This window comes from Streptomyces sp. NPDC050388 (assembly GCF_040655635.1).
Lineage (GTDB): Bacteria > Actinomycetota > Actinomycetes > Streptomycetales > Streptomycetaceae > Streptomyces.
The window spans coordinates 57672-112658 of the sequence record NZ_JBFAKH010000013.1 but is presented as its reverse complement, the minus strand read 5'-3'; the positions used below and the strand labels follow the sequence as shown (position 1 = coordinate 112658).

The following is a 54987-nucleotide window of genomic DNA, read 5'->3' as shown; positions in this document are numbered from 1 at the left end:
GTGTCCGCCACCGTGTCGCCTCCGAAATCCGCTGAAACCCGTACCTGTGCCGGACAGTCTGTCAGCTTCACGCCGCGCCGTACCGGCAGGGCACCCGGTTACCCTCGATCCCGGTACCTGATCCACCCAGCGCGTACGTACGAGGAGACCAGACCGATGAGCGAACGCCTCCAGCCCGGGGACGAGGCCCCCGCCTTCACCCTGCCCGACGCCGACGGCAACGAGGTGTCCCTGGCCGACCACAAGGGCCGCAAGGTCATCGTCTACTTCTACCCGGCCGCGCTCACCCCCGGCTGCACCAAGCAGGCCTGCGACTTCACCGACAACCTGGAACTGCTGGCCGGCGCGGGCTACGACGTCATCGGCATCTCGCCCGACAAGCCGGAGAAGCTCGCCAAGTTCCGCGAGAAGGAGTCCCTGAAGGTCACCCTCCTCGCCGACCCGGACAAGCAGGTCCTGGAGGCGTACGGCGCCTACGGCGAGAAGAAGCTCTACGGCAAGACGGTCGTCGGCGTCATCCGCTCCACGATCGTCGTCGACGAGGACGGCAAGGTCGAACGCGCCCTCTACAACGTCAAGGCCACGGGCCACGTCGCCAAGATCATCAAGGACCTGGCGATCTGAGCCGGAGAACCCCGACGACGGCTCGTACCGGACCCCCGGTACGAGCCGTTCCGCGTTCCACGCGTGACCGTCCGATAAACGGTTCGTTACTCCGTACGAGGCCACGAACGGGTGGTCGGGATCGGAGGGGAACCGATGGGGGCCAGTGCATACACCAAGGAGCGCCTGGAAGAGGCGGCCCGGGGGGCGCGGACGTTGTCGGAGGCTCTGGTGCGGTTGGGGGTGGATCCGCAGAGTTCGACGCGGCGATACGTGCTGGGGCGGATGAAGAAGCTCGGAGTCGACACGTCGCACTTCCAGCGTGAGGGGGTGAAGTGGACTCGGGAGGTCCTCCAGGAGGCAGTCTCGGCCTCGACGAACATGTGCGAGGTGTTGCGGCATCTCGGACTGGAGGTGGTCGGTGGGCACCACACGCACATCAGCCGCCGGATCAAGGCGTACGGCATCGACATCTCGCACTTCCAGATGCCGACCCGGAGGGGTAAACCCTGGCGCCCACGGACGCCGGAAGGTCTGCTCGTCGAGCAGCCGCCCGCCCAGGCCCGACGCATCCCCAGCGACCGGCTCAGGTGGGCGATGACCACCCGGGGCGTACCGGAACGGTGCGCCCTCTGCGGTACCGGAAGCGTCTGGCGGGGACGCTCACTCCCGTTGGAGGTCGACCACGTGGACGGCGACTGGCGAAACAACCGCATCGAGAACCTGCGGTTCCTCTGCCCCAACTGCCACTCGACAACGGACAATTACCGCGGACGCGGCAAGGGACGTGCGAGCTGATGAGCAGTGGCGTGCAGTACACCCGCGAGCGACTGGCAGAGGCTGCCGCGCAGTGCTCCAACCTCGATGAGGTCATCACCTTCTTCGGCACCCAGCCGTACGGCCATCTCCGCAGATACCTCACCAAGCGGTTTGCTCACTTCAGGATCGACATCTCGCATTTCAGTCCTCCCGGCAGGCTTCCCCGGCCCACCGTCGAAGAGTTGCGTACGGCAGTCGCCGAATCCGTTTCGATCGCCGCGGTACTTCGTCGGCTGGGGCGTCCTGACAGCGGTACGCAGCGCGCCCTCCTGCGTCAGTGGGTCGCCGAGGAGAACGTCTCTACGGCGCACTTCCTGGGACAGGCCCACCTGCGCGGCAAGCCCGGCGCGACCCCACTCAGGCGGCCTGAGGACATCCTGGTCAAGCACGACGGCGAACGTCGGACGAAGACCGTGCTCCTGCGTCGGGCGCTCTGCGAAGTAGGCGTGCCCAAGGAGTGCGCCGAGTGCGGCACGGGCCCCGAGTGGCTCGGCAAGCCGATGACTCTGGAAATCGATCACATCAACGGGGACTGGAGCGACGACCGACGGGAGAATCTGCGGTTGCTCTGCCCCAACTGCCACGCATCCACGGATACCTGGTGTCGAGGAGGAAGGGATGGGCAAGGAGCCGTCGACCGGTAGCATGGCTCGGCATGCGGCCGTGTTGGAACGGTAGACAATCGGCGCTTAGAACGCCGTGGGCGAAAGCCCGTGTGGGTTCGAATCCCACCGGCCGCACAAACAAAGGGGCCGCTCTGACAGGCGGCCCCTCTGCCGTTGCTCACCCCAACAGCTCCCGCACCGCCGGTACCAGTGCCCGGAAGGCCTTGCCGCGGTGGCTGATGGCGTTCTTCTCCGCTGCGGAGAGCTCCGCGCAGGTGCGGGTTTCGCCGTCCGGCTGGAGGATCGGGTCGTAGCCGAAGCCGCCGGTGCCGGCGGGGGTGTGGCGCAGGGTGCCGCGGAGTTGGCCCTCGACGACGCGTTCGGTGCCGTCGGGGAGGGCGAGGGCGGCGGCGCAGGCGAAGTGGGCGCCGCGGTGGTCGTCGGGGATGTCGGAGAGCTGGGCGAGGAGCAGGTCGAGGTTGGCCCGGTCGTCGCCGTGCCGGCCGGCCCAGCGGGCGGAGAAGATGCCGGGGGCGCCGCCCAGGACGTCGACGCAGAGGCCGGAGTCGTCGGCGACGGCGGGGTGGCCGGTGGCCCGGGCGAGGGCGTGGGCCTTGAGGAGGGCGTTCTCGGCGAAGGTGGTGCCGGTTTCCTTGACGTCGGGGATGTCGGGGTAGGCGTCGGCGCCGACGAGTTCGTGGGGCAGTCCGGCGTCGGCGATGATCGACCGGAGTTCGGTGATCTTTCCGGCGTTGCGGGTGGCGAGGATCAGGCGGGTCATGGGGCCCAGTATTCCGGGCCCCGTTCCCTCTGTTGCCGGCCGCCTCGGGCTACGGCGTGCTACGGCGTGCTACGGCGTGCAGACCTTCGTCAGTTCGCCGGCCGCGTCGGTGACGGGGCTGATGTCGGGGGTGTTGTCGCCGTCCTTGAGGGAGGTGCGGACGTCGGCGGTGGCCTGTTCGAGGTCGTCGACGGCCTTGCCGACGTCGGCGTTGTCGGTCTTGTCGCTTATCTCGCCGAGGTTCCGCTCGATGGAGTCGAGGGATTCCTCGAGCTGGGTGACGTCGTCGGAGGCGTTCGCGACGGCCTGTTGGAGTTCGGTGACGCTGTCGGCGATGGCGTCGGCGGTCCGGACACAGTCGAGTGCCTTGTCGACGGCGCTGCAGCCGGTGGTGAGTCCGGCGGTCAGTGCGACGGCGGCCAGTGTGGCGGCGACGGCTGTGGTGCGGCGACGGCGGCTCGCGGCCATGGAACGGTCCCTCCCTTGTCGGGCCGGGCGGCCCTTGTGGCTGGCCGGGCGGCCGGGTTCGGTCCGTGCGCCCGTATTCCTTCAGACGCGGTGGTGGCCGGCGCGGTTGCCCGCGTCGGCCACGTCCCTTGGTGCGTCTTTTACCTTTCGAGGACGCTGTCGAGCGCGGCCTGCTGGGCGGTGGTCAGGTCTGCGCAGCCGGTGACGGCGAGGTCGAGGAGGGTGTTGAGTTCGGTGCGGTCGAAGGGGGCTGCCTCGGCGGTGCCCTGGACCTCGACGAAGCGGCCGTCTCCGGTGCAGATGACGTTCATGTCGGTGTCGGCGCGTACGTCTTCCTCGTAGCAGAGGTCGAGGAGCGGGACGCCGTCGACGATGCCGACGGAGACGGCGCTGACGGTGCCGGTGAGGGGTTGGCGGCTGGCGCGGATGAGCTTGTTGTTCCTGGACCAGTTGATGGCGTCGGCGAGGGCGACGTAGGCGCCGGTGATGGCGGCGGTGCGGGTGCCGCCGTCGGCCTGGAGGACGTCGCAGTCCAGGACGATGGTGTTCTCGCCGAGTTGCTTGTAGTCGATGACGGCGCGCAGGGACCGGCCGATGAGGCGGCTGATCTCGTGGGTGCGGCCGCCGATGCGGCCGCGGACGGATTCGCGGTCGCCGCGGGTGTTGGTGGCGCGGGGGAGCATCGAGTACTCGGCGGTGACCCAGCCCTCGCCGCTGCCCTTGCGCCAGCGGGGGACGCCTTCGGTGACGGAGGCGGTGCAGAGGACCTTGGTGTCGCCGAAGGAGACGAGGACGGAGCCTTCGGCGTGCTTGCTCCAGCCGCGTTCGATGGTGACCGGGCGGAGTTGATCGGGGGTGCGGCCGTCGATTCGAGACATGGCGTCGAGCCTAGTCGCATGCGGGAAGGGCCCCTTCCGGGGTGGCGGGCTCGCCGCTGTCCGGGTGGGGCCCTCGAGGACCTGGGGTCTACCGGTTTCCGGATTCGCCGGGTGTCACATCATGTCTTCGATCTCGGCTGCGATCGGGTCGGCGTCGGTGCCGATGACGACCTGGATGGCGCTGCCCATCTTGACGACGCCGTGGGCGCCGGCGGACTTCAGTGCGGCGTCGTCGACCTTGGTGGGGTCGGTGACTTCGGTGCGGAGGCGGGTGATGCAGCCCTCGATCTCTTCGATGTTCTCGATGCCGCCGAGCCCGGCAACGATCTTCTCAGCCTTGGTGGCCATGTTCGCTCTCCCTGATCCGAACCGCTTTGTCGCAGTAACCCACAGTTGACACATCTTTGCGAGCGGTCGTGCCGCCTGCGCCGGAGGATGGCGTCACGACAGCGGGACCGCCCTCGGCTGGTCTACACCACCGGGAGGGCCGTCGCCAAACCCCGCTGCGGACGCCCCTGCTTGCCCCCGGGTGCTCCCCCTGAAGGGACCGGTGCGTACGCGGAGTCCTGCCGGTGTCGAACCTTCGGTCGGCCCCTGCGCGAACGCCGGGACCGCTTCCTCCAGGGCCCGCGGAGGGCGGGCCGGGGCCTGTAGTCGCCGAGCAGGGTGTCGTCGGCGGCGGGCCCCTTAAGGTGGAGCCGGTCGTTCGGGCCCTCGGACCATGGTTCCGGGGGCCTTTCGATGCCCCGGGAACGGTGCCGCGGGCCGCGGGGCGGGCACTGCGCGTAGTGCTCCGGTTGCGGAATTCGCGGGTTCCTCATACGGCCTTCATCGTGCTACAACAGGTCTACACCACTGAGTGGTGTAGACCACCACCGACGGAGGAAGTATGAGCACCGCCACCGCATCGGCGGCTCCCGCGAAGAAGCGGGGATCCGGCCTGATCCAAGGCCTGCAGAAGGTGGGTCGCAGTCTCCAGCTCCCGATCGCCGTGCTGCCGGCGGCGGGCATCCTGCTGCGGCTCGGCCAGCCCGACGTGTTCGGCGCCGACGGTCTCGGCTGGGACAAGGTCGCGGCCGTGTTCGCCACCGCCGGTGGCGCGATCTTCGACAACCTGCCGATGCTGTTCTGCATCGGTGTGGCCATCGGCTTCGCCAAGAAGGCCGACGGCTCCACGGCGCTCGCCGCCCTGGTCGGCTTCCTGGTCTACAGCAACGTCCTGAAGGCGTTCCCCGTCACCGAGGCGAAGGTGCAGGCCGGCGAGGACATAGCCGCGACCTACAACAACCCCGGTGTGCTCGGCGGCATCCTGATGGGTCTGCTGGCGGCGGTGCTCTGGCAGCGCTACCACCGCAAGAAGCTGGTGGACTGGCTCGGCTTCTTCAACGGCCGCCGCCTCGTTCCGATCATCATGGCGTTCGTCGGCACCGCGATGGGCGTCTTCTTCGGTCTGGTCTGGGAGCCGATCGGCGACGGCATCTCGAACGTCGGTGAGTGGATCACCAGCCTCGGCGCCGTCGGCGCGGGGCTGTTCGGCCTGATCAACCGCGCGCTGATCCCGGTCGGCATGCACCAGTTCGTCAACACCGTCTCCTGGTTCCAGATCGGCGACTTCACCAACGCCGCCGGCGACGTCGTCCACGGTGACCTGAACCGGTTCTTCGCCGGGGACCCGGACGCCGGAATGTTCATGTCGGGCTTCTTCCCGATCATGATGTTCGGTCTGCCGGCCGCCGCGATCGCCATCGCGCACGCCGCCCGCCCGGAGCGCCGCAAGGCCGTGATGGGCATGATGGTCTCCCTCGCCCTGACCTCCTTCGTGACCGGTGTGACCGAGCCGATCGAGTTCGCGTTCATGTTCATCGCCCCGGCGCTGTACGTGATCCACGCGGTGCTCACCGCCCTGTCCATGGCGATCACCTGGGCGCTCGGTGTGCATGCCGGCTTCACCTTCTCGGCGGGCGTCATCGACTACGGGCTCAACTGGAACCTGGCGACCAAGCCCTGGCTGATCATCCCGATCGGTCTGGTCTTCGCGGCGGTCTACTACGCGGTGTTCCGCTTCGCGATCGTCAAGTTCGACCTGCCGACCCCGGGCCGTGAGCCCGAGGAGGAGGTCGAGGACACCGCGAAGGCGTGAGTGGTCCCCGTCGTCCCCGTACGACAGCGTGACCGAGGCCCCGGAGCCGTCAGGGAAGACGGCTCCGGGGCCTCGGTCGTGCGTGGGCTCGGTCGTACGTGGGCTCAGATCACGTACGTCGCGCCGGGCGCCGCCAGTTCCACCGGGCCGTCGTAGACGGCGCGGGCGTCGGCGAGGTTGACCTGGGGGTCGGTCCACGGGGCGATGTGGGTGAGGACCAGTCGGCGGGCGCGGGCGCGGGCCGCGGACTCACCCGCCTCTCGGCCGTTGAGGTGCAGGTCGGGAATGTCCTCCTTGCCGTGGGTGAAGGCGGCCTCGCACAGGAACAGGTCGGTGTCGTGGGCGAGTTCGTCGAGCGCCCGGCACACTCCGGTGTCGCCGGAGTACGTCAGCGACTTCCCTCCGTGCTCGAGACGGACGGCGTACGCCTCCACCGGGTGCGCGACGCGTTCGGTGTGCACGACGAACGGGCCGAGCTCGAAGGTGGAGGGCTTGACCGTGTGGAAGTCGAAGACCTCGCTCATGGAGGAGGCCGAGGGGGTGTCGCCGTAGGCGGTGGTCAGCCGGTGCTCCGTGCCCTCGGGTCCGAAGACCGGGATCGGGTCGCAGGGGCCTCCGTGCCGGTAGTAGCGCGCCACGAAGTACGCGCACATGTCGATGCAGTGGTCGGCGTGCAGATGGCTGAGGAAGATCGCGTCCAGGTCGTAGAGACCGCAGTGGCGCTGCAGCTCGCCCAGGGCACCGTTGCCCATGTCGAGAAGCAGCCGGAAGCCGTCGGCCTCGACGAGGTAGCTCGAGCAGGCCGATTCCGTGGACGGGAACGACCCCGAGCAGCCGACGACGGTGAGCTTCATGAAGCAGAAACCTCCGCTGGCGGGGTGAGGAAAACGGGGGTCGTGCGGTGCGTCGAGCGTAAGACGCAAAACCTTCGGTCGCTCCTCCGCCAGGGACGGTTGTGGGGGAACTCACCTGTGCTGTCACCGGTTCGGATGGCTGCGGGTCGCGCGAGGCGTGTGAGGGGGCGCACGCCCGCGGTTCACGCCGGTGCCGTCGGGTGCCCGGTACCGTCGGGGTCATGGACACGTCGTGGTGGCTCGCCCTCGTCGCGGTGGTACTGCTCGCGCTGGTCGCCACGCTCGTCGACGGCTGGGGGCGGGGGCACCGGCCCCGCTCCGAACGCCGGTCCGGCGCACGCCGGACGCGGGCCGTGACGGCGGCGGCCCCGGCCGCCCCGGTCACGACCGCGGCGACGGCGGACGCGGGTGCGGGCGGTGGGCCGCGGCCCGCGGAGATCTGGTGGGCCGACGTGCCCTACGAGGACGGGCCGGCGGCGGGGGCCGGGGCGTCGAAGGACCGGCCGTGTCTGGTGCTGGCGGTGCGCGGGGAGCGGGCGACCGTCGTGAAGATCACGACGCGCTTCCGGGAGGGGCGCGGCGGGGTGATCCCGCTGCCCGTGGGGGCCGTGGGGGATGCCCGGGGGCGGGCGAGCTTCCTGGAGACGGACGAGGTGCGCGAGGTGCCGGTGCGGGGGTTCCGGCGCCGGGTGGGGGTCGTCGACCGGGCGCTGTGGGAGCGGGTACGGCATCTGGCCCGGTGAGCTCGTGGCGGCGGGACGCCAGGAGCGCCGAAGCCCCCGAAGGCCTCGAGCCCCTGGAACCCCCGGCCCTCCCGGGAACGCCGAAGGGGCCGGAGTGGGTCTCCGGCCCCTTCGTGCTGCCCTCGTGGGGTCACGCCCAGAGCTGGCCCTGGAGCGTGTCGATGGCTTCCTCCGTCGTGGCGGCGGTGTAGACGCCGGTCGACAGGTACTTCCAGCCGCCGTCGGCGACGACGAAGGCGACGTCGGCGGACTCCCCCGCCTTGAGCGCCTTGTTCGCGACGCCGATCGCGGCGTGCAGGGCGGCGCCGGTGGAGACACCGGCGAAGATGCCTTCCTGCTGGAGGAGTTCACGGGTGCGGGTGACCGCGTCGGCGGAGCCGACCGAGAAGCGGGTGGTGAGGACGGAGGCGTCGTACAGCTCGGGGACGAAGCCCTCGTCGAGGTTGCGCAGCCCGTAGACCAGGTCGTCGTAGCGCGGTTCGGCGGCGACGATCTTCACGTCCGGCTTGTGCTCGCGCAGGTAGCGGCCGACGCCCATGAGGGTGCCGGTGGTGCCGAGGCCGGCCACGAAGTGGGTGATCGAGGGGAGGTCGGCGAGGATCTCCGGACCGGTGGTCGCGTAGTGGGCACCGGCGTTGTCGGGGTTGCCGTACTGGTAGAGCATCACCCAGTCCGGGTGTTCGGCGGAGATCTCCTTGGCCACCCGTACGGCGGTGTTGGAGCCGCCCGCGGCCGGGGAGGAGATGATCTCCGCGCCCCACATGGCGAGGAGTTCCCGGCGTTCCTGGGAGGTGTTCTCGGGCATCACGCACACCATGCGGTAGCCCTTGAGCTTGGCGGCCATCGCCAGGGAGATGCCGGTGTTGCCGGACGTCGGCTCCAGGATGGTGCAGCCCGGGGTGAGCCGGCCGTCCTTCTCCGCCTGCTCGATCATGAACAGGGCCGGGCGGTCCTTGATCGAGCCGGTCGGGTTGCGGTCCTCGAGCTTCGCCCAGATGCGGACGTCGGCGGACGGCGACAGCCGCGGCAGGCCCACCAGGGGGGTGTTGCCCACCGCGGCCAGCGGCGAGTCGTAACGCATCCGGGATCAGGCCGTACCGCCGGCCACGGCCGGCAGGATCGTGACGCTGTCGCCGTCGGACAGCTTGGTGTTGATGCCGTCCAGGAAGCGGACGTCCTCGTCGTTGAGGTACACGTTGACGAAGCGGCGCAGCTGGTCGCCGTTGCTGTCGTCCACGAGGCGGGCCCTGATGCCCGTGTGCCGGGTCTCGAGGTCGGCGAAGAGGTCGGTGAGGGTCTCTCCGGTGCCCTCCACCGCCTTCTGACCGTCGGTGTACTGGCGGAGGATGGTCGGGATACGGACCTCGATGGCCATGGCAGAGGGCTCCTGTCGGTATGTCGTCTGGTCGATGGGCGCGCGGCGGCGCGGGAGGTGCGCGGGCGTGCCTGCGCGGTGGGGCCGCCGGGGCTCACGGGCCGTGCGGCGGGAAGCTCGGTGTCAACAGATGGCACTGGCGAGTCTGCACAGGTCGACGTGCAGCCGCGCCACGAGCAGCTTGCCCGGCGTCTTGTCGCTCACGTCGTGGAGAACCATGAGCTCATCGTATCGATTCCCGATGACGGGAACCGAATGCCGTCTCACACTGCGGATGACTGACGACCGGTATGCGGGAACGCGCAGCTCGGTGCGTCAGTACGCCTCGACGACCTCGACCTCTTCCTCGGTGACCTCGCCGTCCACGATGCGGAACGAGCGGAACTGGAACTCGCCGAGGCCGTCGAGGTCGGCGGTGGAGACCAGGACGTAGTGGGCGCCGGGCTCACTGGCCAGGTTGATGTCGGTGCGGGAGGGGTGGGCCTCGGTCGCGGTGTGCGAGTGGTAGACGATCACCGGTTCCTCGTCGTTGTCGTCCATCTCGCGGTACAGCTTGAGCAGGTCCTTCGAGTCGAACTCGTAGAACGTGGGCGAGCGGGCCGCGTTCAGCATGGGGATGAAGCGCTCGGGGCGGCCGGAGCCCACGGGGCCCGCCACCACACCGCACGCCTCGTCGGGGTGGTCCTTGCGCGCGTGGGCGACGATCTGGTCGTACAGGGCCTGGGTGATGGTCAGCATGGGGCTCAGGATAAGCAGAGGGCCGCCCCGTACCGAGGGGTGGTACGGGACGGCCCGGATGCCGGACGCGAAGAGCGCGGGCGCCGGATGTCCGTGCTAGCCGTCGATCTTCTCGAACTCCGGCTCGCGGCGCTCGGTGATGCCCGGGTTGCGGTTCTTGAGGACCGCCCAGCCGATCCCCAGGGCGGCCGCCCAGCCGGCCATCACGTAGAGGCAGATCCTGGCGTCCGCGTCGATCGCGATGAGGGCGGTGACGAAGAGCAGGAACACGATGGCGATGTAGGAGCACACCGAGCCGCCCGGTGCCGGGAAGGAGGAGGCGGGCAGCCGGCCCGCGACCACTTGGCGGCGGTAGAGGACGTGGCTGATCAGGATCATCAGCCAGGTCCAGATGGCGGCCCCGGTGGCGATGGAGGTGACGTAGCCGAAAGCCTTCTCCGGGACGACGTAGTTCAGGACCACGCCGATCCCCATGAACACCACCGAGGTGGCGATGCCGAGCGCGGGGGTCCTGGTGGAGGACAGCCGCTGGTAGGTCCGCGGGGCCTCGCCGTTGTCCGCGAGGGTGCGCAGCATGCGGCCCGTGGAGTACATGCCGGAGTTGCAGGACGACAGGGCCGCGGTCAGCACGACGAAGTTGACGATGCCGGCGCCGGCCGGGATGCCGATCTTGGCGAAGGCCGCGACGAAGGGGCTCACCTCCGGCGTGAACTCGGTCCATTTGACCACGCACAGGATGACGGTGAGGGCACCGACGTAGAACAGGGCGATGCGCAGGGGCAGCGTGTTGATGGCCTTGGGGAGGGTCTTCTCGGGGTTTTTGGACTCACCGGCGGTGACGCCGACGAGTTCGACGGCGAGGTAGGCGAACATGACGCCCTGGAGGGTCATCAGGGACGAGCCGACGCCCTTGGGGAAGAAGCCGTCGAAGGCCCAGAGGTTGGACACGGCGGCGGTGTCCCCGGCGGCGCTGAAGCCGAAGGTGAGCACGCCGAGCCCGATCACGATCATGCCGATGATGGCGGTGACCTTGACCATCGAGAACCAGAACTCGATCTCGCCGAACAGCTTCACCGAGATGAGGTTGGCCCCGAAGAGGACGATCAGGAAGACCAGAGCGGTGACCCACTGCGGGATCTGCGGGAACCAGTAGTGGACGTAGATCGCGGCGGCCGTGAGTTCGGCCATGCCGGTGACGATCCACATCAGCCAGTACGTCCAGCCGGTGAAGTAGCCGAAGAACGGGCCGAGGAACTCCCGCGAGTACTCGGCGAAGGAACCCGAGACGGGGCGGTAGAGCAGGAGCTCGCCGAGCGCCCGCATGATGAAGAAGATGATCACGCCGGCGAGGCCGTACATGACGATCAGGCTGGGTCCGGCCTTGGCGATGTTCGCCCCGGCGCCCAGGAAGAGACCGACGCCGATCGCGCCGCCGATCGCGATCATCTGGACTTGACGGCTGTTGAGTCCGCGTTCGTACCCCTCGCCGGATACGGACTCCGTGTCGACCTGCGGTGAGGCCATGTGTCGTGCGCCTTTCTCCATGCCGATCCGGGCCGCTGGTGGGCCCCGGATCGGGCCTCGGTCCCCCCGGACTGATGGAGCTGAGCGGGTCCGCTCGTGCCTGGCCGGCGGTTGCCGACTCGGTGGCGCACCCGGCGGACGTACAGGTGGTGTTCGCCGGGCGGTCGTGCAGATTTACCACGGCCGCCACACTGATCAGCAGCGATTTGTGGCGCACACCACAGGAGGAAACGGGCGAACCTCGCCGGGGAAGCGCATGGGAGGCGGAGGTCTTGACAGGATCGCCACGCGGGCTTGAGTGTTCTCCGAACGAACGAGTCAGCGGACTTTTCCGAACATACCGACCAGTTGTGCGGCATGGGTGGCGCCGCTCCGCCGAACGTGTGGCGCCACACCTCGACGGGCGTGGCGCCACACCTCGACGGGCGTGGCGCGTTCCTGCGGCGGGCGCGGCGCGCCTACGGCATGAGGGTCGCGACGAGGGTTTCCTGGAGGCCGCCGAGCCACAGGTACGCCATCACCATGGGCTTGCGCGGGTCCTCGTCCGGGAGGCGGAAGAGGAGGTCGGCGTCGTCCTCGTCGTCGATCTCCAGCCGGGAACCGATCGCCAGGCGCAGGTCGTTCAGTGCGCCGAGCCACTGCCGGGACCCCTCGGCCGAGAGCTTCAGCACCGCCCCGCCCTCACCGGCCGCGGCGAGCTCGTCCAGGGAGCGGATCACCGCGAGGGCGTTGTCGCGCTTGCCGGCCCGCAGGTCGTTCTCGGTGAAGCGGCGGAACTCCGCGGAGTGCGCCCGCTGCTCCTCGGTGTCCTTGGGGGAGGCGGGTTCCTCGGGGTCGCCGTAGGCGTCCGGGAAGAGCCGGCGCAGCACCGGGTCGGCGGGCGGTTCGCTCGGGCCCTCGGCGAAGAGTTCGGCGAGCGGGTCGCCGGGGGCCTCCTCGGCCGGGCCGGGGCCGAGGAGCTCCATGAGCTGCACGGCCAGGGAGCGGATGATGGAGATCTCGACGTCGTCGAGGGCGACGGCCGCGCCGCCGCCGGGGAGCGGTTCGAAGTGTCCTGACATGGAGGCGATTCGCTACTTCCGGTCACGCGGGCGGGGGCGGGTCATGTCCGGCGGGGTCACTTCCGGTCCTGCTGGAGGGTGGCCCACAGGCCGTAGCCGTGCATGGCCTGGACGTCGCGTTCCATTTCCTCGCGCGTGCCGCTGGAGACGACCGCCCGACCCTTGTGGTGGACGTCGAGCATGAGCTTGGTGGCCTTGTCCTTGGAGTAGCCGAAGTACGTCTGGAAGACGTACGTCACATAGCTCATGAGGTTGACCGGGTCGTTGTGGACGATGGTGATCCAGGGGACGTCGGGCTCGGGTACGGCGAAGGCGTCTTCCGCCGACTCGGTGCGTTCGATCTCCAGGGGTGCGGGTGACGTCACAGTGCCCATGCTGCCACCGGAAGGCGCCGGGAGCACAAACCGGCCCGCGCGGGGCGCCATACGTCCTGGTTTCACCCGGAATTCCCTCCGGAGGCGCAACCGGGGTCGGCCTCGGGCCGGTCCGCGGCGCGGATGGAAATCGTCAAAGTGACGAAATGGGGGTAGCATTCGCCGTATGAACACAGCGGACCTTGGGCTGCCGGGAGAAGAAAGGCGCGAAGCGCTTCCTCAGAAGGGTGGTGGTGGGCGACGGGTGGGCGTCCCGTCCACGGCGCTCTTCACCGACCACTACGAGCTGACGATGCTGCAGGCCGCCCTGAACGGGGGCACCGCCGACCGGCGCAGCGTGTTCGAGGTCTTCACCCGGCGCCTGCCGGACGGCCGCCGCTACGGTGTGGTGGCAGGCACCGGGCGGGTCCTGGACGCGGTGGAGAACTTCCGTTTCGACGGAGCCGTCCTCGACTTCCTGCGCGAGAAGGACGTCGTCGACGGGCGAACCCTCGACTGGCTGGCCGACTACCGCTTCTCCGGTGACATCTGGGGCTACCCGGAGGGCGAGGTGTACTTCCCCGGCTCGCCGATCATGCGGGTGGAAGGCAGCTTCGCGGAGTGCGTGCTGCTGGAGACCGTGATCCTGTCGATCCTCAACCACGACTCGGCGATCGCCGCGGCGGCCTCCCGGATGTCGTCCGCCGCCGGGGACCGGCCGCTGATCGAGATGGGCGCCCGGCGCACCCACGAGCTGGCCGCGGTGGCCGCCGCCCGGGCCGCGTACCTCGGCGGCTTCACCTCCACCTCGGACCTGGCGGCCGGCTTCCGCTACGACATCCCGACCGTGGGCACCTCCGCGCACGCCTTCACCCTGGTGCACGACAGCGAGCGGGACGCCTTCCGGGCACAGGTCGCCTCCCTCGGCGGCGGCACGACGCTGCTGGTGGACACCTACGACGTGGCCGAGGCGGTCCGCGCGGCCGTCGAGGCCGCCGGGCCGGAGCTGGGCGCCGTACGGATCGACTCCGGTGACCTGCTGCTGGTGGCGCACCGGGTGCGGCAGCAGCTGGACGAGCTGGGCGCCACCGGTACGAGGATCCTCGTGACCTCCGACCTGGACGAGTACGCCATCGCCTCCCTGGCCGCCGCGCCGGTGGACGCGTACGGCGTCGGCACCCAGCTGGTGACCGGCTCCGGGCACCCGACGGCCTCCATGGTCTACAAGCTGGTCGCCCGCGCCGAGTCCGCCGACCCGAAGGCGCCGCTGGTGCCGGTGGCGAAGAGGTCCACCGGCGGCAAGACCTCCGTCGGCGGCCGCAAGTGGGCCGCGCGGCGGCTGGACGAGTACGGCGTCGCCGAGGCCGAGGTGGTCGGTACCGGGCGGGTGCCCGACGCGCTGGCCGACCGGCAGCTGCTGGTGGAACTGGTCAAGGGCGGTGAGGTGACCGCGACCGCGCGCGAGCCGCTGGACGTGCTCCGTGAGCGGCACCGGGCGGCCCGCGCCAACCTGCCGCTCTCCGCGACCCAGCTCTCCCGGGGAGAACCCGTCATTCCGACGGAGTACGCGCACGAGGGCTCGGGTAGCTAGAACTGCGTGTCCCGCCGCACGCGCCGCACTCGCCTCGCGCACGGCTCCCCGACCGGGACCCCGGTCCGTCGTGCCGCACCCCTGTCCGCACCGATCCACAGCCGATTCCGCACTCGATCCGCACCGATCCGCATCCCATGGGCCCGGAGCCTCACCGGCCGGGTCCGCTCCCCACCCGACCCCACAGCCGAAGGACTCCGACCATGCGCCGCGCCTTGATCGTCGTTGACGTGCAGAACGACTTCTGCGAGGGGGGCAGCCTCGCCGTCACCGGTGGCGCCGACGTGGCCGCCGCCATCACCGAGCTGATCGCACAGGCCCCGGCCCCGGCCGGCTACCGGCACGTGGTGGCCACCCGCGACCACCACATAGCCCCCGGCAGCCACTTCGCCGACCACCCCGACTACGTCAGCTCCTGGCCCGCGCACTGCGTCGCCGGGACGGAGGGCGCCGGCTTCCACCCGAACTTCGCCCCCGCGGTCAGCTCCGGCGCGGTCGACGCCGTCTTCGACAAGGGGGCGTACTCGGCTGCGTACAGCGGTTTCGAGGGGACCGACGAGAACGGCGTGGCGCTGGCCGACTGGCTGCGGGAGCGGCAGATCGACGAGGTGGACGTGGTGGGCATCGCCACCGACCACTGCGTGCGCGCGACCGCGCTGGACGCCGCCCGCGAGGGCTTCCGCGCCCGGGTCCTGCTCGACCTCACCGCCGGGGTGGCCGCACAGACCACCGAGCGGGCGCTCGAGGAACTGCGCGGAGCGGGTGTGGAGCTCTCGGGGAAGCCGGTCGTGCAGTAACCGGGACCGCAGGGTCAGGCGGAGGCCGTGGGGCTCCTGAGCAGTGCCCTGATCGGATGCCACAGCTCCACGGCCGGCGCGGTGCCGGTCAGGACGCCGCTGCCGGGTGCCGTGCGCCATATGAGCCCGTCGGGATGGTGCAGCACCGCGGTGATCTCGTCGGGGCTCGGCGGGGCCGCGTTGCCCCGCAGGTAGACGGCGCGCAGGCCCAGGTTGCGCAGCCTGGTCAGGGCGCGCGCCCGGTTGCCCGCGTGCACGAGGAAGCGCACCGAGCCGGCGGGACCGGCGGCGGGGCTGGGCAGGTTCAGCGCCACCACCACGGTGCCGTTCGGCAGCTTGCAGAAACCTCCTGCGGCCATGGATGTCATACCCCCGTCGGACCAGGTGTCAATAAGGAAGTCACAGGACGCACCTAAACACGGATCGGCGGCAACCCGCCAGGGGGTTACCGCCGATCGCGCTCTGACCTGCGAAAACGCTATTTACTTCGCCGCGCGGCCCACCTCGAGGTGGATCGCCGAGCCGTTTCCGGGCTCCTTGACGATCTTGATCTTGGTGTTGGTGTCAGTGATCTGGACACCGCCGGTCGGGTTCGTCTCGTCGTAGTAGGTGTTGGTCCGGTCGTTGAAGACCGACACCCCCTTCGAGGAGCTGATCTTGGTCGCGACGCCGTTCTTGTGCAGCGTGATGCCGTCCGTGCGGAACGTGCTGAACGGGGCGTCGTACGTCTGGATGCGGTTGCGCATCAGCGTGCCGTCGGACCACTTCAGCGCGGTCGGGTGCGAGTCGACCGGCAGGATCAGGCCCCTGCCCGGGTGGCGGCTGGTGTTGTTGTCGGCCTGGGAGGTGTCCCACTTCCAGATCAACAGGCCGTTCTGGTACGGGAAGTGCTCCACCCAGTCCGGACGGCTGTTCGCGAAGCCGAAGTTGTACGGGCCGACCTTCAACGTCTTGTCGTACGACACGTACTGGCGGTTCTCGGCGATGTAGTACTGCGCGTAGTCCTTGGTGAAGGAGGCTCCGATGCGGGAGAAGCCCTTCGCCGTCCAGGCGGCGTCCGCGGTCTCCGCGTTGTCCGTGAACAGGGCGGCGCCGTCCGCCGTCACCGAGATCCGGTCGGCCGCGAAGCCCTTCATCGCCAGGCCGCCGTCGGTCTGGTAGCGGAAGCGCAGGTCGATCTGCTGACCGGCGTAGGCGTCCAGCGGGTACGCCAGCGGCTTGTAGCCGTCGACCGTGCCGTGCAGGGCCGGCTTGTCGCTGCCGTCGCGCGGGATCGGCCGGCCGTCCACCGTGCCGTCCAGGGCGGTCCAGTTGGCGCCGCCGTCGGTCGAGACCTCGACGTAGAGGAAGTCGTAGTCGGACTCGATCTCGTACCAGCCGTCGAGGGTCAGCTCGGCCGACGCCTTGCCGGTGAGGTCCACCGAACGGGTCAGCGTGTTCCTCAGGTCGTCACCGCTGCCGCTCCACCACTGGGTCTCGCCCTCGGCCGGGACGACGACCTCGGTGGTGACCGCCTTCTCGGGCAGCGCGACCACGAGGGCCTGCTTGTCCCGGGTGTTGTACTCGGCGGGGCCCAGCTTGTGCTTCGACTTCGTCGCGGCCTCGGCCGTGTCGTAGTCCAGCCAGCCCAGCTGGAGCTTGTCCCAGGCGGTCATGTCGCCGGGCAGGTCACCGATCTCGTTCTTGCCGGTGCCGAGCCAGGAGCCGGAGGACATCAGGGTCCAGAAGCCGGTGGAGTTCTCACCGCCCGCGGTGTCGTAGTGGTCCGGCAGACCGAGGTCGTGGCCGTACTCGTGGGCGAAGACGCCGAGTCCGCCGTTCTCCGGCTGGATGGTGTAGTCGCCGACCCAGACGCCGGTGTCGCCGATCTGGGTGCCGCCGAGCTTGTTCTGCTCGGGTCCGGTGGCGCCGGCGTCGGTGCCGAAGGCGTACCAGCGGTGGGCCCAGATCGCGTCCTCGCCCTGGGCGCCGCCGCCGGCGGACTCGTCCTCACCGGCGTGCACGATCTGGAAGTGGTCGATGTAGCCGTCGGGCTCGTTGAAGTCGCCGTCGCCGTCGAAGTCGTAGCGGTCCCACTGGTCGTACTCGGCGAGATCGGCCCTGATCTCGGCGCCGGTCCGGCCGGCCGCCTTCTGGTCGTCGACCCAGGCGTTGACGCCGTCCTGCACCACGTACCAGGCGCAGTTGTCGGGGACACACTTGTTGGAGCCGTAACGGGCCTCGTTGTAGGGGACCTTGACCCAGTCGGAGACCTCGCCCTCGACCGAGTAGCGGCCCGAGGACTGCTTCTCGAAGTACGTCTTGACCGACTCGACACCCTTGCCGGTGCCGAAGTACATGTCCTCGAAGTGCTTCCGGTCGTAGTCCGCCTGCCACGCGGTGGAGTTGTCCACCCTGCGGTCCGGCTCGGCGATCTCGTTGTGCAGCGGGCCGCGGGTGCCGCCGTAGCGGCTGTCGATCTCGTCGCCGAACTCGACCAGGATCGTGAAGATCCTGTCGGTCTTCTCGCGGCCGAGCTCGACGTACTTGCCGGTGCCCTTCTTGCCCTTGCCCTTGAGCTCGACGACCTTCGAACCGTCCCGGTTCTTGACCGCCGCCTGGCCGGATATGACCTGGTTCAGGGCCTCTTCACGCTGCGCCGCCTGCGTCTTGGAGAGCGGCCCCGCGAGGTCGTGCTCCACGTGGTTGTACTCCGCCGGGTCCTGTCGGTCCACGGTGGCGGGCCGGTCGGCCCGGTCGGCCGTGTCGGCCTGGGCCACGGTGAACGCAGAGCAGGTGGCGGTGACCGCCGCGAGCGCCACGCCCGTCGCGGCCGCTCTGAACGTCCAGGGTCTACTGGTCACTTGAGATCCCCTCCCGCGTCCGTGCGCGCGAAAGCAGGGTCCGGGTGATGGATGGTCGCGCACACGTGATCAACGCGTGTAGTCAAGTGACCACATTTGACTAAAGGTTCAGCAGAAAAAACAGACCTTGACTTGAGCAGGTCAACTGCATTATGCGGAGACACGGTTCCCTTCACGGACCTCGGGCGCGGCTTTGTGGGCGGCATATGACTCCGTGCGCCCCCTGTGCACCGGCCCCGTCGGTCAGGTCACGCTTACTGTGCGTTCCGCTCGGGCACTCTCGCGGTTAGAGTCGCTTGGCGGCACACCGTTGAGCCGGTGGAAAGCCAGGCCGACAGCCCCCGACCTCCGAGGACACGATGGCCATGCCCCGTCCGACTGTCGCTCAGCTCGCCTACGGTTCGTGCACCGTGGTCTTCTCGACCTTCGTCATGCTGCTGTTGTCACAGACGAATTCGGGCGTGGGTATCGCGCTCGTCGCCGTCGTGGCACTCGCCCTCGGACTGCTGGTGGCCATGACGGTGCCGCTCTCCGAGCCCGCCCGTCCCGCCCCCGTGACACGGCCCGCGCCGCAGGAGCCGGTACGGGCGACCGTGCCGTCACCGGCAGCCGCGCCGGCCCGCGAGGCGGTGCGGGAGCGGGCCGTTTCCTGACACCGTGCCGGGCCGGCCTCCAGGCCCGTCCGGCGGATCAGGTCGCAGGAGATCGACGGCGCCTCATCCGCGCTGATCCGCCGGACGGGCCCTGGTCGGCCCGGTGTCATCCCGTGCTCACCACTACCGTCTTGGCCGCCTTGTCGTGCAGGCCCTGCTTGTAGGGCCGGTCGAAGAAGCTCCAGCCGCCCGCGATCACGGTCCAGACGCAGGCGCAGCAGAACGCGAACGGCAGCCAGAGCACCGCGGCACGGATCAGGGACGTCTGCGTGGACGGGGTCGCGCCGTCGGACAGGTCGGCCACCCTCAGTTTCAGCCACTTCTTGCCGAGGGTCTGACCCGTGCGGGCCGTCATGAACGTGTCGTAGGCGATGTAGAGGACCGCGACGACGAGGGACTGGACGAAGGACTTCCCCGCGTTGATCTGGTCGCCGTTCACGTTGTACTCGCTCACCCCGAAGGGCCAGGTGAGCAACCAGACGACAATGCCCACGAGGATCATGTCGATGATGCGGGCGAGGGTGCGTCTGCCGCTGTCGGCGAGCGGCGGCATGCCTGCGAGGGGATCGGTGGGGCCCGGCCCGTAGGGACTGCCACCGCCCTGGTCGCCGCCACCGCCGTACGGGCCACCGCCACCGCCACCGTACGGACCGCTGCCACCACCGTACGGACCACCGCCGCCCTCGCCCTGGTGCGGCGGGGGCTGGCTGCCGGGCGGGGGGTGTTTCTTGAACGGGTCGTCGTCCGGCGGCTGCTGACCGGAGCCGGGGGGCGGTTCGGTGCTCATGGCCCGAGTCGACCGCGAACCCCCCGGCATCGCATCCGGCGAGCCGCCGTCCGGAGTACCGGCGCCGGGACGATCCGTCAGAAAGGGTCTGGCGGAAAAGGTTCTAGCCCGCGACGAACGTGTGCGCGGCCTTGTCGTGCCAGCACTGTCGCCACGGCTTGTCGAACAGACACCACAGGACGCCCACCACACCGATGACGAGCAGTCCGGGGATGCTGTAGACCAGCCAACGGCGCAGGGCCGCACCCCACTCGGGCGCCTCGTGTCCCTCGATGTCCCGTACTTCGAGCCCCAGCAGCTTCTTGCCCAGGGTGCGGCCCCATCTGACGGTGGGCAGCACCTCGTAGAGGACACCGCCGACCAGGAGGACGGCGAGGACGACGCCGAGGTAGACCGACGTGGTGCCGTCGAGCAGCCACACCGTGACGGTCTCGCCGGACAGTTTGGCCGCGTCGATCTTCGCTTCGATGTGGTCCACCGCCGCGATGCCGAGCGGCACGGCGGCCACCGCGGTGACCCCGCCGAGCAGGACCGTGTCCAGCAGCCGCGCGGCCAGCCGCTTGCCGAGTCCCGCGGGCCGGGCCGACGCCTGGCGCCTGGCGGCGGCCTGGAACACGTCCTCGACCGGTGGCTTCCACGGCGCGGGCGGCCGCTCGTCCCCGTCCGTGAGCCGGTGCACCTGCTGCGCCCAGGAGGACTGCCCCCCACCGGGGCCGCTCGACAGCGGCCCGGCTGCCGGGGCCGGAGCGGCGGCAGGGGCGGGAGTCGGAGCGACGGCCTGCGGAGGGACGGCCGAACTCCCGTTCTCCGCCTGGGCGGAGGCGGCGCGGGCGGCGCGCGCGACGGCCGCCTTGCCGGCCCCGAAACCGGGCCCCCCGGACGAACCCTTGCGCGGACCGACGGCGCGGAAGGTCATGGTGCCCTCGTCCCCCGGAACACCTCCGGAGGACGGGGCAGACCCTGAAGAGGCGGCAGAGGCGGCAGAGGCGGCGGGCGCCGCGGGCGACTTCGCCGTCGGCGGGCGGAACACGAACTCGTTGTCCGTGGGCGTCCCACTGGCGTCCGGGCCGGCCGCCGGGCCGGGGGTGTGCGGCACTCTCGGGTCCGCGCCCCAGGAGACCCGGCGGTCCTGGTCGCCGCCGAAGCCCGACTGGCGGGAGCGGTCGGCGCCCCAGGCGGAGGCGGGCTCGGGCCGGTTGCCGTGCTGGGAATCGGCCGGGGAGGGGGCCTGGGAAGAGGGGGAAGGGGACGAAGGAGGGGAAGCGAACGGGAACGGGGCCGGTTCGTCGGTCGGGTCCTCGTCGAAGAAGTGCGGGCCGGTCTCCTCGACGGAGGGCACCGCCGGGGCGGTGCCGGCAGCCGCCGTACCGGAGGACGCCGCCGGCGCGAGGGGGGCGCCGCCGCCCTCCGGCGCCGGACGGCTCGTGCCCGGAACCCAGGCGGCACCGTTCCAGTACCGGACATACCCGGGAATGGACGGGTCCGGGTAATAGCCTTCGCGCGGCGTGTCGTCGCCGGGGGCCGGGGTGGGGGCGCTCATGTCCGTCGTCCCGTATCTGCTCGGGGGTGGGTCGGGGGAACCACATCTATCAGACGGGCGCAAGCACCACCGCCCGTCCGGCCGGACCCACCCCTTTCGGGCGCCGATCTGGTACCGCAACGAAAAATCTTTCGTACCGGTGCGGCAGGGAAAGGCGGTGCGGGCAGCGGCCGTTCAGAAGAGCTTGCCCGGGTTCAGGAGGTTCAGCGGGTCGAAGGTCCGTTTGACGGCCCGCTGCATCTCCAGGCCCACCGGGCCGATCTCGCGTGCCAGCCACTCCTTCTTCAGGACGCCGACGCCGTGCTCGCCGGTTATGGTGCCGCCGAGTTCCAGGCCGAGGGCCATGATCTCGTCGAAGGACTCGCGGGCGCGGCGCGACTCCTCGGGGTCCTGGGCGTCGAAGCACACCGTCGGGTGGGTGTTGCCGTCCCCCGCGTGGGCGACGACGCCGATGGTGAGCCGGTACTTCTCGGAGATCCGCTCGACGCCGTCGATGAGTTCGCCGAGCCGGGAGCGGGGCACGCACACGTCGTCGATCATCGTGGTGCCCTTGACCGCCTCCAGCGCGGGCAGGGACAGCCGCCGGGCCTTGAGCAGCAGTTCGGACTCGGCGGTGTCCTCGGCCGGTACGACCTGGGTGGCCCCGGCGGCCTCGCAGAGCGCGCCGAGGGCGGCGAGGTCAGCGGTGGGGTCGGCGGTGTCGAACGCGGCGAGCAGCAGGGCCTCGGTGCTCTCGGGGAGGCCCATGTGGGCCATGTCGTTGACGGCCTTGACCGTGGTGCGGTCCATGAGTTCGAGGAGCGAGGGGACGTGCCCGCCGGCCATGATGCGGCACACGGCGTCACAGGCGGCGGCGCCGGAGGCGAACTCGGCGGCCAGGACGAGCTGCTCGGGCGGTTTGGGCCGCAGGGCGAGGACCGCGCGCACGACGATGCCGAGGGAACCCTCGGAACCGACGAACAGGCGGGTCAGGTCGTATCCGGCAACGCCCTTGGCGGTGCGGCGGCCGGTGGACATCAGGCGGCCGTCGGCGAGGACCACGTCGAGGCCGAGTACGTACTCGGCGGTGACCCCGTACTTCACGCAGCACAGGCCGCCGGAGGCGGTGCCGATGTTGCCGCCGATGGTGCACGTCTCCCAGCTGGAGGGGTCGGGCGGGTAGTAGAGGCCGTGCTCGCCGACGGCCCGGGAGAGGGTGGCGTTGACGACGCCGGGTTCGACGACGGCGATCCGGTCGACGGGATTGACCTCCAGGATGGCGTCCATCCTGGTCAGGGAGAGCACGATGCATCCATCGGTCGCGTTGGCGGCGCCGGACAGACCGGTGCGGGCGCCCTGCGGGACGACCGGGACGCGCAGTGCGGTGGCGGTGCGCATGACGTGCTGGACCTGTTCGACCGTGCGGGGCAGGACGACCACCGCCGGACTGCCGGCCGGGCAGAAGCTCGCCATGTCGTTGGCGTAGGAGGCCGTGATGTCGGGGTCGGTGAGCACCGCTTCGGGGGGCAGGCCGCCGAGCAGGCGGCCGACGAGTGTGTCGGTCGGCACCGTTTCTTCATCGCGTCGCGCTTCGATACGGCTCACGATCACAGCGTGACACCCGGGGCCATCGGTGTGAACCCCGCGTACGGCACCCGGTGGTAAGCCGTCGTGAGCCGGAGCGTGGTTCGTCGTATCGACAGATGATGTGACGCACAGTGTCCGCCATGGACGACAAGCCACGAGAGATCCGCGAGCGGGACGAGACCCCTGGGCCCGGCGGGACCCGTCGGTGGGTGAGCCGCCGGGTGCTGCTCGGCTCGGTGGCCGGGTGCGCCGTGATCGGCGGGGTGCTGGTGCTGCTGCCGTGGGGGCGCGGGGCGGACGGGCCTGTGGAGCCGGCGCCGGGGGCGCCGGTCCGGGCGGTGCTCGCCGGTGGCGTGTCCCTGTCGCTGCCCGATCTGGAGAGCCTGATCGCGGAGCGGCAGCGACATCTGAAGGAGCACCCGGAGGACGCGGAGGCCTGGGCGGTGCTCGGGACGGCCCGGGTGGAGCAGGGGCAGCGGCTGGCGGACCCCGCGCACTACCCGCGGGCCGAGAAGGCGCTGCGCACCTCGCTGGAGGTACGGGCGAAGGGCAACGCCGGGGCGCTGCGCGGGATGGCGGCGCTGGCGAACGCGCGCCGCGACTACCCCGCCGCACGCGAGTGGGGCGAACGGGTGCTGAAGCTGGAGCCGAAGCGGTGGACGACGTATCCGCCGCTGATCGAGGCGTGTGCCGGGCTCGGCGACGGCGAGGCGGCGGGCAGGATGCTGGACAGGCTGGAGGCGCTGCGGTCGGGACCGGTCGTGATGGCGCGGGCGGCCGCCCTGTACCGGGACAAGGGCCTGTGGGAGGACGCGGCGGCCCAGCTGTCCGACGCCGCCGCGGCGGCCGGGGAACCGGCCGAGCGGGCCGGCTATCTGGAGCGGGCCGGGCAGCTGGCCTGGGAGCGCGGCGACCGGGAGGACGCGCTGCGGCACTTCCAGGAGGCGCTGCGGGTCGACCCGGACCAGCGGGCGGCGCAGGCGGGGCAGGGCAGGGCGCTGGCCGCGCTCGGGCGGACCACGGAGGCGATCGGCGCCTACCGGGCGGCGCTGGCCCGGCAGCCGCGGCCGGAGTACGCGCTGGAGCTGGGCGAGTTGTACGCGTCGCTGGGGCTGCGGCAGGCGGCCCGGGTGCAGTACGACCTGCTGCGCGAGCGGGTGCGGGAGGCCGCGGCGCACGGGGTCGACGAGGACCTGCTCCTCGGGCGGTTCGAGGCGGACCACGGGAACCCCGGGACCGCGGTGCGGCTGCTGCGGGCGGAGTGGAGGCGGCAGCCGTCGACGGAGGTGGCCGACGCGCTGGGCTGGGCGCTGCACCGGGCGGGGGAGCACGAGGAGGCGCTGGAGTTCGCGGTGCGGGCGACGGAGAAGACGAAGGGCGGCGGGGTGCGCAGCGCCCTGTACGTCTTCCACCGGGGCATGATCGAGCGGGAACTGGAGAGGTACGGGTCCGCGCGGCGGCATCTGCGGGAGGCGATGACGATCAACCCGTACTTCTCCCCGCTCCACGTGCCACAGGCCGAGGCGGCACTGGAACAGCTCGGCGAACCGCCCGTCGGAGACGGACCGCCCGCCTGGGCCAGGGAAGCCAGGGAAGCCAGGGAAGCCGAGAAGGCCAGGCGAGCCGAAAAGGCAGAAAAGGCCGAAGAGGCCAAGAGGGCCGAAGAAATGAAGAAGGCCCGGAAAGCCCAGAAGGCCGAAGAAGTCCAGAAAGCCGAAGGAGCCGAGAAGGCCGAGAAGGCCGAGCAAGCCGAAAAGGCCGAGGAAGCCCAGAAGGCGCAGAAGGCGCAGAAGGCCGAGAAGGCGCAGAAGGCCGAGAAGGCCAAGGGAGCCGAAGAAGCCAAGCAAGCTGAGCAAGCGGAAAAGGCCAGGCAAGCCGAGAAGGTCGAAGAAGCCCAGAAGGCCGAGGAAGTTCAGAAGGTCGAGGAAGTCCAGAAGGTCGAAGAAGCCGAAGGGGCCGAGGTGGGCTGAGGCGGGGTCGGCCGGTGGGGCGTCGGGTGCGGGCGTCCCGCGCCCGGCGCCCCGTCGGCCGACCCGACGGTCACAGGTTGCCGCGGCGTTCCTGCTCCCGCTCGATCGCCTCGAACAGGGCCTTGAAGTTGCCCTTGCCGAAGCCCATGGAGCCGTGCCGTTCGATGATCTCGAAGAACACGGTCGGCCGGTCCTGGACCGGCTTGGTGAAGATCTGCAGCAGATAGCCGTCCTCGTCCCGGTCGGCGAGGATCTTCAGCTCGCGCAGGGTCTCGACGGGCACCCGGGTGTCGCCGACCCACTCGCCGAGGGTGTCGTAGTACGAGTCCGGGGTGTCCAGGAACCGCACACCGGCCGCGCGCATCTGCCGGACCGTCTGCACGATGTCGTTGGTGTTGAGCGCGATGTGCTGGACGCCGGCGCCGCCGTAGAACTCCAGGTACTCGTCGATCTGGGACTTCTTCTTGGCGACGGCGGGCTCGTTGATCGGGAACTTGACCTTGAGCGTGCCGTCGGCGACCACCTTCGACATCAGCGCGCTGTACTCGGTGGCGATGTCGTCACCCACGAACTCCTTCATGTTCGTGAAGCCCATGACCTTGTTGTAGAACGCGACCCACTCGTTCATCCGGCCGAGCTCGACGTTGCCGACGCAGTGGTCGATGGCCTGGAAGGACCTCTGGACGGGGGGTTCGACGATCGGGTCGGCGGTGACGTAGCCGGGCAGGTAGGGCCCGTCGTAGCCGGTGCGCTCGACCAGGGTGTGCCGGGTCTTGCCGTAGGTGGCGATCGCGGCGAGCACGACGGTGCCGTGCTCGTCCTTCAGTTCGTGCGGCTCGGTGACCGGGCGGGCGCCGTGCTCGACGGCGTAGGCGTACGCGGCACGCGCGTCGGGGACCTCGATGGCCAGGTCGACGACGCCGTCGCCGTGCGCGGCCACGTGCTCGGCGAGGAAGGTGCCCCACTCGGTGGACGGTTTGATCACCGAGGTGAGGACGAACCGGGCGGAGCCGCTCTCCAGGACGTAACTCGCGGTCTCGCGGCTGCCGTTCTCCGGTCCGGAGTAGGCGACCAGTCGCATGCCGAAGGCGGTGGAGTAGTAGTGCGCCGCCTGCTTGGCGTTGCCCACGGCGAAGACGACCGCGTCCATTCCCTTGACCGGGAAGGGGTCGGCCTGCCGGGCGGTCGTGTCGGGAGTGAGATGTGTGGTCTGCGTCATGGGGGCAGGGTGGTGCAGCCCTGCAGGGTGCGCAATAGTTCGCGTATCCGCTGGGCAGGTTGTCCAGCCGGACGCGCGATTCATCGGACTTTCTGTACAGGATGACCACCACGCACCGGGAGGCAGCCGTGGCGATCGATCAGCTGGACGGCCGGATCATCGTGCTGCTGGCGCGGGAGCCGCGGACGGGGGTGCTGGAGATGTCCCGGCGGCTCGGGGTGGCGCGGGGGACGGTGCAGGCGCGGCTGGACCGGCTTCAGTCGAACGGAGTCATCCGCGGATTCGGCCCCCAGGTGGACCCGGCGGCCCTCGGCTACCCGGTCACGGCGTTCGCGACGCTGGAGATCCGGCAGGGTCAAGGGCCCGATGTCCGGGAGCACTTGGCGAGTGTGCCGGAGGTCCTCGAGCTGCACACCACCACCGGCAGCGGGGACATGCTGTGCCGGCTCGTGGCCCGCTCCAACGCCGATCTCCAACGGGTGATCGACCGGGTCGTCGGTTTTGATGGGATCGTCCGGGCCGCCACGGCGATCGTGATGGAGAACCCCGTTCCGCTGCGGATCATCCCCCTGGTGGAGCAGGCGGCGCTCCGCGAGCCGCCGAGGGGCGGCCGGGGCGCACCGGACTGACCGGACGGGCCTGGCCGAGCTGGGGTGAGCGGACGTGAACTTCTGGGAGTACCTGCGCGACCGCCACCAGCAACTGCTCGTCGACGCGTACCAGCACGCGAGTGTCGTCTTCCAGTGCATGGTGGCGGCGACCGTGCTCGGGGTGCTGATCGGGGTCGCGACGTACCGCAGTGGCTGGGCGGGCAACCTGGCCACGACCACCACCTCGACCCTGCTGACCATCCCGTCGCTCGCCATGATCGGCCTGCTGATCCCGCTGGTGGGGCTCGGGGTGCCGCCGACGGTGATCGCGCTGACGCTGTACGGGCTGCTGCCGATCGTGCGGAACGCGATCGTCGGCCTGCGCGGGGTCGACCCGTCGCTGGTGGACGCGGCCACGGGCATCGGCATGTCGCGGACGGCCCGGCTGGCGCGGGTCGAACTGCCGCTGGCCTGGCCGCCGATCCTCACCGGGATCCGGGTCTCCACGCAGATGCTGATGGGCATCGCCGCCATCGCCGCCTACGCCTCCGGTCCCGGTCTCGGGAACCTGATCTTCCGCGGGATCGCCTCGCTGGGCAGCAAGAACGCGCTCAACCAGGTCCTCGCGGGCACCCTCGGAATCATCATCCTCGCGCTGCTGTTCGACGCCGCGTACGTCCTGCTCGGACGGCTGACCATTTCCAGGGGGATCCGTGGCTGAGCCACCGCCGTCAGGGACGTCCGGGGCGGCTGGGGCGACCGGGGCGTCCGGAACCGCCGCCGCGCCGTCGGCCGCCGGGGAGCCCATCGAACTGGAGAACCTCACCAAGCGGTACCCGGGCAGTGCGCAGCCGGCGGTCGACAACGTCAGCATGGAGATCAGGGCGGGCGAGATCGTCATCTTCGTCGGCCCGTCCGGCTGCGGGAAGTCGACCACGCTGAAGATGATCAACCGGCTGATCGAGCCGAGCGGCGGCCGCATCCGCATCGGCGGCAAGGACGTCACCGACATGGACCCGGTGCGGCTGCGCCGCACGCTCGGGTACGCGATCCAGGCCAGTGGACTGTTCCCGCACATGACGGTGGCGCAGAACATCGCGCTGGTGCCGAAGATGCTGCGCTGGCCGGCGGCCCGGGTGCGGGCCCGGGTGGAGGAGATGCTGGACCTGGTCGGTCTGGACCCCGGCGAGTTCCACGACCGCTATCCGCGCCGGCTCTCCGGCGGGCAGCAGCAACGGGTGGGGGTGGCGCGGGCGCTGGCGGCGGATCCGCCGGTGCTGCTGATGGACGAGCCGTTCGGGGCGGTGGACCCGATCACCCGGGACCACCTCCAGGACGAGCTGATCCGGCTGCAGCACGAACTGCACAAGACGATCGTCTTCGTCACCCACGACTTCGACGAGGCGATCAAACTGGGCGACCGGATCGCGGTGCTGCGCGAACGCTCGCACATCGCCCAGTTCGACACCCCGGAAGCGATCCTCACCAACCCGTCGGACGACTTCGTCTCGGGTTTCGTCGGCGCCGGGGCGGCGCTGAAGCGGCTGAACCTCACCCGGGTGCGGGACGTGGGGATCACCGACTATCCGACGGTGACCGTCGACGACCCGCTCCAGCAGATCTTCAACATGCTCCGTTCCAGCGGCTCGAACGAGATCCTGCTGCTCGACCGGCGGGGCCGCCCCTACAAGTGGCTCCGGCGCGGCGACCTGATGCGGGCCAAGGGCTCGCTGGCCCGCGCGGGCACCCTGGTGCAGGACACGGTGACCCGGGACGCGACCCTGCGGGACGCGCTGGAGGCCGTCCTCACCGACAGCTCGGGGCGGGTGGTGGTCACCGGGGGGCGCGGCACGTACGAGGGTGTCGTCGACGTGGAGACGCTGATGAACTCGGTGCACGAACTGCTGGAGGCTGACCGGCTGGAGGCGATGGAGGCCCAGCACGAGCTGGAGGACCTGCGGAGCGGCCGGACGCACGCCGAGCAGGAGGGTGTGAGCGGGGAGGGGGACGCGTGAGCGCCTCTCCGCGGCGGCCCGACGACGAGGACGAGGGCAGGGGGCTCGCCTTCCGGGACGAGGGCCGGGACCAGAAGCACCACGACGGCCGGGGCGACGACGGCAGGGGCGAAGTCGCGCGGGGCGCGGGGCCGGGGTCCGCGACCGGGAGTGCGCCCCGGGTGACCTGGCAGCATCTGACGTTCCTGCCCACGGTGCTGGTCGCCCTGCTGCTCGCGACCTGGCTGTGGTTCGTCCAGGCCGAACTGGACACGCTGTCCCGGAACGCGCTGTCCGACGGGCAGGTGTCCAAGGCGCTCTGGCAGCACATCGAGCTGACCGTGATCTCGACGTTCTTCGTACTGATCATCGCGATCCCGCTGGGCATCCTGCTGACCCGGCCCACGTTCCACAGGGCCACCCCGGCCGCGATGGCGTTCGCCAACATGGGCCAGGCGACGCCCGCGATCGGTCTGCTCGCCCTGCTGGTGATCTGGCTGGGCATCGGCCGCAGGGCCGCCCTCATCGGCATCATCGCCTACGCCGTGCTGCCGGTGCTCTCCAACACCATCGCGGGTCTGCGGGCCAACGACCCGGCGCTGATGGAGGCGGCGCGCGGCATCGGCATGTCCCCGCTGGGCGTGCTGACCCGGGTGGAGCTGCCCCTGGCCGTCCCCCTCATCCTCGCCGGGGTGCGTACGGCACTCGTCCTGAACGTCGGCACGGCCACCCTCGCGACCTTCGGCGGGGGCGGCGGTCTGGGCGTGCTGATCACCACCGGCATCACCAGCCAGCGGATGCCGGTACTGGTGCTGGGCTCGGTCCTCACCGTCGCCCTGGCCCTGCTGGTGGACTGGCTGGCCTCGCTGGCCGAACTGCTGCTGCGGCCACGGGGGCTGGAGACGGACACATGAGGCGCCACCTGTGCCCGCTGGTCGCCGGAATGCTGCTGGTGGGGCTCTCCTCCTGCGGGCTGACCAGCGGCTCCCCCATGGTCGACAACGTGGAACCGGGCTCGGTCGGGAAGGGCAGGCCCCTCGCGGGCGCGAAGCTCACCGTCACCTCCAAGGAGTTCACCGAGCAGCTGATCCTGGGCGCGATCATGGGCATCGCCTTCCAGGCAGCGGGTGCCGACGTCATCGACCGCACCGGCATCCAGGGCTCGGTCGGCTCCCGGGCGGCGGTCGTGAAGGGGGTCGCGGACGCCGCGTACGAGTACACCGGCACGGCGTGGATCACCTACCAGGGCAACAGCAAGCCCATCCCCGACCCGCGCAAGCAGTGGGAGGCGGTGCGCGAGGCCGACGTGAAGAACGGGGTGACCTGGCTGGAGCCGTCCTCGCTGAACAACACCTACGCCCTGGCCATGAACCAGGCGAACTTCAAGAAGTACGGCACGAAGTCGCTGTCGGAGGTGGCCGCGCTGGCGAAGTCCGATCCGGCGGCGGTGACGCTGTGCGTGGAGGGCGAGTTCGCCAACCGGGCGGACGGGCTGCCGGGCATGGAGAAGGCCTACGGCATGAACGTGGGCGCGGGGAACATCACGCAGATGGACACCGGGATCATCTACACCCAGACGGCCAAGGGCACCTGCACCTACGGCGAGGTCTTCACCACCGACGGCCGCATCAAGTCCATGAACCTGGTGGTGATGGAGGACGACAAGAAGTTCTTCCCCAACTACAACGCGGCACCGATGATCAACACCGGCACGTTCAAGAAGTGGCCGGCGATCGCGGAGGTCCTCGACCCGGTCACGGCGAGGCTGGACAACGACGTGGCACGGACCCTGAACGGCAAGGTGGACGTGGACGGGGAGGACCCCCACCAGGTGGCGCTGGACTGGATGGTGGACGAGGGCTTCGTCAGGAAGAAGTAGCGGCGGTGCGGGGACGGCGCCGCCCGGTCAGCAGCTGGGGACCTTGCCGGTGCCCTTCTGCAGGGAGACCAGGGCGTCCACGGTGCCCTCGAGGGTGGTGACCGGGATCAGGCGCAGCCCCTCGGGGAGTTCGGCCCGGGCCTGGCCGCATTCCGCCTCGGGCACCAGGAAGACGGTCGCACCGTCCCGCCGGGCTGCCTGCGTCTTCAGCGGCACGCCGCCCACGGCACCGACCGTGCCGTCCGCGTCGATGGTCCCCGTACCGGCGATGATCCGGCCGCCGGTGAGGTCGCCGCCGCTGCCGTCGCCGTTCAGCTTGTCGACGATGCCGAGGGAGAACAGCAGGCCGGCGCTGGGGCCGCCGACGTCGGCGAGCTCCAGCTCGACCTTGACGCCCTTGCCGTCCAGGCCCAGGTAGCCCAGCGCGGCCCGGGTCGCCTCGTCCTGCGACTTCTTCATCTGCTTCTCGTTGTACCGCTCGATCTCCTTGACGTCGCCCCCGGAGGGGTAGACCGAGTCGCGGGGCATGACCGCCTGGTCGGTGCCGAACCAGCCGTCGATCACGTCGGGGAGGTCGACCCGGGTGTCCGGGGAGGTCGCCTCGATCGTCGTCATCCGCAGCTGACCGGTGGTCTCGCGGGTCTTCGCGCCGGAGATGGTGATGACCTGCGTGCCCTTGTTCCTGCCGAGCACGTCGGCCGTCAGCCCCGGCTGCGCCACCGAGAACGGCAGCGGCGCGAAGACCGCCGTGGCCAGCAGGGCGACGACGGGAGCGGCACAGACGGCCAGGGCCTGGGGACGTGTGAGACGAGAGAGCACGGGATCAATCTAACGTGGCGCCTCCGCCGCGCTGCCCCCGCCGACCGTCGGCGCCGCGCCCAGCGGCTCTCGGCACGGCATCCCCCGATCGTCGGCGCAGTGCCCCCCGACCGTCAGCGCAGTGCCTCCGCGACCTCGCGGGCCGCGTCCACCACCCGGGGGCCGACCCGTTCGGGGACCACGTCGGACAGCATCACCACGCCGACGCTGCCCTCGACCCCGGTGACTCCCAGCAGGGGCGCCGCCGCTCCGCACGCCCCGGCCTCCAGTTCGCCGTGGGTGAGGGTGTATCCGGGGTCGTCGGGCAGTTGCAGGCGGGCCGAGAGGATCGCCTTGCCGGCGGCGCCCCGTTCCAGCGGGTGCCGGAACCCGGCACGGTAGGCGACGTGGTAGTCCGTCCACGACGGTTCCACCACCGCCACGGCCAGCGCGTCCGCCCCGTCGACCAGGGTCAGGTGCGCGGTCGCGCCGATGTCCTCCGCCAGCGACCGGAGGGCCGGCATCGCCGCCTCCCGTACCAGCGGATGCACCTGGTGGCCCAGCCGCAGCACGCCGAGCCCGACCCGGGCCCGGCCGCCGAGGTCGCGGCGCACCAGCGCGTGCTGTTCCAGTGTGGCGAGCAACCGGTACACAACGGTCCGGTTCACGCCCAGCCTGTGGGAAAGCTCGGTGACGGTCAGGCCGTGGTCCGTGTCGGCCAGCAGCTTGAGGACCCGCAGTCCCCGGTCGAGCGTCTGAGACGTCTCCGCGGTCACGACGCCCACTCCTTCGTGGTGAGGTCGACGGCCCTCTCGCGGCATATGCGTCACCGAGTCCCGTCGGCAACGCGCTTCAGAGGCCGCCGATCGGCCGGCGGCCCGGCCATGTCCCGGGCACGGTCGCTTCACGGCAGCGCTCCGCGGCAGCGCTGCCACGGGGCGTGTGCGTAGCCGGACAGTAGCGAGCCGGTCCGGTCAGCGGAAGGCTTTGTCCAGAATCCGGGCACCATCGCCTCTGAACTGGCACTTTTTGCCCGGATTTGACCACCGGGCGTGCGCCGACGGAGCGGGTCACCGCATGCGGGTGGCCCACTCCTGCACCTTGGCGATCCGCTGGCGCAGCTGGCCCGGTGTGGCCTCCGCGGCGGGCGGTCCGCCGCAGACGCGGCGCAGCTCCGTGTGGATGACGCCGTGCGGTTTGCCGCTCTGGTGGACGTAGGCGCCGACCATGTTGTTGAGCTGCCGGCGCAGTTCCATCATCTCCTTGTGGGAGACCACGGGGCGCCGCTCGGCGGGCAGTTCGAGCAGGTCGGCCTCGCTGTCCGGCTTCTTGCGGCTGTGCGCGATCTGCCGGGCCTGCCGCTTCTGCAGCAGCAGTTCCACCTGGTCGGGTTCGAGGAGTCCCGGGATGCCGAGGTAGTCCTGTTCCTCCTCGCTGCCGGGGTGGGCCTGCATGCCGAAGTCGGCGCCGTTGTAGGTGACCCGGTCGAAGACGGCGTCGGACTCCAGTGCCTCGAAGGGCAGCATGTCCTCGCCGGTGTCCTCGTCCTGCTCCCGGTTCGCCTCGTCCATCTCCTTCTCGGACTCGGCGTACGGGTCCTCCTCGCCGTCCTTCTTGGGCTTGTCGAGGACGTGGTCGCGCTCGCGTTCCATCTCGTTCGCGAAGCCCAGCAGGTTCGGGATGGTCGGCAGGAACACGGACGCGGTCTCGCCGCGCCGCCGGGACCGTACGAAACGGCCGACGGCCTGGGCGAAGAACAGCGGGGTGGAGATGGTGGTGGCGTACACGCCGACCGCGAGGCGCGGTACGTCGACGCCCTCGGAGACCATGCGGACGGCGACCATCCAGCGGTCGCCGTTGCCGCTGAAGTCGTCGATCCGTTTCGAGGCGCCGGTGTCGTCGGACAGGACGACGGTGGGCTTGTCGCCGGTGATCTCGCGGATCAGCTTGGCGTAGGCGCGGGCGGAGTCCTGGTCGGTGGCGATGACGAGGGCTCCGGCGTCCGGGACGGACTTCCTGACCTCGGTCAGCCGCTGGTCGGCGGCGCGCAGCACGGCCGGCATCCACTCGCCGCGCGGGTCGAGGGCGGTGCGCCAGGCCTGGCTGATCGCGTCCTTGGTCATGGGCTCGCCGAGGCGGGCCTCGACCTCGTCACCGGCCTTGGTGCGCCAGCGCATGTTGCCGCTGTAGGAGAGGAAGATGACGGGACGGACGACGCCGTCGCGGAGCGCGGAACCGTAGCCGTAGGTGTAGTCGGCGGCCGACCGGCGGATGCCGTCGTCGCCCTCCTCGTACGCCACGAACGGGATGGGGTTGGTGTCGGACCGGAACGGCGTACCGGTGAGCGCCAGCCTGCGGGTGGCCGGCTCGAACGCCTCCAGGCACGCCTCGCCCCAGGACTTGCTGTCACCGGCGTGGTGGATCTCGTCGAGGATGACGAGGGTCTTGCGCTGCTCGACGCGGTTGCGGTGCAGCATGGGGCGGACCCCGACACCGGCGTAGGTGATGGCGACGCCGTGGTAGTCCTTGCCGAGCGGACCCGCGCTGTACTCGGGGTCCAGCTTGATGCCTATCCGCGCGGCGGCCTCGGCCCACTGCTTCTTCAGGTGCTCGGTGGGCGCGACGACGGTCACCTGCTGCACGACGTGGTGGTGCAGCAGCCAGGAGGCCAGCGTCAGCGCGAAGGTCGTCTTTCCGGCGCCCGGGGTGGCGACCGCCAGGAAGTCGCGCGGCTGTTCCTGGAGGTACTTCTCCATCGCCCCCTGCTGCCAGGCGCGCAGTTTCCCGGCGGTACCCCAGGGGGCACGGCCGGGAAAGGCGGGGGACAGGTGGTGCGAGGCGGAAGCGGCGGTGGTAGTCACGGTCTCCGTTGGGGTCGAGCGGCTCGGCTACGTATGACAACCGGCCACCCTACCGATGGCCCGGCGACGCCAACGCCCGGACCAGGCCGGGGCGGCCGGGGATGGGACTGAGGTCACACCGCCCTACTCGGCCAGACCCCTCAGCGCCTCGGAGATGGCCTTGACTTCGTCCATGCTGCCGGTCGCCACGTCGATGACCAGGCGCTCGGCCGCATCGATGTCGGGACGCAGCTGCACCTCGTTCAACGCCAGGAAGACGACACAGGACACCCAGGCCGTGCGCTTGTTCCCGTCGACGAAGGGGTGGTTGATGACCAGGGACTGCAGGAGCGCCGCCGCCTTGTCGAACAGGTCGACATAGGCCTCCTGCCCGAACATGGCGGCCGAAGGACGGTGCACGGCCGACTCCAGCAGACCCGCGTCCCGCACGGCGATGTCCTGGTCATCGACGGCGTCCGCGCCGATGGCCAGGACATCCTCGGCCGAGAGATAGACGTACGTCACTTCAGCCGCTCCAGCAGTTCGGCCCACTTGGCGGTCTGCTCCTTGGCGGCCTTGCGCACCAGCGTCTCGTGAGCCGTCCGGGCCAGGTAGTCGTCCACGGCTCTCAGCAGTATGGCGTGCATGCTGACCCCCTCTTCCTCGGCGCGCAGCCTGATTGCTTCCGTCTGGTCGTCGCGGAGACGCAGGTTCATAGCCATACCAAAACGGTACCACCAGGTGGGGCCACATTGGTACCACTCAGGAGGAGGGGGCCCGCAGCCGCGTCGTCACCCACACGCCCGCCAGGGCCACCGCCGCCATCGGGAGGAACACGGCGGCGAAGGCGGCCGGGTGGGAGCCGGTGGTCTGGGTCGCTCCGTGGGCCACCATGCCGCCGCCGAGGGCGGCGAAGGCGGCGCCGCCCGTGGCCAGGAGGAGGACGTTGGAGAGGCCGTCGGAGATCTGGAGCGCGGCGGAGTTGGCGCCGGCCTCCTCGGGGGCGGAGAGCTGGAGCAGCAGCACACTGGTGGAGGAGATCACCAGGCCCATCCCGAGGCAGCCGAAGGCCCAGGCGACGGCCGTCGCCCAGGCGGGCACCGCGGGGACCAGCACGCTCGGAGCCGCCGCGATGGCCCCCGCCACCAGCGCCATCCCGAGGGTCATCAGCCGCTCCCGGTGCGGCTCCAGTCGCGGCCGCGACTGGAGCCAGGAGCCCAGTGCCCAGGTCACGCCGCCCGCCGCGAGCGAGAACCCGGCGAGCGTGGGGCTGAGTCCCCGCTGGGTGACCAGCATCAGCGGGACGAAGGACTCCGCGGCGATGAAGGATCCGGCGGCGATGCCGCGCAGCAGCACCACCGAGGGCAGTCCGCGGGCCGCCCGCCACGTGCCGCGCGGGAGCAGCCCCAGCACCGCGGGGACGAGCAGCGCCAGGCCTGCCGCACCCGGCAGCAGGGAGATCCAGCGCAGGTCCTGGGCGGCGTACTGGAGCAGTCCGGCGCCGAAGGAGACCGCCAGGGCGAGCCGGATGCGGCGGCGGTCGAAGGAGGCCGGCGCGTCCGCGCCGTCGCCCACCGGACCGGACGCCAGGCGGCGTATCTGGGGCAGTGCGAGCGCCAGCGGGAATGCCACGAGCAGCGGGATGCCGAGGAACACCCACCGCCAGCCGAGGTGTTCGGTCACGGCGCCGGAGGCGAGCGGGCCGACGATCGAGGGCACCACCCAGCTCGCCGCGAACGCCGCCATGATCGCCGGACGCAGCCGCTCCGGGTAGGCCCGGCCGACGACGACGTACAGCGCGACGATCACCAGCCCGCCGCCGAGGCCCTGCACGGCCCGCCCCAGGATGAACAGCCACATCGTGCCCGCCGTCCCGGCGAGCAGCAGCCCGGCGGCGAAGGCGCTGATCCCCGTGGTCAGCGGTGCGAGCGGCCCGTGCCGGTCCGACCACTGGCCGGAGAGCACCATCGCGAACAGGCTGGTCGTGAAGAACCCCGAGAACGCGAACGCGTACAGCGACACCCCGTCCAGCTCGCGCGCCGCCACCGGCATCGCCGTGCCCACCGCCGTCGCCTCGAAGGCGATCAGCAGCACCACGGAGACGATCCCGATGCTCAGTGCCCGGTAGGGGCCGCTCAGCACGGTCTCGGCACGTTCGGTGGGCGGGGCGGGAGCGGGTCCGGGGACGTCGGGGGTCTCGGCGACCCCGGTGTCGCGGGGGTTCAGGGCGGTCATGACCGCCAGGGTAAGGGCCGCGGCAGGGCATTGCTCCTGTCGGAGGTCGGTCCGGTACCGGGACCTTGGTCGTACTCCCCCGCCGGCCGGACGGGGTTCATGAACGGCGTGCGGCAGTCCCGTTGCGGGCCCCTTGCGGGCCTCGGAATTCCTCGAGCGCCGCTGTCGGCCCGCCGTACGGTCGGCGTACCGGGTTCACGGCGCCGGGGCACCGAAGGACGCGCCCCGTCTCCGGCCCGGCCGTGTGCCCGAGCGGCCGAGGGGTTCGCCCGCAAAGCGAATGACGCGGGTTCGATTCCCGCCACGGCCTCTGAGCTGCGAGAACGCGGCTTCTAGCCCTGTGACTCCTGTCCGATACGGAGCTAAGTCCTTCGCTTGGTCTACTTGCGACGGACTTAGGCTCCCGATCACGAGGAGCCACGAGAGCACATGGCGAGTCAACAGCCAGCACGCAAGAGCGCGCTCCGAAGCGCTAGGCGCTCGGTCGTCGACGTCACAGACACTCAGACACAGACGCACGCACAGAGCGCCGTACATACGCTCAGGTCACCCGAGGACATCAGGACAGCGCTGCTCTCAGAGCTTGACTTGCATCTCAGCACGACCAACAACAAGCGCGGACGACCGTTCCAGCGGAAGACCATCAACGCGTACGTCAACGCGGGTAAGGCTCTGTCAGCCTGGATCGGAGCATCGCAGCACGTCAACGCGGCGGGTGTGGTAGTTGAGTCGTTCACCGACGTGGATGTCTCGACCGCCAACACGTTCTTCCGCTGGTGGTACGAGACCAAGGACGTACCCAAGAGCCAGGACGGGCAAGGCGGGTACACAGGCGGAGTCAGCACCCAGCAGAGGAACCTCCGCGCACTGTTCCTCTATCTCGCCGACGAGTACGACCACCCGAACCCGTACCTGGACCCGAAGTTCAACCGGTACGCAGCTCCGCAGCTCGGCAAGCCCAAGACACTGTCCGAGGAGTTCGTCCGGGACATCCTCTCTCTCACCGCGTGGGGACCCGAGCGCCGAGACTTCGAGAACACGCGGGACCATGCACTGTTCCGCGTACTCACGGAGGGCCTGAGGGCAGAGGAGATCCTGAACCTTCAGGTGGAGGACCTGGACCTGCCCAACAGCACGTTGGTCGTCGTGCCGCTCAAGGGTCAGCGCAACTCCACGGACGCGAGGCCCATCCCCTTGCAGCCCAGCACGGTCAAGGCACTGACGCGGTACCTACGTCTACGTGCCACACACCGCCGAGCAGACAGCGGTCATCGAGACTCCGCGTGGCTCTGGCTCGGGACACGGGGCGGGGGTCGTCTCGCGTACAAGGGCCTGTATCACCTGGTAAAGCGCCGCACGGGACAGGCCGGGTACGACCCGGACGAGGTCTCGCCCCACTCCTTCTGTCACACGTGGTGCCACGACCTGTTGGACGCGGGCGTGAGCGGAGAGAACGTCATGGCCATCCGAGGTTGGTCCTCGGCCTCGATGCTGCGTAGGTACGGAGCGGACCAAGCCTCACAACGGGCGATCAACGCGGTTCACCAGCTCGGAGACCGGTACCAGTAGCGCAAAGGGGTCGCTACTAACGACACATGCGCGGGACAGCACGGCTCAACTTTCGGCGAACTTTCACCGAGCATGGGTCGAGGGTGTGCGCAGTAAGCACACCGTCACGTGGCTCTGACCAGCGGCTAAGCACAGGCCGGCGAACACAGCCGAGGGCTGGTGTGGGACGTTCCACACCAGCCCTTCACTCGTCGCCCGTCACGAATGAGCCCATGCCTGGCGTGGTCACGAGCAGTCCTTCCGCGCGGAGAGCAGCCACGACCTTCCGGGCCGTCATCTTGGCTACGCCCCATTCACTCTGGATCCTCGACTCACTGATCAAGGTGTCGGGCGGATAGGTGCCGTCCTGGATTCGCTGCCTGATGACGTCGGCAATCTGCTGCCACCTCGGCCGTTTCGGGTCCCACTGCGGCTCTCCCATATCTGGACGCTACGTACGCATACACGGGCGGGCATGCCTAGGTAGGTCTATAGGGAGGCATAGACAGGCATAGACCGTCGTCGCTAGTGTGACGCGCACAACAGAAGACCCCCGCGACCGTGCGACCGGTCCGGGGGCGTGGCCCGCACTAGCAAGGAGTGCAGACGTGCGAACTCTACTGGCCCTGATCCTCTCGTGGCTCATGCCCGCTCAGGGCAAGCGCCGACGCCCGGCCGCTGGTACTCAGAAAGTGAGTACCAGCGAGGCGGCACCTATCCGGCGACTGATCATCACGAGCGACGCGCTGGGTGTGGGACGTCCCGTTCCATTCATCGAGGTCGACGGGTTGCCGCTCGTACGGCCCTACCTCGTCGCCCACGAGCGAGAGCAGGAGCGACGACGACAGCGGGACAGGCGACGCGCCGCCGTGCTGGCAACGCTCGGACAGGACTACCCGGCAGGAGTAGCGGCATGACCCAGCCCGAGCCTGACAGCAGGCTTCTCCGTCTCCTGCCGTGGAGCGATGACGACGGCAAGACGGCTCTCCTGTCGACCGACGGCACGGAGACGTACCTATCCCGTCTCGCGGACCGAGTCGAAGAACAGCAGATCGAGACGGCCGCCATCGTCCTGAAGCTGACTCAGCCGATGGTCGAGGACGGCGCGAAGAAGCTCACCGTGCCCGAACTCCGTTGGGCCGCGCGGCGACTCATCGAGAGCCTGACGGAGCTCCTGGTCATCGCTGAGAGCAGGGGTCAGCGCATCCCGCCGTACGCCGAGCCGGACGACGCCGACAAGTAGCCACCCGATACGGGAGCCCGCGCGATGGGGTACGCCGTCACGCGGGCTCTCTGGTGGCTCAGGCTCTGGCCAGCGCTTGATAACAGGTCGCCTAGGAATGCTGCCATTTCTCTCGGGACGGCACCCGTACTCCGAAAGTGTCGACCTGTCAGAAACACCACGACGACCCAAGGGGGAACCCGACATGACCGATAGCCCTACGCCTGTCACGCGCTTCGACCACTCCAACTGCGAGCACGAGAAGTCCAAGACCGCTCGGGCCAAGTGCCGGAAAGCCATGCGCGAGACCGAGGGCACGCCGAAAGACCCGGCGAAGAAGACGACGGCAAAGCCCGCTGCTCCCGCGAAGAAGAGCCCGACCCGCGCGACGCCTGCGAAGAAGTCGCCGACCAAGCCGACGGATGACGCGGCGAAGTAACGCACCACACCCAGCAGAGAGCCCGGCACTCGCGAGAGTGACCGGGCTCTCTCATGACTGACCAGCCGAGACGTGCTCGCCGGCACTCGCAGCCGCTGGTGTCAGACGTCAGCGGACGCTTTGACCATCCGGGACCGGAGCTGGACTCGGGCTCTTCAGCCGGGCTCGGACAAGCAACAGCACGATGATCACTGTGACTAGCTGGGTCGCAGAATCGAGCACTGCGCCAAGACGGTCGGCGCCAATCACGCAGCTAGCTACCGCGCTGAGCGCCAGCCATTGGATGTTGTCACTGGCCTCTGGAACAGTAGTCGTAGCGCCCAGGCTTCCATCCGGAAGCGAGGGGCCGTGGGTCGGGCAGGGCGTGTTCATGTTCCTCCTGGCTCTGGCGGGGCGCGCCCGTTCTCTCGTCAAAGTGCTTCGGGTGCGCCTCGCGGTCCTGTCTTGCTTGTCTTTTCTACGGCACGCACCTGACAAATGAGACGCCCGGCTCCACTTACACGTAGGCGAGTTGTCCCACGTGCCGTTTCACGTGGAACCTGCTCATCGTCAACAGCGCTGGCCAGCGGGGAAGTTAGCCGCTCAGCTCGTTGATAGTGGCACGCTCCCGCCCCATCCCCAATCCGGTTGCCCACAGGCCCTGTGCACAACGTCCGTGATTCTGGGGACACTTGACCCACAGCTGTGCGCAACCTGCGGGAGGGACCTGTGGATAGATGGCTACACCGCACGACACAGCCGCGCTGAACAGCACGTTTCCCCGCCCACCGGCTGTGCAAAAGAAAAACTTCCCAACCGGACCAAGATCCCTTCGACCCGTATACGAAAGTCCACGCAACAACACGGACAGTAATAGGCAGGCGCGCACTTCATCTATTACCTATGGATGGAATGGTGCAGCAGCATCCCTGCGAGGCTTGCCCGGTGGGCTCAGCGGCGCCAGCTTCCCAATCGCACCCCGGCGGCACTGCGTCGCTAGGGCACAGTGCGAGCGGAAGCCCTGTGCGCGCGTCTGGCGAGATCGGTCTCTCACCTGAGCGTTCTGACACTCACTCGCTCTACTGAGAGCCGAGAAGCGCGATTCTGTCGCCCTAACGCACATACAAGCTGAGCTTGTACGAACGCAGAGCGCGAGACGACTAAGCGGCGAGAGCTTCACTGGCTGGTGTGGTGCGTCCGTGCTGGATCGGGTCACACGCCCGGCACGCGCGATATCCCCGCGTGTCTATCCGGGTGTTCTCAGGGGTGAACTCGTGGCCCCGTAGGCAATGAGTCTTGGTTACGTTCTGGTTTCCGTACCAGCCTCGCGGGTGTCTGCCCTTGGCCGCGCAATCGCGGTTGTTGTCGCCCGCGTCTCCTATGAACAGGTGGCGGGGATTGCAACACGGCGGATTGTCGCAGGTGTGGCACACGAATATGTCCGGGTCCAGCACATCGCCGAGGGCGTATTCCACGAGCCAGCGGTGAGCCCGTTTCTTCCTGCCGTTCACCTGGAACTGCCCGTAACCCTTCTCGGTGCGGTGACCCGTCCACGGCCAACACGCATCCGGTCCAGCCGACATATCCACGTCGAACAGGAAGAGGAACAAGGCACCCATATATTGGTTCGTCATAGAACCACGTTACCCGTGATTCTGCGGCATTGCCCTAGCGGGTGCCTTCTCGACGACCAACATCCTGTTCGGGTCGGTTCTCGTGAGCCCTCGGGCCAATAAGCCGACGGCCGTCGAAGTCAAGACCAACCACCTTACGGCAGCGCGCAGCCCTGAATTAACCGGCCGAGCCCTGCTGTATCCGCCGGCGAGCCTTCTCGTAAAACTTGTTCGCCATTGGCGTATCCGTGGCCGTGGTACGTATGTAGTCGGCGCTTAGTTCCCGGGTTCTAGCTTCGAGAACCGCCAGGTCGGAAGCTTCAGTCATGAGACTGATCTCCGTGTCCGCCCGATGCTTAAGCGCGGTATAGGCACGGGCGGACGCGAGATGGTCAGCGGCTGCCTTCGGCGAACCAAGGAAGGCCGCGGTGGCCGCGACGGCTCCAGCAACGGCACCAAGCCCACTGAAGAACACTTGGGGGCCAACCTTGACCGCAACAAGGAAGCCGCATATCGCAGTTACGCAGGCCGGGATGAACACCATCAACCTCCCCCACTTCTCGGCACTCTTGGCTGCTTCGAAGTATCCCTGCGCAGTGTAGAGGCAATTGCCCCGGATGCGCTCAAGCTCCGACTTTATTCTCTCAAAGGGCGTTTCAGAAGTAGACATGGGGTCCAATCCGGGGCGGGCTTATGCGAGGGTCAGCAGCAAGGAAGTTACATAGCCATTCCATGCCGGAGAGGGAAGCTTTTATTTCGTTTCGGTAGCGGGTGGTGAGATAGCCAGCCTCATACAGTGCAACAAGTACGGCGCGCCGGATGGCACCACTGGTTTCTCCTTCGAAGCGGTGACGGAGCATCTGGGCCTCGGCAATGGACGCATGCTGTCCGATGTAGCGAGCGGCGAACTCACGTGCATAGTCATCCCGGTTACGGTCACCGAGCATGGACCATGCCGCTTCTTTCACACGTTCATCCTTGACATCCATGGCAATGAAGTAGCGCAGGATACGCTGTTCGATCAACGGATACGAGGCACTGCGACTGGAAGAAAGGAACCGAGCCAGGGCGCTCTCAATTTCGCAGGTTCTACTCTTAGCCGCGTTAAGGTACTTGAATACGTGCGTGATGGCGTGTGGGAGGCGCGGAAGATTTTCCAAACACCAGCCGACAGCACGATCATCTTTCATCATGCGAAGCTGGCCAAGAACAAAGCGAACCTGGTTTCCGTTGAACTTCCCCTCTTTGGCGATATCTTCGAAGTAGGCTACGAGTCCTTCCCTAGCCCGGGGGCGCCCGTACTTGATGCCTCGCGACAGCGAATCATGCCGGATATCGGTTTCCTGCTTAATGGCGTCCTGCGGATCAAGGATAAAAGTCTTAGCGGAGGAGACAGCAAGCCTCCGCGAGCGGAGCTGACTGTTCACACCTAGAAAGAGATCACGAAGTTCACTCCAGTCTCGATGGAATACCTTTATGTCATCGGAGTAACGCAGGAACCGGGCGCCGTTGTGATCCAGGTAGGAATCGACAGGGTTTAAGTAGAGATTAGCAAGTATGCCGGACGAATCCGGCCCTTGAGGCAGGCCCCAAGCATGGTTGATAGTCTGAAACCGGGTAAGGAAGTCCATGATGTGACTAACTGGCCGGCGGTCGCCCCCGAGGGCCTCTAAGTCATCTCCGAGAATAGCCACGTCGATGTGCTCATAGAAAGCCGCGATGTCTATGTAGGCCACCCTGAGCGAAGCGTCAGATCGGATAGCCTTTAGCGACTTTCGCCGATAAGAGGTCCAGTTAGGCCACCACCCAATGGGCTCACCCTTGTAGTGGTCCCAGCGATAACTTGAGACGTTGGGGTGAAGTTGGCGATCAATCTGATGAGCGACAGTGAAGACAAGAGCGTCGTAAATGAGTCGGTCTCGCGTGGAAAAGCGGGCTAGTGGCCGCACAGCTAAATCGGTCTTGGGGAAGTTAATGATACTGGTGCTGTCCGGACCACAGTCACCGCTTCGGATGACCTGCACCAGCATGTCACGATAGCCACGTTCCCACTGGTGTTTGACGTCCTGGTACCCGATTACATCGGGTACCTCTGATTCGTCTTCTCCCGCTATCAACAGTTCTTTGGCTTTGGTGAGCCTGTCGCGAAGGTCCATCGTCCCCCTTTGTCCGATGAAGACACCCCGCCCAAGATGCTATCTGGACATGGACCGAACCAAGGTGCGCTCTGCGCCAGTTGTGACCAGGCTCCCAACAACCGGCGATGGCGCAGGCGCAGGCGGCGAAACGCCAGACCAAGTGGCCGCAGTGATCGTCAGCGACAGCATGCCTCGAACGACCAATCGTGAGGGCTGGACTGGGCCACTTGAGAAAGGTCTCCCCTGGCTCGCCTGGCTGCTGTCACCCCTCGTCTACAACGTGTCGCCCCAGAGCCGCCATGCGGCGCAGGCCAGTTGGTGTGACGCGAGCGTCAGTCCGCCCTTGAGTCGCACCACACCAGCCCGCTCACCTGACCGCGGATCAACTCTGCTCACTTCTCGGGCCTCGTCTCGTCGCTCTGATGAGTCAGTGCCGGCGAGCACTCAGAGGAGCCGAGAGCGACGCTCAGAGCGTTCTAGGACGTGCTCTCGCTCTCGTCGCTCTGTGCGTCGTCGCTCATGATGCTAAGCAGGGCCATTCGCCACGTCCGGCACCTCCGCCGATCGTTCTTGGTCTTCGGGTGATCGCATTCCGCGTGGCTCGTTTCCCGCTTCTCGACCTTCTCGGGAACCTCCCTCTTGCCGTACCGGCATGCGGAGCGCCCGGCCTTCGTAGCCGGGTGATCACAGACCTCGTGGCTCGTGTACTTCCTGGCCATCACTTCTCCTCTGTGTCGAGACGTTCGGGCGTGCGCGCTCAGTCGTTGCTGTCCTCGTTGAGAATTTCGCGCTCCCTCTCCGCCAGCTCCTCGAACAGGTCCAGGAGGACCTCATAAGCGAGGGTGGCCCAGGTGGTCCTCCGGATCTTCGCGTCCTCCAGTTCTTCCCGCTCGTCCTGGCAGTCGGCGCACAGGCCCGTCATCTTCCACTCGGCGATGTACTCCTCCGGGTCGTCGATGGGGAGGGAGTGGCGCAGGCTGCCGTCCGCGTTGAATACGGGCAGTCCGCAGCCGACGGGTTCGAGGAGACAACGGCCTTCACTGACAGCGTCCGCGACGGATTCGCCGGTCAATGTGGCGGTGAGCTGGTCGAGCGATACGAAATCGGCCATGACTTCTCCCTGGTGGGTGTGGTGCATTTGCTGACGTCGAGAACGCTAGATCTCTGACACAACGCCTGAAAATGCCTGAGCGCGGTGAATAGGCCCGCCGACGTCACACTAAAGAGCTAATCAATGGGTGAGCGTGGCCAAGCGCGCACAGCCCACCTAACGGGACCCACTTATGGGTCATTCTCGGGCGATTACTGGGCATAGCGGTCCGCGCATAGCCCGTTGGGTTGATTTACGGACCACTCCGGAGAGCGATCACCCCAGGTCACGGAGTCGCATGTAGCGGATACTTTTCACGCGATTACTGGGCGTAGCGGGACAGGATTGTGCTCGCCCACACGGTCGTGCAATCTTCCACACCAGCCGAGAAGTGCTCGGCGGTTCGGGGCTAGTCCCCGGTAAAGGAGGCGCATTGGCCAGGCTGATTGACGCGGGATGGTGGGATCAATTCGAGAGGGGCGGCAAAATCCCTCTGGACGAGTGGCCCACGATCGCCGAGAGCGACTCGTGGGACGAGTGGATGAAGGGCGGAACGTGGGTCGCAAAGAAGGGTGAGGACTTCACCGACTCGGTGGAGGAGTTTGGCAATGAGACGTGGCGTCGGGCCACGGCTGCGAAGCTAGCCCTGGATAATATGTGGTGGCGTTCGAAGGCGATCTTCCGGTTCCGCTACTTCCCGGCCTCCCCGGGCCCGAAGAAGGAGAAGATCCTGAACTTCTCGAAGCCGCTACCCGCTCATGATGAGGAGACCGGGGAATACCTGGGCTACTGGTTGATGCCGAACGGTACGCGGATTGAGTTGCCCGCCGGTGTCTCACTCACGATGGACGACCTGTCATGAGCCCGCGCTATCTCGACTTCTCCAAGCCCCTGCCCGTGCACGACGAGGAGACCGGGGAGTACCTCGGCTACTGGATGGGGCCGGACGGCGAGAAGGTCAAGGAGCCTTCGCGCTTCTTCCCGCCCAAGCCCACGGGCGGCCTGGACGAGAATCACTTTCTCGACCTCATGGAGTGGCGACAGCGCCGAAGCGCTGAGGGGGCGCTAGGACGCCTGCAAGTGTTCGCTAATCGAGTTCGTCACGGCATGCCCATCTGGCGCCTAAAGCAGCGCTAGAGAGCGCCAAACGCATATCGAGAGCGCACACGAGACGTACGCGCGCACGTTGATTCACGAGAAACCCCGTGCTGACATCTGGTACGGGGTTTCCTCATGCGCGGACTTCGCGCTTTGTATGAATCTACGAACTTCCAAATCCGCCTATGGGTATTGAGCCTCATGTCGTTTTGGCACACGGATCTCCGCAAGAGAACATTGTCTTACGGAACTCCGCTAAGCGAGAGAGGTTTGTAATGGATAACAGCAAGCGGTCGCGTCGGCTTATCAGCCATGCCGACTGCGATCACGAGAACACCCGGTACGCGCGTTGGAAGTGCCGCGCTCCGCACCGTCACGCCGACTGCACCCACAAGCAGAACACCGTGGGGTGGATGGAGTGCGAGAGGGCGATGGACCACAGCAACTGTGACCACCCCAAGAGCCTCCAGGAGTTCAACAAGTGCTTCAAGGCCGCCAAGAAGGCCGCCGATTAATCACCTGCCAGGAACCGAGAGAGGAAACGATGAGCCATGAGTACCGCGACACTGCCACCATTCAAGGTATACCGCCGCCACCACTGCGAGCGGCAGCACAGGACCTACGAGACATTCGCCCGGTGCGTGTGGAAGAACACCATCTGGGTGCGTCCCTTCGAGATGGGAACGCACCTGCCCTATGCGCTGGTATCCGACTGTCAGAAGCCGTACCTGTACGGCGACCAGCGCACGGTAAGCCTCTGGGCCTCTCGGGAGAGCGCGGAGCGACAGAGGGAGTGGATCGACCGCACGGGATGCGGTGGAGGCTGCTACCGAGACCACGAGGTCATCAGGCTGGAAATGCAGCCATGAGAAAGGCCCGCTTTGTGAGGAAGCGGGCCTTCTCTGAGTACAAACAACCAGGCATTTAGGAGACTAACATGCAGAATTCCGCGCGGAAAAACGTCGCAACGACCGAGCCCGTCATTCCCGACATGGACGCCCGTGCGAGTCACGCCCAGCGTTTCCTCTCGTGGACGTTCGGAACCAAGGGGGGTGAGTGGGTTCGTGTTGCCACCTCGGAACCGGGTAACCCCAAGAGCTTCCGATCCTGGGCCATCCAGCTCCCGAACCTCCGTGGGATGGGAGCCAACCTCGGAGTGATCGAGGAGTTCCTGGAGCTGAGCGAGACCCACAACGTGTTCATCTGCTCGGCCCTGTTCGACGGCGAGGGCATCAAGGCCGAGAACGTCACGGGCGGCCGTGTGGCGTGGGTAGACATCGACCCGCCCCGTCTCAAGGACAAGAGCATCGACCGGGGCCGTCTGCCCGCTCACATGCGCTGGCTCAAGAGCACCAAGCAGGAACTCCGCAACCTCGGGGCCAAGATCGTCAACTCCGGTTCTCCCGGCGGCGTTCACGTTCGCATCAAGCTGTCCCGAATGGTCTCTCGGGACGAGCTACGGGCGATCAACTGGCTCCTTGCACAGAAGTACAAGGGCGACAGTAAGCACTCCTCCGAATCGCTCCTGAGGCTCCCGGGCACGCTGAACCACAAGAGCGACCCGCCTACGTACGTCGCACCCGAGGTCGGCCTCGTGGCACGAGGCGCGCCGCAGCAGTGGAGCCCGGAGGAACTGGTTGCCAAGCTGGACCCGGAAGTCTCCCTCGCGGGGCTGGTCAAGGAGCTGTCCACACCCATCATCGAGGCGAGCGGGGAGGGTGAGCCGTACGCCTACGAGTCCAACCTCTACGCGAACGTCCGCCACAACATCGAGGACGTGAACGCCCGCTTCCAGCAGGGCAACTATCCCCACCGACACAAGGCCACCAAGGGCATCGTCAAGGACTGCATGGCAGCCGGCCTCTCTCTCGGGAACGCCATCTATGCCGCCCAGCACTGCGAACCGCTGCTGGACAAGGCGGCCGACGAGTACGGCTACACCATCATGCGGGACGTGCCTCGGGTGTGGGTCAAGGAGAGCGTTGGCCTCCGAGTCGCCAGGGAGAAGGCGCGCAAGCTAACGGAGGACAGCGACACGGCCCCTGATGCGCCCGAGAGCACCGAACGAGCGGCGCGTCTGGAGACTGTCCCGCGGTTCCCTCTGGACGCGCTCACGGGAGATCTGAGGCGCTATGTGCTCGCGGTCGCCAAGTCGTACCAGGTGCCGCCCGAGTACGTGGCGGGCATGTGTTACGTGGCTCTCTCGATCGCGACCAGCCGGGCCTACCGGGTCCACAAGAGCGCGGACTGGACCGAGCCTCTGGTCATCTGGTTCATGTTCCTGGCCGGTCCCAGCACGCGGAAGTCTCCGGCGATGGATGAGGTCATGCGTCCCATCCGCAAGGAGGAGGAGCGCCGTAGGGACCTGCACCGCCAGACGGAGTTCATCCGTAACCGTCAGGGGAAGATCGCCAAGAAGGCGCTGGAGGACTTGGAGAAGGGTGGGACCAGCGGTGTCACCCTGAACCCCTCGGGAGAGCTGAGCGAGGCTGATCGGAAGTTCATCGCCCAGCTTGAGGCAGACGTGCGAGAGGCCAACAAGCCCGCGCCCACGATGATCGCCAGTGACGCAACTATCCAGCAGCTCGGTGCAGACATGGCCGCCAACGGCGGGATGATGGCCGTGATCGATGACGAGTCGGTCTACCTGCGCAACCTGGCGGGTCTGTACTCGGGCGGTAAGACCGAGGTCAGCGGGGCCAACAAGGCGTATCAGGAAGGAAGCTGGGAGATCAGCCGACGCGGTGGGTCGCTCACCGTGCGGAAGGCGTTCATGCCCACCTGCATCGCAGCTCAGCCTGACGTGGTGTCCGAGATCGTCGCCAAGTCCCCCACTCTCGTCAGTTCGGGCTTTATGGCTCGCTTCCTGCTGTGCATGCCCGCCCCCCGTAAGAAGGGCGATTACGACGCTCGGCAGGAGTACGACGTCCCCCGCGAACTCAAGACGTGGTGGAACCAGATCCTCATCCGCATCATGCGGGACGCCGAGCAGGCGCAGGGCTCGGGCCGACAGACGCGGATCGAGATGGAGCCGGGAGCCAAGGAGGTTTTCGCGGACTTCCTCGACCGCGTGCACAACGGCCTGATGTTCGAGCCTCACTACTCCCACACCCAAGACAATCTCGGGAAGCTGCCGGGCGTGGCGCTCCGCCTCGCGGGTCAGGCTGCTGTCCTGGATGGGGAGTCGGAGATCACGCGGGACAACATGGAGCGCGCGGTCAAGGTGGCGGAATACTTCGCGGCGCAGGCTGCCCGGGTGCTCTCGTACTTCCAGGCGAACGGGGCGCGTAAGGCTGTGGCGGCGCAGCTTCCCGAGGTTCAGAACGAGTGGGTGGTGAAGATCGCCGCGCTGGCTCGCAAGCGGGCCGCTCTGCGAGAGGACGCGTTCACCAAGTCGCAGTTCCACCAGGCGGTCAAGAAGCACCTACGGGGTACGCCGTACCTTCGGGCGGAGACGTTCTACAAGGAGATGTGGCCGCTCCTGGAAGACGCGGATGTGGTCGCGATCGTGGACGAGGAAGGCCGCGCGCCCAAGTACCAGCTCAAGGGTGCGTGACCTGCGGTGATGTGCTCGCCGGCATAGCGTGCCGACTGGGCGGGGATGAGATGCGCGGGCGTCTCGTCTCCGCCTTCGTCGTGGTTGCCGCGCTGTCAGGTCGAGCGGCGAACCTAGTTCTTAGACCTAAGTTAGAACCTAAGTCGAAACACGTCCTCACCTGCGGAAACGTCGTTTCTTAGGTCTAGGTTCTTAGGTCTGAGTGAGAGCGCTCGTTCGGAGTTCTGTACCCTCTCGCGCGTTTAATAATAAATGGGTAGTTTATAATAGAGAGAGATAGAATGTCTGTTTCAAGGCTCCGAGAGTGAGAGCGGGAGAGCGAACCTCGAAACAGACATCTCGTGACGCATCTCCGTTTCGACGCTCTTACTTAGACCTAGAAACCTAGACCTGACTAACTACGTTTCAGCACGTCACGGGACATTTTCTGTTAGGTCTGAACTCAGGTCTAAGAACTAGGTTCGTCGTCTGGCTAGCCCGCCTCGTGCGCGCGAGGGTGAGCGCGAGCAGGACGACGAGTGGGCGCAGCACAAACGGAGGGTGTGGGAGAGCAACACGGGCAGAGGCGAGAGCGCGTGTCACGTGGGGAAGATATCGCCACAAAGCGGCACTACCAGGGTTGGGAGCACAACGAGGCTGCACAGGTGGGTGTGGTGCAGGTCCGTCCTCCGGCCAGGGTCGGACCAGGGTCGAGCCGTCCTGGATCCTATAAAAAAGTTCGGTGACCGAACTTCTTTCACTGCGGTGCCGGGACGGGTCTGCGCTGCTGGGTGTGGCACGTATCTGTCCTCTGGCCTGGGTCGCATCCCTATCTTAGAATCCTAAAAAAGTTCGCCGAAACGGCTGTCCACGTCTCGCAGAACCGACAGGAGTGCGCTCGACGGCCTGACCCTTTTCGAAACGGCAGAGGCATACTCCGTAGTAGCCATACCGCCCGTTTCAGGCTGGCCGTAGGCTCGTTAGGTCATTCGCTAGAGCCATTGGACGCGATTGACCCAGGCTGTGCCACCGCTCTAAGCTGCGCGTTTGTCACAGAGCTAGGAGCCGCTGCTCCAGTTAACTGCAAAGCGAATGACGCGGGTTCGATTCCCGCCACGGCCTCCATCTTCCTTCCCCCGTTTTGCTCGTCTCACGTCTCTCACGTCGTCCTGACGAACGGGAGCACAACCCCGGGCGGCCTCCGGTTGTCCAGGACATGTCCGGGCGATCGGTGCCCGGTCTTCCCGTGCCTTCCTGTTCGACTTCTACGAGGAGACAACCGTGCGCCAGCGCGTCCGCCCCTCGGCCGCCCTCGTGGCCGCCGTCGGCATCGCCGTCGCCGTTCCCGCCGTCGCCGCGCCCCCGGCGGCCGCCGAGGAGACCGGGCCCGACCTGGTGGTCTCGGCCCTGCCGCGCACCGCTCCCGCGCCCGGCGCAACGTACGAGGAGTCCGTCACGATCACCAACCGGGGAACGGCGGCCGCGGACGGCGTCACCTTCCGGATACGGCTGACCCGTGGCCTCGACTTCCCCGAGCCGGTCGAGGGCTGCACCTACTCCACCGTCGGCGACCGGGTCCGGCAGGCGCTGTGCGCGCTCGACACGGTCGTCGGGCCCGGCGCCTCCGTCACCACGCCCGTGCGGTTCGAGGCGCTGCCCAAGGCGCTGATGGAGGCCGTCGAGTACGGCACCGGACCCACCGGCGAGGCGCCGGGTGAGGGGTTCACCGACAGCTACCGGCGGCTGACGCTGACCGCGGACAACACGGCCGACCTCGTCGCGGTCGGTGAGTGGACCGAGGCGCTCCCCGGCGGCAGCCAGTCGTTCACGGTCGGTCTCCGCAACGACGGCCCCGGCTGGGTCCAGGTCCAGGACAGCGACGACCAGCCGGCGCTGCTGGTCACGATCCCGTCCGACACGGTCGCCACCGGGGTCCCCGAGGGCTGCGCGCCGTTCGGAGTCGACGGCCCGAGCGGACCGCCGGTGCCGGGCAGGCCCCGGTACGTCTGCTGGCCCGCCGACGGCACCCTCGAGGTCGGTCAGTCGCTCTCCTACACCTTCTCGGTGAGGATCGACAAGGACGCCCGGAACCCCAGGGGCGAGGTGAAGGCGACCTCCGTGTACGACATCGCCCCCGAGTACGACAAGAACCACGCCAACAACACGGACCTGATCCGCATCGACCTGCCCACCGACAACGAACCCGGCCCGAGCCCGTCGGACGGTACCGCCGGAGGCTCCGGCAGCGGCGGCGGCGCGGGAGACGACGGCGGCTCCGGCACCGGCGGGAGCGGCAATGCCCCGCAGGGACAGGCCGTCGGCGGCTCGGGCGCCTCGGACTCCGCGTCGGGCACCCCGACCGCGGCCGGCGTCTCCCCCGGCGGCGACCTGGCGCACACCGGCTCGGACGGTGCCCCGCTGCTCGCCGCCGCGGCGGCCGGCGCCGCGGCGCTCGGCGGTCTCCTGGTCGTGGCCGTACGGCGCCGCAGGGCCGCCGGGTCCTCGTGAGGGTCACCTCAGGGTCCAAGGTCGAGCCACCGGTCGACGGAGGGCCGTGCTGATGGGGGAGCCGGCCGCACGAACGGGCCTGTCCAGGGACACCGTCCGGTTCTACGAGAAGCTCGGCCTCGTAACGAGCCGTCGGCTGCCCAGCGGCTACCGCGGCTTCGCGCCCGAGACGGTGGTCCGGCTGCAGTACGTCCGCACCGCGCAGACGCTCGGGTTCTCCCTGGCGGAGATCGCACGGCACGGTGAGGAACTGCGCGGCGCCCCGAACACCGCGCAGGCGCTGTCCGCGCTGTCCGCGGAGAAGATCCGGGTCGTCGACGCACGGATGGCGGAACTCACCGCCCTGCGCGCCGAACTCACCGCGCGCGTCGGCACCGGATGCCCGCTGCGGGCGGGCGGCTGAGGCGAGCGGGGCTCAGAGCGCTCCGCCCGCTTCGTCCTGGAACAGCTCCGTCCAGTAGTGCCAGTCCGCGTCGGTCGTGGCGCCCGTGGGGTCGACGGCGGACAGGACCTGGATCATCGTCATGGCCAGCTGGTCGTACGTCTCGCTGGTCAGCGCGTGGCCCGACTCCTCGTCGATGGCGTGCTCGCGGTGCAGCAGCCAGAGGGTGAAGGCGAGGGTCGAGAGGTCCGTGTTGAGCGGGTACAGGGCGGAGTCCGGCTCGCTCCAGTTCAGGACCGCGCCGGTGGCGCCGTCGACGACCAGGCTGTTGTCCTCGACGAGATGGCCGAGGCGTATGAGGCGGTCGGCGTGGGCGGGGAGGCGGTCGGACGGGAACCCGCCCACGCCGTCGGCGTAGTACTCCGTGAGGGTGCACAGCGGCAGGTCGGTGTCCAGCTGGAACAGGAAGCCGTCCTCGGGCAGGCCCGTCTCGCACAGGAAGCGTCGGGTCGGACCGTGCGTCAGCGTCGCGGGGAAGTCGACCTCCTCGAAGCGGACCACACCGCCCCGGCCGAACTCCTGGTCCAGCAGGCGCACCGGGAGGTCCAGGGCGAGCCCCGAGGCCGTGCCCGGGCCCGCCACCAGGGCCAGCGGCCGGATCAGCGCGGCCATCCGCCACAGCGGGGCCGGCTCGCCGTCCGCGCCCTCCTCGAACACCGCGAGCAGCTGCCGCGAGGCCTCGGCGACCGCCTTCGTGCCGTAGCGGCCCGCGTAGGAGGCGAACTGGCCGCGCAGCCCCGCCAGTTCGTCCGTGGCGGCGGCGAACCGCACCAGGGTCGGCAGCGACGGGGCGAGCGGGCGGATGTCCATCAGATCGGGGCGGTCGTGGCGGTCGTGGAAGAAGTACGTCGTCGAGACCTCGCCGGTGGTCCCGTCCAGCAGGACCGACTCGGTCTCCGTACCGGCCGGACCGAGCAATCCGCCGATGACCAACTGGTCCCGCAGCTCCGCGGAGAGCCGGCCGCCCGCGTCCCCCGCGCCGCCCGTCGAGCCGGCGACGGTGCGCAGGCCCTCGGTCCGCAGCCGCGCGAAACTGAACAGGCCGCTGTCGCACGGCAGTCCGGGGCCGGTCAGCCAGCGGCGCGTGGACGCGTGCGTGACGAACGGATCGAGGGCGTCCTCGGTCAGGGTGATCGCTGCCGCGACGGCCACGACATCTGTGGCAACGGTGTCGATCGTGCTCATGGCTCCCCCGCGCATTCGTGTGCTCAGTCCCGTGTCCCGTGGTCCGCCGCTCCGGGCGGCCGCGCCCCGCCCGGGCAGGAGGGACCCCCGCGCCTTCGGGCCGGCAGCCGTCCCCCATCACTCGGAACACTACGCGCCACCACTGACAACGCCCCGGCCCGGGAACGGACGGGTCGGCGGACGGGCGGGTGGACGGGTGAACGAACAGGTGGACGGGCCGGCAAGCTGACAGGTGGTCGCCCACGGATATGGACGCCCCCACCACACAAGACGCGCGAACACCCCCGCGCGTTGCCTTCGCGCGCGCATCAACCTGAAACGTTCTCCGGCCGCCCGTGCCGGCCGTCGTCGGCGGCCGCCGTCAGCCGCCGGTCACCACCGCGGCCTGGGGGCGGATCGGCAGGCGGTTGACCGGGCGGCCGGTGGCGGCCCGGACGGCGGAGGCGATGGCCGCCGGGGAGGTGACCACCGGCACCGCGCTGACCGCCTTCGCGCCGAAGGGCGCGACCACGTCCCGCTCCTCCAAGAGCTTCACGATCCGGATGTCGGGTGCGTCCAGGGCGGTCGGGAGGGCGTAGCCGGTGAGGTCGGGGTGGCGGATCAGGCCGCGGGGCGTGCGCAGGTTCTCGGTGAGCGCGGCGCCCAGGCCCTGGGTCACCCCCGCCTCGATCCGGGCGGCCAGCTGAGCCGGGTTCAGCACCCGGCCCACGTCCTGGGCGACGGCCAGCTCCACGACCCGTACCGAGCCGATCTCGATGTCGACGTCGACCACCGCGCGGATCGCGCAGAAGGACATCCCGACGAAGGCGTCCCCCTGGCCGGAGTCGTCCAGGGGTTCCGTGGGGTGCGGACGGCACTGGGCGGTGGCCCACAGTTCCTTGCCCTCCAGGGCCTCCGCGACGGTCGTCGACAGCACCCCGTCGTACGAGGTGATCCTGCCGTCGGTGATCTGGAGCAGCTCGGCGGACATGCCGAACTTGTGGGCCAGGGGCTGGAGGAGCTGGGTGCGGACCATCTTCGCCGCGCGCTCCACCGCACCGCCCGACACCCAGGTGTGCCGGCCGCGGCAGCCCGCGCCCGCCGGGGGCTGGTCGGTGTCCACGGGAGCCACCCGCACCTCGTCGACGCCGAGGACCTCCTGGACGATCTGCCGGGCCAGTGTGGTGAAGCCCTGTCCGGTCTCGACGGCCGCGCACAGCACCGTCGCCACGCCGTCCTGGACCTTCACGGTGGCCGTGGACACCTCGTCCGCACCCTCGCCGCCGAGCATGTGCACCATGCCGAGGCCGTAGCCCACACCGCGGCGCACCGCGCCCGGCTCCCCGGCGCCCTCGAGGCCGCCGGGCAGCAGCCACTCCTCCGCGGGGGTGTCCTTGGGCAGCGGCGGCAGCGGGAAGTCCTTCACCGCTTCGAGGAGTTCGGCGACCGGGGCGGGGCAGGTCACGGTCTGGCCGGTGGGCAGCACGTCGCCGGTCGCCATGACGTTGCGCAGGCGCAACTCGGCCGGGTCGAGGCCGAGTTTCTTGGCCAGCTTGTCCATCTGCGCCTCGTGGGCGGCGCACACCTGCAGGGCGCCCTCGCCGCGCACATGGCCGGAGGGCGGGTTGTTGGTGCGGACCGCCCAGCCCTCGATGAAGGCGTTCGGGACGACGTAGGGGCCGCAGGCGAAGGCGACGGCGGCGGCCAGGGCCTCCGAGGACGTGTCGGCGTAGGCGCCCGCGTCGAGCAGGATCTGCGCCTCGACCTTCACCAGTTTGCCCTCGGCGTCGGCGTGGTGGCGGTAGCGCAGCAGGGTGGGGTGCCGGTGGGCGTGGCCGAGGAAGGACTCCTCGCGCGTGGCGGTGAGTTTGACCGGGCAGCCGGTCCTCAGCGCCAGCAGGCCGAGCGGCAGCTGGAAGCTCTGGTCCTCGCGGTCGGCGACGGCGCCGGGCACACCGGTGACGACG

57 protein-coding genes, 2 tRNA genes and 1 pseudogene (2 of these 60 running past the window's edge) are annotated in these 54987 nt (G+C 68.7%); 27 read left to right on the top strand and 33 right to left on the bottom strand.

Annotated features, from left to right (window positions below; genetic code table 11):
- Positions 1-11, bottom strand: the beginning of a protein-coding gene (locus AB0I73_RS10340; RefSeq protein ID WP_363035738.1) for a DUF3618 domain-containing protein. Its footprint begins 319 nt before the window's first position; only the first 11 of its 330 coding nucleotides appear in the window; the start codon lies at positions 9-11; its stop codon lies off the left edge, out of view.
- A gap of 145 nt (positions 12-156) precedes the next feature.
- Here AB0I73_RS10340 and bcp point away from each other — a divergent pair, with 145 nt between their 5' ends.
- From bcp to AB0I73_RS10320, 4 genes are all read left to right on the top strand, one after another.
- Positions 157-624 carry a thioredoxin-dependent thiol peroxidase gene (bcp, locus tag AB0I73_RS10335; RefSeq protein WP_109378365.1) on the top strand — a complete coding sequence of 156 codons (468 nt, stop codon included), beginning with the start codon at positions 157-159 and terminating at the stop codon, positions 622-624.
- Positions 625-759: 135 nt separating this feature from the next.
- Entirely contained in the window at positions 760-1401 is a 642-nt protein-coding gene (locus tag AB0I73_RS10330) for an HNH endonuclease signature motif containing protein (RefSeq protein WP_363035736.1), read from the top strand.
- Entirely contained in the window at positions 1401-2066 is a 666-nt protein-coding gene (locus tag AB0I73_RS10325) for an HNH endonuclease signature motif containing protein (protein WP_363035734.1), read from the top strand. The genes AB0I73_RS10330 and AB0I73_RS10325 overlap by 1 nt, the downstream gene beginning before the upstream one ends.
- A gap of 13 nt (positions 2067-2079) precedes the next feature.
- Positions 2080-2162: transfer RNA gene (locus tag AB0I73_RS10320), tRNA-Leu, on the top strand.
- A gap of 43 nt (positions 2163-2205) precedes the next feature.
- Here AB0I73_RS10320 and rdgB read toward each other — a convergent pair.
- From rdgB to AB0I73_RS10300, 4 genes are all read right to left on the bottom strand, one after another.
- On the bottom strand, positions 2206-2808 hold the full coding sequence (gene rdgB, locus AB0I73_RS10315; RefSeq protein ID WP_363035732.1) for an RdgB/HAM1 family non-canonical purine NTP pyrophosphatase: 603 nt from the start codon (positions 2806-2808) through the stop codon (positions 2206-2208).
- Positions 2809-2877: 69 nt separating this feature from the next.
- The gene (locus AB0I73_RS10310) at positions 2878-3276 is read right to left on the bottom strand and encodes a hypothetical protein (RefSeq protein ID WP_363035730.1); all 399 of its coding nucleotides are present in this window, start codon (positions 3274-3276) and stop codon (positions 2878-2880) included.
- Between the two features lie 140 nt (positions 3277-3416).
- Positions 3417-4154 (bottom strand): ribonuclease PH, encoded by a 738-nt coding sequence (gene rph / locus AB0I73_RS10305; protein WP_109378360.1) that lies wholly within the window; start codon positions 4152-4154, stop codon positions 3417-3419.
- A gap of 114 nt (positions 4155-4268) precedes the next feature.
- Positions 4269-4502 carry a PTS glucose/sucrose transporter subunit IIB gene (locus AB0I73_RS10300; RefSeq protein WP_363035727.1) on the bottom strand — a complete coding sequence of 78 codons (234 nt, stop codon included), beginning with the start codon at positions 4500-4502 and terminating at the stop codon, positions 4269-4271.
- A gap of 541 nt (positions 4503-5043) precedes the next feature.
- On the opposite strand from AB0I73_RS10300, the gene AB0I73_RS10295 reads away from it, so the two are divergent.
- Positions 5044-6294: a PTS transporter subunit EIIC gene (locus tag AB0I73_RS10295; protein ID WP_363035725.1), complete on the top strand. Its 1251-nt coding sequence runs from the start codon at positions 5044-5046 to the stop codon at positions 6292-6294.
- 104 nt (positions 6295-6398) lie between these two features.
- On the opposite strand, the gene AB0I73_RS10290 is transcribed toward AB0I73_RS10295, so the two are convergent.
- Positions 6399-7148 (bottom strand): MBL fold metallo-hydrolase, encoded by a 750-nt coding sequence (locus tag AB0I73_RS10290; RefSeq protein WP_363035723.1) that lies wholly within the window; start codon positions 7146-7148, stop codon positions 6399-6401.
- 221 nt (positions 7149-7369) lie between these two features.
- Here AB0I73_RS10290 and AB0I73_RS10285 point away from each other — a divergent pair, with 221 nt between their 5' ends.
- Complete coding sequence (locus AB0I73_RS10285) at positions 7370-7891, top strand: type II toxin-antitoxin system PemK/MazF family toxin (protein WP_363035721.1); 522 nt, start codon at positions 7370-7372, stop codon at positions 7889-7891.
- Between the two features lie 130 nt (positions 7892-8021).
- Here AB0I73_RS10285 and AB0I73_RS10280 read toward each other — a convergent pair whose 3' ends face one another.
- The 7 genes from AB0I73_RS10280 to clpS all read right to left on the bottom strand — a co-directional run bounded on the left by AB0I73_RS10280 (position 8022) and on the right by clpS (position 12963).
- Positions 8022-8972, bottom strand: coding sequence for a cysteine synthase (locus tag AB0I73_RS10280; RefSeq protein ID WP_109378356.1), 951 nt, complete (start codon positions 8970-8972; stop codon positions 8022-8024).
- Between the two features lie 6 nt (positions 8973-8978).
- Positions 8979-9266 carry a MoaD/ThiS family protein gene (locus AB0I73_RS10275; RefSeq protein ID WP_109378355.1) on the bottom strand — a complete coding sequence of 96 codons (288 nt, stop codon included), beginning with the start codon at positions 9264-9266 and terminating at the stop codon, positions 8979-8981.
- A gap of 123 nt (positions 9267-9389) precedes the next feature.
- Positions 9390-9485, bottom strand: coding sequence for a putative leader peptide (locus AB0I73_RS10270; RefSeq protein ID WP_323056066.1), 96 nt, complete (start codon positions 9483-9485; stop codon positions 9390-9392).
- A 96-nt stretch (positions 9486-9581) separates the two neighbouring features.
- The gene (locus AB0I73_RS10265) at positions 9582-10004 is read right to left on the bottom strand and encodes a M67 family metallopeptidase (protein ID WP_363035718.1); all 423 of its coding nucleotides are present in this window, start codon (positions 10002-10004) and stop codon (positions 9582-9584) included.
- 96 nt (positions 10005-10100) lie between these two features.
- Positions 10101-11528: an amino acid permease gene (locus tag AB0I73_RS10260; RefSeq protein WP_363035714.1), complete on the bottom strand. Its 1428-nt coding sequence runs from the start codon at positions 11526-11528 to the stop codon at positions 10101-10103.
- A 458-nt stretch (positions 11529-11986) separates the two neighbouring features.
- On the bottom strand, positions 11987-12589 hold the full coding sequence (locus AB0I73_RS10255) for a DUF2017 domain-containing protein (RefSeq protein ID WP_363035712.1): 603 nt from the start codon (positions 12587-12589) through the stop codon (positions 11987-11989).
- 56 nt (positions 12590-12645) lie between these two features.
- A complete protein-coding gene (gene clpS / locus AB0I73_RS10250) occupies positions 12646-12963 on the bottom strand; it encodes an ATP-dependent Clp protease adapter ClpS (protein ID WP_109378457.1) in 318 nt (105 codons plus the stop codon).
- Between the two features lie 292 nt (positions 12964-13255).
- Here clpS and AB0I73_RS10245 point away from each other — a divergent pair, with 292 nt between their 5' ends.
- Both AB0I73_RS10245 and AB0I73_RS10240 read left to right on the top strand, forming a co-directional pair.
- Positions 13256-14533 carry a nicotinate phosphoribosyltransferase gene (locus AB0I73_RS10245; RefSeq protein ID WP_363035796.1) on the top strand — a complete coding sequence of 426 codons (1278 nt, stop codon included), beginning with the start codon at positions 13256-13258 and terminating at the stop codon, positions 14531-14533.
- A 203-nt stretch (positions 14534-14736) separates the two neighbouring features.
- Entirely contained in the window at positions 14737-15330 is a 594-nt protein-coding gene (locus AB0I73_RS10240; RefSeq protein WP_363035709.1) for a nicotinamidase, read from the top strand.
- A gap of 14 nt (positions 15331-15344) precedes the next feature.
- Here AB0I73_RS10240 and AB0I73_RS10235 read toward each other — a convergent pair whose 3' ends face one another.
- On the bottom strand, positions 15345-15689 hold the full coding sequence (locus tag AB0I73_RS10235) for a hypothetical protein (protein WP_109378349.1): 345 nt from the start codon (positions 15687-15689) through the stop codon (positions 15345-15347).
- A gap of 123 nt (positions 15690-15812) precedes the next feature.
- A complete protein-coding gene (locus AB0I73_RS10230) occupies positions 15813-18173 on the bottom strand; it encodes an immune inhibitor A domain-containing protein (protein ID WP_363035707.1) in 2361 nt (786 codons plus the stop codon).
- A gap of 359 nt (positions 18174-18532) precedes the next feature.
- Between AB0I73_RS10230 and AB0I73_RS10225 the strand changes: the two genes are divergently transcribed.
- Positions 18533-18826 (top strand): hypothetical protein, encoded by a 294-nt coding sequence (locus tag AB0I73_RS10225; RefSeq protein WP_363035704.1) that lies wholly within the window; start codon positions 18533-18535, stop codon positions 18824-18826.
- A 106-nt stretch (positions 18827-18932) separates the two neighbouring features.
- On the opposite strand, the gene AB0I73_RS10220 is transcribed toward AB0I73_RS10225, so the two are convergent.
- The 3 genes from AB0I73_RS10220 to AB0I73_RS10210 all read right to left on the bottom strand — a co-directional run bounded on the left by AB0I73_RS10220 (position 18933) and on the right by AB0I73_RS10210 (position 22737).
- Positions 18933-19613 carry an RDD family protein gene (locus AB0I73_RS10220; RefSeq protein ID WP_363035702.1) on the bottom strand — a complete coding sequence of 227 codons (681 nt, stop codon included), beginning with the start codon at positions 19611-19613 and terminating at the stop codon, positions 18933-18935.
- 103 nt (positions 19614-19716) lie between these two features.
- Entirely contained in the window at positions 19717-21153 is a 1437-nt protein-coding gene (locus tag AB0I73_RS10215; protein ID WP_363035700.1) for an RDD family protein, read from the bottom strand.
- Positions 21154-21327: 174 nt separating this feature from the next.
- Positions 21328-22737, bottom strand: a complete 1410-nt coding sequence (locus tag AB0I73_RS10210; protein WP_363035698.1) for an FAD-linked oxidase C-terminal domain-containing protein — start codon at positions 22735-22737, stop codon at positions 21328-21330.
- 113 nt (positions 22738-22850) lie between these two features.
- Between AB0I73_RS10210 and AB0I73_RS10205 the strand changes: the two are divergent.
- Positions 22851-24287 (top strand): annotated as a pseudogene (locus tag AB0I73_RS10205) (tetratricopeptide repeat protein); the annotation flags it as partial.
- Between the two features lie 472 nt (positions 24288-24759).
- Here AB0I73_RS10205 and hppD read toward each other — a convergent pair.
- The gene (gene hppD / locus AB0I73_RS10200; RefSeq protein ID WP_363035696.1) at positions 24760-25908 is read right to left on the bottom strand and encodes a 4-hydroxyphenylpyruvate dioxygenase; all 1149 of its coding nucleotides are present in this window, start codon (positions 25906-25908) and stop codon (positions 24760-24762) included.
- A gap of 128 nt (positions 25909-26036) precedes the next feature.
- On the opposite strand from hppD, the gene AB0I73_RS10195 reads away from it, so the two are divergent.
- From AB0I73_RS10195 to AB0I73_RS10175, 5 genes are all read left to right on the top strand, one after another.
- A complete protein-coding gene (locus AB0I73_RS10195; RefSeq protein WP_181383501.1) occupies positions 26037-26537 on the top strand; it encodes an Lrp/AsnC family transcriptional regulator in 501 nt (166 codons plus the stop codon).
- A gap of 34 nt (positions 26538-26571) precedes the next feature.
- Complete coding sequence (locus AB0I73_RS10190) at positions 26572-27219, top strand: ABC transporter permease (RefSeq protein ID WP_363035694.1); 648 nt, start codon at positions 26572-26574, stop codon at positions 27217-27219.
- 85 nt (positions 27220-27304) lie between these two features.
- Positions 27305-28513, top strand: a complete 1209-nt coding sequence (locus tag AB0I73_RS10185; RefSeq protein ID WP_363035794.1) for a betaine/proline/choline family ABC transporter ATP-binding protein — start codon at positions 27305-27307, stop codon at positions 28511-28513.
- On the top strand, positions 28510-29406 hold the full coding sequence (locus AB0I73_RS10180; RefSeq protein WP_363035692.1) for an ABC transporter permease: 897 nt from the start codon (positions 28510-28512) through the stop codon (positions 29404-29406). Before AB0I73_RS10185 ends, AB0I73_RS10180 begins: the two co-directional genes overlap by 4 nt.
- A complete protein-coding gene (locus AB0I73_RS10175; RefSeq protein WP_363035690.1) occupies positions 29403-30371 on the top strand; it encodes a glycine betaine ABC transporter substrate-binding protein in 969 nt (322 codons plus the stop codon). Before AB0I73_RS10180 ends, AB0I73_RS10175 begins: the two co-directional genes overlap by 4 nt.
- Positions 30372-30398: 27 nt before the next feature.
- On the opposite strand, the gene AB0I73_RS10170 is transcribed toward AB0I73_RS10175, so the two are convergent.
- The 6 genes from AB0I73_RS10170 to AB0I73_RS10145 form a co-directional block, all read right to left on the bottom strand.
- Positions 30399-31190, bottom strand: a complete 792-nt coding sequence (locus AB0I73_RS10170; protein WP_363035688.1) for a S16 family serine protease — start codon at positions 31188-31190, stop codon at positions 30399-30401.
- A gap of 113 nt (positions 31191-31303) precedes the next feature.
- Positions 31304-31945: a helix-turn-helix domain-containing protein gene (locus AB0I73_RS10165; RefSeq protein ID WP_363035686.1), complete on the bottom strand. Its 642-nt coding sequence runs from the start codon at positions 31943-31945 to the stop codon at positions 31304-31306.
- A 294-nt stretch (positions 31946-32239) separates the two neighbouring features.
- Entirely contained in the window at positions 32240-34030 is a 1791-nt protein-coding gene (locus AB0I73_RS10160; protein ID WP_363035684.1) for a DEAD/DEAH box helicase, read from the bottom strand.
- A 123-nt stretch (positions 34031-34153) separates the two neighbouring features.
- Positions 34154-34534: a type II toxin-antitoxin system death-on-curing family toxin gene (locus AB0I73_RS10155; protein ID WP_363035683.1), complete on the bottom strand. Its 381-nt coding sequence runs from the start codon at positions 34532-34534 to the stop codon at positions 34154-34156.
- A complete protein-coding gene (locus AB0I73_RS10150) occupies positions 34531-34731 on the bottom strand; it encodes a CopG family transcriptional regulator (RefSeq protein WP_363035681.1) in 201 nt (66 codons plus the stop codon). The genes AB0I73_RS10155 and AB0I73_RS10150 overlap by 4 nt, the downstream gene beginning before the upstream one ends.
- A 40-nt stretch (positions 34732-34771) precedes the next feature.
- The gene (locus AB0I73_RS10145; RefSeq protein ID WP_363035679.1) at positions 34772-36244 is read right to left on the bottom strand and encodes an MFS transporter; all 1473 of its coding nucleotides are present in this window, start codon (positions 36242-36244) and stop codon (positions 34772-34774) included.
- 238 nt (positions 36245-36482) lie between these two features.
- Between AB0I73_RS10145 and AB0I73_RS10140 the strand changes: the two genes are divergently transcribed.
- A tRNA-Cys gene (locus AB0I73_RS10140) sits at positions 36483-36554 on the top strand.
- A gap of 119 nt (positions 36555-36673) precedes the next feature.
- Entirely contained in the window at positions 36674-37813 is a 1140-nt protein-coding gene (locus tag AB0I73_RS10135; protein WP_363035677.1) for a site-specific integrase, read from the top strand.
- 184 nt (positions 37814-37997) lie between these two features.
- On the opposite strand, the gene AB0I73_RS10130 is transcribed toward AB0I73_RS10135, so the two are convergent.
- Positions 37998-38234: a winged helix-turn-helix domain-containing protein gene (locus AB0I73_RS10130; protein WP_363035674.1), complete on the bottom strand. Its 237-nt coding sequence runs from the start codon at positions 38232-38234 to the stop codon at positions 37998-38000.
- 166 nt (positions 38235-38400) lie between these two features.
- On the opposite strand from AB0I73_RS10130, the gene AB0I73_RS10125 reads away from it, so the two are divergent.
- The 3 genes from AB0I73_RS10125 (at position 38401) to AB0I73_RS10115 (ending at position 39453) form a co-directional block, all read left to right on the top strand.
- The gene (locus AB0I73_RS10125) at positions 38401-38709 is read left to right on the top strand and encodes a hypothetical protein (RefSeq protein ID WP_363035672.1); all 309 of its coding nucleotides are present in this window, start codon (positions 38401-38403) and stop codon (positions 38707-38709) included.
- Positions 38706-39035 (top strand): hypothetical protein, encoded by a 330-nt coding sequence (locus AB0I73_RS10120; protein WP_363035670.1) that lies wholly within the window; start codon positions 38706-38708, stop codon positions 39033-39035. The genes AB0I73_RS10125 and AB0I73_RS10120 overlap by 4 nt, the downstream gene beginning before the upstream one ends.
- A 184-nt stretch (positions 39036-39219) precedes the next feature.
- The gene (locus AB0I73_RS10115; protein ID WP_363035668.1) at positions 39220-39453 is read left to right on the top strand and encodes a hypothetical protein; all 234 of its coding nucleotides are present in this window, start codon (positions 39220-39222) and stop codon (positions 39451-39453) included.
- 1139 nt (positions 39454-40592) lie between these two features.
- Here the strand turns inward: AB0I73_RS10115 and AB0I73_RS10110 are convergent.
- The 5 genes from AB0I73_RS10110 to AB0I73_RS10090 form a co-directional block, all read right to left on the bottom strand.
- Positions 40593-41015: an HNH endonuclease gene (locus tag AB0I73_RS10110; RefSeq protein WP_363035792.1), complete on the bottom strand. Its 423-nt coding sequence runs from the start codon at positions 41013-41015 to the stop codon at positions 40593-40595.
- A gap of 208 nt (positions 41016-41223) precedes the next feature.
- The gene (locus tag AB0I73_RS10105; protein ID WP_363035666.1) at positions 41224-41715 is read right to left on the bottom strand and encodes an SLATT domain-containing protein; all 492 of its coding nucleotides are present in this window, start codon (positions 41713-41715) and stop codon (positions 41224-41226) included.
- Entirely contained in the window at positions 41702-43201 is a 1500-nt protein-coding gene (locus AB0I73_RS10100) for an RNA-directed DNA polymerase (RefSeq protein WP_363035664.1), read from the bottom strand. Before AB0I73_RS10100 ends, AB0I73_RS10105 begins: the two co-directional genes overlap by 14 nt.
- A 458-nt stretch (positions 43202-43659) precedes the next feature.
- Complete coding sequence (locus AB0I73_RS10095; protein WP_363035662.1) at positions 43660-43902, bottom strand: hypothetical protein; 243 nt, start codon at positions 43900-43902, stop codon at positions 43660-43662.
- Positions 43903-43940: 38 nt separating this feature from the next.
- Positions 43941-44294 carry a hypothetical protein gene (locus AB0I73_RS10090; RefSeq protein WP_363035660.1) on the bottom strand — a complete coding sequence of 118 codons (354 nt, stop codon included), beginning with the start codon at positions 44292-44294 and terminating at the stop codon, positions 43941-43943.
- 412 nt (positions 44295-44706) lie between these two features.
- On the opposite strand from AB0I73_RS10090, the gene AB0I73_RS10085 reads away from it, so the two are divergent.
- The 7 genes from AB0I73_RS10085 (at position 44707) to AB0I73_RS10055 (ending at position 51817) form a co-directional block, all read left to right on the top strand.
- On the top strand, positions 44707-45135 hold the full coding sequence (locus AB0I73_RS10085; RefSeq protein WP_363035658.1) for a hypothetical protein: 429 nt from the start codon (positions 44707-44709) through the stop codon (positions 45133-45135).
- Positions 45132-45410, top strand: coding sequence for a hypothetical protein (locus tag AB0I73_RS10080; RefSeq protein ID WP_363035656.1), 279 nt, complete (start codon positions 45132-45134; stop codon positions 45408-45410). Before AB0I73_RS10085 ends, AB0I73_RS10080 begins: the two co-directional genes overlap by 4 nt.
- A 236-nt stretch (positions 45411-45646) precedes the next feature.
- Entirely contained in the window at positions 45647-45886 is a 240-nt protein-coding gene (locus tag AB0I73_RS10075; RefSeq protein ID WP_363035654.1) for a hypothetical protein, read from the top strand.
- Between the two features lie 36 nt (positions 45887-45922).
- A complete protein-coding gene (locus tag AB0I73_RS10070) occupies positions 45923-46240 on the top strand; it encodes a hypothetical protein (RefSeq protein WP_363035652.1) in 318 nt (105 codons plus the stop codon).
- A 68-nt stretch (positions 46241-46308) separates the two neighbouring features.
- Positions 46309-48927 carry a DUF3987 domain-containing protein gene (locus AB0I73_RS10065; RefSeq protein ID WP_363035650.1) on the top strand — a complete coding sequence of 873 codons (2619 nt, stop codon included), beginning with the start codon at positions 46309-46311 and terminating at the stop codon, positions 48925-48927.
- Positions 48928-50187: 1260 nt separating this feature from the next.
- Positions 50188-51414, top strand: a complete 1227-nt coding sequence (locus tag AB0I73_RS10060; RefSeq protein WP_363035648.1) for an LPXTG cell wall anchor domain-containing protein — start codon at positions 50188-50190, stop codon at positions 51412-51414.
- 46 nt (positions 51415-51460) lie between these two features.
- Positions 51461-51817, top strand: coding sequence for a MerR family DNA-binding protein (locus AB0I73_RS10055; protein ID WP_363035646.1), 357 nt, complete (start codon positions 51461-51463; stop codon positions 51815-51817).
- A gap of 12 nt (positions 51818-51829) precedes the next feature.
- On the opposite strand, the gene AB0I73_RS10050 is transcribed toward AB0I73_RS10055, so the two are convergent.
- Together AB0I73_RS10050 and AB0I73_RS10045 are read right to left on the bottom strand one after the other, a co-directional pair.
- Positions 51830-53041 (bottom strand): SUKH-4 family immunity protein, encoded by a 1212-nt coding sequence (locus AB0I73_RS10050; protein WP_363035644.1) that lies wholly within the window; start codon positions 53039-53041, stop codon positions 51830-51832.
- Between the two features lie 361 nt (positions 53042-53402).
- A protein-coding gene (locus AB0I73_RS10045; protein ID WP_363035642.1) for a molybdopterin cofactor-binding domain-containing protein crosses the window boundary here: on the bottom strand, positions 53403-54987 show its 3' portion. The gene runs 731 nt beyond the window's last position; 1585 of the gene's 2316 nt are visible here — the last part of the coding sequence; the start codon falls outside the window, past its right edge — the gene reads right to left on this strand; the stop codon is at positions 53403-53405.

Excerpts from the sequence above, each read along its gene's own strand:
- clpS (WP_109378457.1), bottom strand. The coding sequence starts at position 12,963 with ATGGGCACTGTGACGTCACCCGCACCCCTGGAGATCGAACGCACCGAG.
- AB0I73_RS10150 (WP_363035681.1), bottom strand. The coding sequence starts at position 34,731 with ATGGCTATGAACCTGCGTCTCCGCGACGACCAGACGGAAGCAATCAGG.
- AB0I73_RS10215 (WP_363035700.1), bottom strand. The coding sequence starts at position 21,153 with ATGAGCGCCCCCACCCCGGCCCCCGGCGACGACACGCCGCGCGAAGGC.
- AB0I73_RS10240 (WP_363035709.1), top strand. The coding sequence starts at position 14,737 with ATGCGCCGCGCCTTGATCGTCGTTGACGTGCAGAACGACTTCTGCGAG.
- AB0I73_RS10220 (WP_363035702.1), bottom strand. The coding sequence starts at position 19,613 with ATGAGCACCGAACCGCCCCCCGGCTCCGGTCAGCAGCCGCCGGACGAC.
- AB0I73_RS10295 (WP_363035725.1), top strand. The coding sequence starts at position 5,044 with ATGAGCACCGCCACCGCATCGGCGGCTCCCGCGAAGAAGCGGGGATCC.
- bcp (WP_109378365.1), top strand. The coding sequence starts at position 157 with ATGAGCGAACGCCTCCAGCCCGGGGACGAGGCCCCCGCCTTCACCCTG.
- AB0I73_RS10065 (WP_363035650.1), top strand. The coding sequence starts at position 46,309 with ATGCAGAATTCCGCGCGGAAAAACGTCGCAACGACCGAGCCCGTCATT.
- AB0I73_RS10260 (WP_363035714.1), bottom strand. The coding sequence starts at position 11,528 with ATGGCCTCACCGCAGGTCGACACGGAGTCCGTATCCGGCGAGGGGTAC.
- AB0I73_RS10175 (WP_363035690.1), top strand. The coding sequence starts at position 29,403 with ATGAGGCGCCACCTGTGCCCGCTGGTCGCCGGAATGCTGCTGGTGGGG.
- AB0I73_RS10265 (WP_363035718.1), bottom strand. The coding sequence starts at position 10,004 with ATGCTGACCATCACCCAGGCCCTGTACGACCAGATCGTCGCCCACGCG.
- AB0I73_RS10130 (WP_363035674.1), bottom strand. The coding sequence starts at position 38,234 with ATGGGAGAGCCGCAGTGGGACCCGAAACGGCCGAGGTGGCAGCAGATT.
- AB0I73_RS10330 (WP_363035736.1), top strand. The coding sequence starts at position 760 with ATGGGGGCCAGTGCATACACCAAGGAGCGCCTGGAAGAGGCGGCCCGG.
- AB0I73_RS10310 (WP_363035730.1), bottom strand. The coding sequence starts at position 3,276 with ATGGCCGCGAGCCGCCGTCGCCGCACCACAGCCGTCGCCGCCACACTG.
- AB0I73_RS10095 (WP_363035662.1), bottom strand. The coding sequence starts at position 43,902 with ATGGCCAGGAAGTACACGAGCCACGAGGTCTGTGATCACCCGGCTACG.
- hppD (WP_363035696.1), bottom strand. The coding sequence starts at position 25,908 with ATGACGCAGACCACACATCTCACTCCCGACACGACCGCCCGGCAGGCC.
- AB0I73_RS10105 (WP_363035666.1), bottom strand. The coding sequence starts at position 41,715 with ATGTCTACTTCTGAAACGCCCTTTGAGAGAATAAAGTCGGAGCTTGAG.
- rdgB (WP_363035732.1), bottom strand. The coding sequence starts at position 2,808 with ATGACCCGCCTGATCCTCGCCACCCGCAACGCCGGAAAGATCACCGAA.
- AB0I73_RS10275 (WP_109378355.1), bottom strand. The coding sequence starts at position 9,266 with ATGGCCATCGAGGTCCGTATCCCGACCATCCTCCGCCAGTACACCGAC.
- AB0I73_RS10090 (WP_363035660.1), bottom strand. The coding sequence starts at position 44,294 with ATGGCCGATTTCGTATCGCTCGACCAGCTCACCGCCACATTGACCGGC.
- AB0I73_RS10050 (WP_363035644.1), bottom strand. The coding sequence starts at position 53,041 with ATGAGCACGATCGACACCGTTGCCACAGATGTCGTGGCCGTCGCGGCA.
- AB0I73_RS10080 (WP_363035656.1), top strand. The coding sequence starts at position 45,132 with ATGAGCCCGCGCTATCTCGACTTCTCCAAGCCCCTGCCCGTGCACGAC.
- AB0I73_RS10255 (WP_363035712.1), bottom strand. The coding sequence starts at position 12,589 with ATGTCAGGACACTTCGAACCGCTCCCCGGCGGCGGCGCGGCCGTCGCC.
- AB0I73_RS10135 (WP_363035677.1), top strand. The coding sequence starts at position 36,674 with ATGGCGAGTCAACAGCCAGCACGCAAGAGCGCGCTCCGAAGCGCTAGG.
- AB0I73_RS10300 (WP_363035727.1), bottom strand. The coding sequence starts at position 4,502 with ATGGCCACCAAGGCTGAGAAGATCGTTGCCGGGCTCGGCGGCATCGAG.
- AB0I73_RS10325 (WP_363035734.1), top strand. The coding sequence starts at position 1,401 with ATGAGCAGTGGCGTGCAGTACACCCGCGAGCGACTGGCAGAGGCTGCC.
- AB0I73_RS10225 (WP_363035704.1), top strand. The coding sequence starts at position 18,533 with ATGGCCATGCCCCGTCCGACTGTCGCTCAGCTCGCCTACGGTTCGTGC.
- AB0I73_RS10110 (WP_363035792.1), bottom strand. The coding sequence starts at position 41,015 with ATGTCGGCTGGACCGGATGCGTGTTGGCCGTGGACGGGTCACCGCACC.
- AB0I73_RS10070 (WP_363035652.1), top strand. The coding sequence starts at position 45,923 with ATGAGTACCGCGACACTGCCACCATTCAAGGTATACCGCCGCCACCAC.
- AB0I73_RS10100 (WP_363035664.1), bottom strand. The coding sequence starts at position 43,201 with ATGGACCTTCGCGACAGGCTCACCAAAGCCAAAGAACTGTTGATAGCG.
- AB0I73_RS10285 (WP_363035721.1), top strand. The coding sequence starts at position 7,370 with ATGGACACGTCGTGGTGGCTCGCCCTCGTCGCGGTGGTACTGCTCGCG.
- AB0I73_RS10270 (WP_323056066.1), bottom strand. The coding sequence starts at position 9,485 with ATGGTTCTCCACGACGTGAGCGACAAGACGCCGGGCAAGCTGCTCGTG.
- AB0I73_RS10245 (WP_363035796.1), top strand. The coding sequence starts at position 13,256 with ATGCTGCAGGCCGCCCTGAACGGGGGCACCGCCGACCGGCGCAGCGTG.
- AB0I73_RS10115 (WP_363035668.1), top strand. The coding sequence starts at position 39,220 with ATGACCGATAGCCCTACGCCTGTCACGCGCTTCGACCACTCCAACTGC.
- rph (WP_109378360.1), bottom strand. The coding sequence starts at position 4,154 with ATGTCTCGAATCGACGGCCGCACCCCCGATCAACTCCGCCCGGTCACC.
- AB0I73_RS10145 (WP_363035679.1), bottom strand. The coding sequence starts at position 36,244 with ATGACCGCCCTGAACCCCCGCGACACCGGGGTCGCCGAGACCCCCGAC.
- AB0I73_RS10120 (WP_363035670.1), top strand. The coding sequence starts at position 38,706 with ATGACCCAGCCCGAGCCTGACAGCAGGCTTCTCCGTCTCCTGCCGTGG.
- AB0I73_RS10235 (WP_109378349.1), bottom strand. The coding sequence starts at position 15,689 with ATGGCCGCAGGAGGTTTCTGCAAGCTGCCGAACGGCACCGTGGTGGTG.
- AB0I73_RS10075 (WP_363035654.1), top strand. The coding sequence starts at position 45,647 with ATGGATAACAGCAAGCGGTCGCGTCGGCTTATCAGCCATGCCGACTGC.
- AB0I73_RS10290 (WP_363035723.1), bottom strand. The coding sequence starts at position 7,148 with ATGAAGCTCACCGTCGTCGGCTGCTCGGGGTCGTTCCCGTCCACGGAA.
- AB0I73_RS10280 (WP_109378356.1), bottom strand. The coding sequence starts at position 8,972 with ATGCGTTACGACTCGCCGCTGGCCGCGGTGGGCAACACCCCCCTGGTG.